Origin of the sequence: Arthrobacter terrae (assembly GCF_015708085.1) — a bacterium.
GTDB lineage: Bacteria > Actinomycetota > Actinomycetes > Actinomycetales > Micrococcaceae > Arthrobacter_M > Arthrobacter_M terrae.
Map to the genome: position 1 here is coordinate 57,672 of NZ_JADNYM010000009.1, position 57,340 is coordinate 115,011.

The 57,340-nt window shown below is 63.3% G+C and carries 51 protein-coding genes (2 of these 51 only partly in view); 25 read left to right on the forward strand and 26 right to left on the reverse strand.

Features of this window, described 5'->3' with window-relative positions:
* The 3 genes in view from IV500_RS08535 to IV500_RS08545 are tightly spaced (at most 57 nt apart) and all read right to left on the reverse strand, a layout consistent with a single transcriptional unit that may run on beyond the window.
* Positions 1-1,257: the 5' end (the start) of an NAD-glutamate dehydrogenase gene (locus tag IV500_RS08535; protein WP_196396381.1), read on the reverse strand. Its footprint begins 3,624 nt before the window's first position; only the first 1,257 of its 4,881 coding nucleotides appear in the window; its start codon is at positions 1,255-1,257; its stop codon lies beyond the left edge, outside the window.
* Between the two features lie 57 nt (positions 1,258-1,314).
* Complete coding sequence (locus IV500_RS08540; RefSeq protein ID WP_196396460.1) at positions 1,315-2,691, reverse strand: CpaE/TadZ family protein; 1,377 nt, start codon at positions 2,689-2,691, stop codon at positions 1,315-1,317.
* On the reverse strand, positions 2,691-3,425 hold the full coding sequence (locus IV500_RS08545) for a CpaB family protein (protein WP_230854713.1): 735 nt from the start codon (positions 3,423-3,425) through the stop codon (positions 2,691-2,693). Before IV500_RS08545 ends, IV500_RS08540 begins: the two co-directional genes overlap by 1 nt.
* Before the next feature lie 247 nt (positions 3,426-3,672).
* Between IV500_RS08545 and IV500_RS08550 the strand changes: the two genes are divergently transcribed.
* Positions 3,673-3,924 carry a helix-turn-helix domain-containing protein gene (locus tag IV500_RS08550; RefSeq protein WP_196396382.1) on the forward strand — a complete coding sequence of 84 codons (252 nt, stop codon included), beginning with the start codon at positions 3,673-3,675 and terminating at the stop codon, positions 3,922-3,924.
* A 65-nt stretch (positions 3,925-3,989) separates the two neighbouring features.
* Here IV500_RS08550 and IV500_RS08555 read toward each other — a convergent pair whose 3' ends face one another.
* Positions 3,990-4,562 (reverse strand): hypothetical protein, encoded by a 573-nt coding sequence (locus IV500_RS08555; protein WP_196396383.1) that lies wholly within the window; start codon positions 4,560-4,562, stop codon positions 3,990-3,992.
* 243 nt (positions 4,563-4,805) lie between these two features.
* Between IV500_RS08555 and IV500_RS08560 the strand changes: the two genes are divergently transcribed.
* Both IV500_RS08560 and IV500_RS08565 read left to right on the forward strand, forming a co-directional pair.
* Complete coding sequence (locus IV500_RS08560) at positions 4,806-5,633, forward strand: LysM peptidoglycan-binding domain-containing protein (RefSeq protein WP_196396384.1); 828 nt, start codon at positions 4,806-4,808, stop codon at positions 5,631-5,633.
* A gap of 369 nt (positions 5,634-6,002) precedes the next feature.
* Positions 6,003-6,476, forward strand: coding sequence for an Rv3235 family protein (locus tag IV500_RS08565; RefSeq protein WP_196396385.1), 474 nt, complete (start codon positions 6,003-6,005; stop codon positions 6,474-6,476).
* A gap of 93 nt (positions 6,477-6,569) precedes the next feature.
* Here IV500_RS08565 and secA read toward each other — a convergent pair whose 3' ends face one another.
* The 3 genes from secA to hpf are packed head-to-tail and all read right to left on the reverse strand — an operon-like array spanning position 6,570 to position 11,432.
* Positions 6,570-9,407 (reverse strand): preprotein translocase subunit SecA, encoded by a 2,838-nt coding sequence (gene secA / locus IV500_RS08570; RefSeq protein ID WP_196396386.1) that lies wholly within the window; start codon positions 9,405-9,407, stop codon positions 6,570-6,572.
* 41 nt (positions 9,408-9,448) lie between these two features.
* Positions 9,449-10,696: a winged helix-turn-helix domain-containing protein gene (locus tag IV500_RS08575; RefSeq protein ID WP_196396387.1), complete on the reverse strand. Its 1,248-nt coding sequence runs from the start codon at positions 10,694-10,696 to the stop codon at positions 9,449-9,451.
* Between the two features lie 13 nt (positions 10,697-10,709).
* Entirely contained in the window at positions 10,710-11,432 is a 723-nt protein-coding gene (gene hpf, locus IV500_RS08580) for a ribosome hibernation-promoting factor, HPF/YfiA family (protein WP_196396388.1), read from the reverse strand.
* Positions 11,433-11,770: 338 nt separating this feature from the next.
* Between hpf and IV500_RS08585 the strand changes: the two genes are divergently transcribed.
* The gene (locus IV500_RS08585; protein WP_196396389.1) at positions 11,771-12,370 is read left to right on the forward strand and encodes a TIGR03086 family metal-binding protein; all 600 of its coding nucleotides are present in this window, start codon (positions 11,771-11,773) and stop codon (positions 12,368-12,370) included.
* 43 nt (positions 12,371-12,413) lie between these two features.
* Here the strand turns inward: IV500_RS08585 and IV500_RS08590 are convergent, their stop codons facing one another.
* From IV500_RS08590 to mtrA, 4 genes are all read right to left on the reverse strand, one after another.
* Positions 12,414-13,349 carry a ComF family protein gene (locus IV500_RS08590; RefSeq protein WP_196396390.1) on the reverse strand — a complete coding sequence of 312 codons (936 nt, stop codon included), beginning with the start codon at positions 13,347-13,349 and terminating at the stop codon, positions 12,414-12,416.
* Positions 13,350-13,463: 114 nt separating this feature from the next.
* Positions 13,464-15,311, reverse strand: coding sequence for an LpqB family beta-propeller domain-containing protein (locus IV500_RS08595; RefSeq protein ID WP_196396391.1), 1,848 nt, complete (start codon positions 15,309-15,311; stop codon positions 13,464-13,466).
* Positions 15,311-17,188, reverse strand: a complete 1,878-nt coding sequence (gene mtrB / locus IV500_RS08600) for an MtrAB system histidine kinase MtrB (protein ID WP_230854714.1) — start codon at positions 17,186-17,188, stop codon at positions 15,311-15,313. The genes IV500_RS08595 and mtrB overlap by 1 nt, the downstream gene beginning before the upstream one ends.
* Positions 17,189-17,210: 22 nt before the next feature.
* Entirely contained in the window at positions 17,211-17,885 is a 675-nt protein-coding gene (gene mtrA, locus IV500_RS08605) for an MtrAB system response regulator MtrA (RefSeq protein WP_196396392.1), read from the reverse strand.
* Positions 17,886-18,101: 216 nt separating this feature from the next.
* Here mtrA and IV500_RS08610 point away from each other — a divergent pair, with 216 nt between their 5' ends.
* From IV500_RS08610 to IV500_RS08635, 6 genes are all read left to right on the forward strand, one after another.
* Positions 18,102-19,382 carry a DUF7847 domain-containing protein gene (locus IV500_RS08610; protein ID WP_196396393.1) on the forward strand — a complete coding sequence of 427 codons (1,281 nt, stop codon included), beginning with the start codon at positions 18,102-18,104 and terminating at the stop codon, positions 19,380-19,382.
* The gene (locus IV500_RS08615; RefSeq protein WP_196396394.1) at positions 19,379-20,065 is read left to right on the forward strand and encodes a DUF4129 domain-containing protein; all 687 of its coding nucleotides are present in this window, start codon (positions 19,379-19,381) and stop codon (positions 20,063-20,065) included. Before IV500_RS08610 ends, IV500_RS08615 begins: the two co-directional genes overlap by 4 nt.
* The gene (locus IV500_RS08620; protein ID WP_196396395.1) at positions 20,062-21,411 is read left to right on the forward strand and encodes a DUF4350 domain-containing protein; all 1,350 of its coding nucleotides are present in this window, start codon (positions 20,062-20,064) and stop codon (positions 21,409-21,411) included. Before IV500_RS08615 ends, IV500_RS08620 begins: the two co-directional genes overlap by 4 nt.
* Positions 21,408-22,466 (forward strand): AAA family ATPase, encoded by a 1,059-nt coding sequence (locus IV500_RS08625; protein ID WP_196396396.1) that lies wholly within the window; start codon positions 21,408-21,410, stop codon positions 22,464-22,466. The genes IV500_RS08620 and IV500_RS08625 overlap by 4 nt, the downstream gene beginning before the upstream one ends.
* A gap of 12 nt (positions 22,467-22,478) precedes the next feature.
* A complete protein-coding gene (locus tag IV500_RS08630; RefSeq protein WP_196396397.1) occupies positions 22,479-23,771 on the forward strand; it encodes a DUF58 domain-containing protein in 1,293 nt (430 codons plus the stop codon).
* Positions 23,772-23,864: 93 nt separating this feature from the next.
* The gene (locus IV500_RS08635; protein WP_196396398.1) at positions 23,865-24,578 is read left to right on the forward strand and encodes a DUF4166 domain-containing protein; all 714 of its coding nucleotides are present in this window, start codon (positions 23,865-23,867) and stop codon (positions 24,576-24,578) included.
* 34 nt (positions 24,579-24,612) lie between these two features.
* Here IV500_RS08635 and IV500_RS08640 read toward each other — a convergent pair whose 3' ends face one another.
* The 6 genes from IV500_RS08640 to IV500_RS08665 all read right to left on the reverse strand — a co-directional run bounded on the left by IV500_RS08640 (position 24,613) and on the right by IV500_RS08665 (position 31,819).
* Entirely contained in the window at positions 24,613-25,650 is a 1,038-nt protein-coding gene (locus tag IV500_RS08640) for a uroporphyrinogen decarboxylase/cobalamine-independent methonine synthase family protein (RefSeq protein ID WP_312875869.1), read from the reverse strand.
* On the reverse strand, positions 25,647-26,102 hold the full coding sequence (locus IV500_RS08645; RefSeq protein WP_196396400.1) for a chorismate mutase: 456 nt from the start codon (positions 26,100-26,102) through the stop codon (positions 25,647-25,649). Before IV500_RS08645 ends, IV500_RS08640 begins: the two co-directional genes overlap by 4 nt.
* Before the next feature lie 113 nt (positions 26,103-26,215).
* Positions 26,216-27,913: a dipeptide ABC transporter ATP-binding protein gene (locus tag IV500_RS08650; RefSeq protein ID WP_196396401.1), complete on the reverse strand. Its 1,698-nt coding sequence runs from the start codon at positions 27,911-27,913 to the stop codon at positions 26,216-26,218.
* Positions 27,910-28,908 carry an ABC transporter permease gene (locus IV500_RS08655; RefSeq protein ID WP_196396402.1) on the reverse strand — a complete coding sequence of 333 codons (999 nt, stop codon included), beginning with the start codon at positions 28,906-28,908 and terminating at the stop codon, positions 27,910-27,912. Before IV500_RS08655 ends, IV500_RS08650 begins: the two co-directional genes overlap by 4 nt.
* A gap of 2 nt (positions 28,909-28,910) precedes the next feature.
* Positions 28,911-30,002 carry an ABC transporter permease gene (locus IV500_RS08660; RefSeq protein WP_196396403.1) on the reverse strand — a complete coding sequence of 364 codons (1,092 nt, stop codon included), beginning with the start codon at positions 30,000-30,002 and terminating at the stop codon, positions 28,911-28,913.
* A gap of 173 nt (positions 30,003-30,175) precedes the next feature.
* Entirely contained in the window at positions 30,176-31,819 is a 1,644-nt protein-coding gene (locus IV500_RS08665; protein ID WP_196396404.1) for an ABC transporter substrate-binding protein, read from the reverse strand.
* A 131-nt stretch (positions 31,820-31,950) separates the two neighbouring features.
* Between IV500_RS08665 and IV500_RS08670 the strand changes: the two genes are divergently transcribed.
* Complete coding sequence (locus IV500_RS08670; protein ID WP_230854715.1) at positions 31,951-32,580, forward strand: DUF488 domain-containing protein; 630 nt, start codon at positions 31,951-31,953, stop codon at positions 32,578-32,580.
* Between the two features lie 37 nt (positions 32,581-32,617).
* Here IV500_RS08670 and mnmA read toward each other — a convergent pair whose 3' ends face one another.
* The 3 genes from mnmA to IV500_RS08685 form a co-directional block, all read right to left on the reverse strand.
* Positions 32,618-33,793, reverse strand: coding sequence for a tRNA 2-thiouridine(34) synthase MnmA (gene mnmA / locus IV500_RS08675; protein ID WP_196396405.1), 1,176 nt, complete (start codon positions 33,791-33,793; stop codon positions 32,618-32,620).
* Positions 33,794-33,844: 51 nt separating this feature from the next.
* Positions 33,845-35,080, reverse strand: coding sequence for a cysteine desulfurase family protein (locus IV500_RS08680; protein ID WP_196396406.1), 1,236 nt, complete (start codon positions 35,078-35,080; stop codon positions 33,845-33,847).
* A gap of 80 nt (positions 35,081-35,160) precedes the next feature.
* Positions 35,161-35,862, reverse strand: a complete 702-nt coding sequence (locus IV500_RS08685) for a helix-turn-helix transcriptional regulator (protein ID WP_196396407.1) — start codon at positions 35,860-35,862, stop codon at positions 35,161-35,163.
* A gap of 157 nt (positions 35,863-36,019) precedes the next feature.
* Here IV500_RS08685 and folE point away from each other — a divergent pair, with 157 nt between their 5' ends.
* The 5 genes from folE to IV500_RS08710 all read left to right on the forward strand — a co-directional run bounded on the left by folE (position 36,020) and on the right by IV500_RS08710 (position 40,895).
* Complete coding sequence (gene folE / locus IV500_RS08690) at positions 36,020-36,649, forward strand: GTP cyclohydrolase I (protein WP_230854716.1); 630 nt, start codon at positions 36,020-36,022, stop codon at positions 36,647-36,649.
* A gap of 119 nt (positions 36,650-36,768) precedes the next feature.
* Positions 36,769-38,043: an NAD(P)/FAD-dependent oxidoreductase gene (locus IV500_RS08695; RefSeq protein ID WP_230854717.1), complete on the forward strand. Its 1,275-nt coding sequence runs from the start codon at positions 36,769-36,771 to the stop codon at positions 38,041-38,043.
* A gap of 8 nt (positions 38,044-38,051) precedes the next feature.
* On the forward strand, positions 38,052-39,005 hold the full coding sequence (folP, locus tag IV500_RS08700) for a dihydropteroate synthase (protein WP_196396408.1): 954 nt from the start codon (positions 38,052-38,054) through the stop codon (positions 39,003-39,005).
* Positions 39,002-39,787 (forward strand): pyrimidine reductase family protein, encoded by a 786-nt coding sequence (locus IV500_RS08705; protein WP_196396409.1) that lies wholly within the window; start codon positions 39,002-39,004, stop codon positions 39,785-39,787. Before folP ends, IV500_RS08705 begins: the two co-directional genes overlap by 4 nt.
* Positions 39,788-39,914: 127 nt before the next feature.
* Positions 39,915-40,895, forward strand: a complete 981-nt coding sequence (locus IV500_RS08710) for a J domain-containing protein (RefSeq protein WP_196396410.1) — start codon at positions 39,915-39,917, stop codon at positions 40,893-40,895.
* Between the two features lie 22 nt (positions 40,896-40,917).
* Here IV500_RS08710 and IV500_RS08715 read toward each other — a convergent pair whose 3' ends face one another.
* Positions 40,918-42,102 (reverse strand): baeRF3 domain-containing protein, encoded by a 1,185-nt coding sequence (locus IV500_RS08715; RefSeq protein ID WP_196396411.1) that lies wholly within the window; start codon positions 42,100-42,102, stop codon positions 40,918-40,920.
* Between the two features lie 121 nt (positions 42,103-42,223).
* Between IV500_RS08715 and IV500_RS08720 the strand changes: the two genes are divergently transcribed.
* The 4 genes from IV500_RS08720 (at position 42,224) to IV500_RS08735 (ending at position 45,205) form a co-directional block, all read left to right on the forward strand.
* A complete protein-coding gene (locus tag IV500_RS08720) occupies positions 42,224-42,691 on the forward strand; it encodes a tRNA (cytidine(34)-2'-O)-methyltransferase (RefSeq protein WP_196396412.1) in 468 nt (155 codons plus the stop codon).
* Positions 42,692-42,718: 27 nt separating this feature from the next.
* Positions 42,719-43,519, forward strand: coding sequence for a class I SAM-dependent methyltransferase (locus tag IV500_RS08725; RefSeq protein ID WP_196396413.1), 801 nt, complete (start codon positions 42,719-42,721; stop codon positions 43,517-43,519).
* 227 nt (positions 43,520-43,746) lie between these two features.
* Positions 43,747-44,367, forward strand: coding sequence for an ECF RNA polymerase sigma factor SigK (gene sigK / locus IV500_RS08730; protein WP_196396414.1), 621 nt, complete (start codon positions 43,747-43,749; stop codon positions 44,365-44,367).
* 1 nt (position 44,368) lies between these two features.
* Positions 44,369-45,205, forward strand: a complete 837-nt coding sequence (locus tag IV500_RS08735) for an anti-sigma factor (protein WP_312875870.1) — start codon at positions 44,369-44,371, stop codon at positions 45,203-45,205.
* A gap of 66 nt (positions 45,206-45,271) precedes the next feature.
* On the opposite strand, the gene IV500_RS08740 is transcribed toward IV500_RS08735, so the two are convergent.
* The 3 genes from IV500_RS08740 to IV500_RS08750 form a co-directional block, all read right to left on the reverse strand.
* Positions 45,272-46,237 (reverse strand): electron transfer flavoprotein subunit alpha/FixB family protein, encoded by a 966-nt coding sequence (locus IV500_RS08740; protein WP_196396415.1) that lies wholly within the window; start codon positions 46,235-46,237, stop codon positions 45,272-45,274.
* Positions 46,238-46,254: 17 nt separating this feature from the next.
* The gene (locus IV500_RS08745) at positions 46,255-47,085 is read right to left on the reverse strand and encodes an electron transfer flavoprotein subunit beta/FixA family protein (RefSeq protein WP_196396467.1); all 831 of its coding nucleotides are present in this window, start codon (positions 47,083-47,085) and stop codon (positions 46,255-46,257) included.
* A gap of 444 nt (positions 47,086-47,529) precedes the next feature.
* Positions 47,530-49,323 carry a trypsin-like peptidase domain-containing protein gene (locus IV500_RS08750; RefSeq protein WP_196396416.1) on the reverse strand — a complete coding sequence of 598 codons (1,794 nt, stop codon included), beginning with the start codon at positions 49,321-49,323 and terminating at the stop codon, positions 47,530-47,532.
* Positions 49,324-49,666: 343 nt separating this feature from the next.
* Here IV500_RS08750 and IV500_RS08755 point away from each other — a divergent pair, with 343 nt between their 5' ends.
* The 3 genes from IV500_RS08755 to IV500_RS08765 all read left to right on the forward strand — a co-directional run bounded on the left by IV500_RS08755 (position 49,667) and on the right by IV500_RS08765 (position 54,049).
* Positions 49,667-51,706: a TPM domain-containing protein gene (locus IV500_RS08755; RefSeq protein ID WP_196396417.1), complete on the forward strand. Its 2,040-nt coding sequence runs from the start codon at positions 49,667-49,669 to the stop codon at positions 51,704-51,706.
* A gap of 106 nt (positions 51,707-51,812) precedes the next feature.
* Positions 51,813-52,619, forward strand: coding sequence for a PspA/IM30 family protein (locus IV500_RS08760; protein ID WP_196396418.1), 807 nt, complete (start codon positions 51,813-51,815; stop codon positions 52,617-52,619).
* Positions 52,620-52,861: 242 nt separating this feature from the next.
* Positions 52,862-54,049: a TerC family protein gene (locus IV500_RS08765; protein ID WP_196396419.1), complete on the forward strand. Its 1,188-nt coding sequence runs from the start codon at positions 52,862-52,864 to the stop codon at positions 54,047-54,049.
* A gap of 103 nt (positions 54,050-54,152) precedes the next feature.
* On the opposite strand, the gene IV500_RS08770 is transcribed toward IV500_RS08765, so the two are convergent.
* Positions 54,153-54,998, reverse strand: a complete 846-nt coding sequence (locus tag IV500_RS08770; protein WP_196396420.1) for an aldo/keto reductase — start codon at positions 54,996-54,998, stop codon at positions 54,153-54,155.
* 87 nt (positions 54,999-55,085) lie between these two features.
* On the opposite strand from IV500_RS08770, the gene IV500_RS08775 reads away from it, so the two are divergent.
* A complete protein-coding gene (locus IV500_RS08775; RefSeq protein ID WP_196396421.1) occupies positions 55,086-56,057 on the forward strand; it encodes an aldo/keto reductase in 972 nt (323 codons plus the stop codon).
* A complete protein-coding gene (locus IV500_RS08780) occupies positions 56,054-57,076 on the forward strand; it encodes an NAD-dependent epimerase/dehydratase family protein (RefSeq protein ID WP_312875871.1) in 1,023 nt (340 codons plus the stop codon). Before IV500_RS08775 ends, IV500_RS08780 begins: the two co-directional genes overlap by 4 nt.
* Positions 57,077-57,175: 99 nt before the next feature.
* On the opposite strand, the gene IV500_RS21430 is transcribed toward IV500_RS08780, so the two are convergent.
* Positions 57,176-57,340 carry the 3' end of a glycoside hydrolase family 3 N-terminal domain-containing protein gene (locus IV500_RS21430; RefSeq protein WP_230854718.1) on the reverse strand. 1,854 nt of this gene lie beyond the right edge of the window, so the window shows 165 of its 2,019 coding nt (coding positions 1,855-2,019); its start codon lies off the right edge, out of view; it ends in the stop codon at positions 57,176-57,178.

The following is a 57,340-nucleotide window of genomic DNA, read 5'->3' on the forward strand; positions in this document are numbered from 1 at the left end:
GAAACGGCCGTAGATGTCCGGCCGCAGGAAAAGCCGTGTGCGGCGTCGTTCCTGCAGACGCAGGATCCCTTGTGCGGTGTTGATCAGATCCTCAACCTCGATCTGGAAGAGCTCATCCCTAGGGTAGGTCTCCAGCACCGCGAACAGGTCCTTGCCGGAGTGCGAATCCGGCGGAAAGCCGAAGTGACGCAACACGGCATCGATTTTCTCCCGCACAACCGGAATGTTCCGAACACTTCCCGTGTAAACCGTGGAGGCAAAAAGGCCGATGAACCGCTGTTCACCGTTGACGTTGCCCGCCGCGTCGAAGGACTTCACCCCGATGTAGTCCAGATACGCCGCGCGGTGAACGGTGGAACGGGAATTGGCTTTTGTGATAACCAAGGCACGCTTCTCCCGTGCCTTGCGCCGGCCGGTGTCCGTCAGATGCTGGACGTGCTTATTGCCGCGGTCATCGCGCAGCAGCCCTAGCCCGCTGCCGTCCCTGTTGACGAGGACGTCCTCGCCGTCTTCCCGAATCAGGTCATATTCCCGGTAGCCAAGGAACGTGAAGTTGCCGGCGTCCATCCAGTGCAGCAGATCTTCGGCTTCGCGCAGATCCACGATGGACTCCGCGGCGCGCACTTTCCCCAGCAGCTCGGCCCGGCTCAGTGCCCGCTCGCGCATCGGCTGCCAGTCCTCTACCGCGGCCCGGACATCGCTGAGAACCTTCGTCAGGCCTGTGCGCAGGGCCTCTTTGACGGCGTCGTCGACCAGGTCGATCTCGACAGCGATCCACGATTCCATGAAGGAGGCGTTATCGCCCTGGGCAATAAGGTGGGACATGTTGGGCATCGCAGCAGTATCACCGCTGGCGACGCCGACGTGGGAGGGAACGCGTGCAACGCGGACAAGCTCATGAGTGTCTTTGTTTCGGGTAACGACGAACATCGGGTGCAGGACCAGACGGATGGCGGTGTTTTGCCGGACTAGTTCAGCGTTGAGCGAGTCAACCAGAAACGGCATGTCGTCGGTAACAATGTAGACTACGCTGCGCTCCGTCTCCGAGGTGATATGCACCTTGGCCTCGCCCGGGGAGCGGTCATGGGCCAGGCTGCGGTGCTCCAGCACGCGGTCCTTCAGTGTCTGCGGATCGTACGCCTGCGAATCCTCGGCAGCGAGCTGCTGGTAATAATCGGCGCTGAACGCTTCCAGCACCGCTGGATCTGACACCGCTGCATCCAGGACCGTTTCGGCCGAGTTGATTCCAGACGACATGAAGTAACGCCTCCGTGAGAGTTGTGAAGTCCGCCTCATTGCGGTCCGGCTTCGAGCCTAGCGTGAAACACCGGTCCGTGCTGTGGTCCTTCCGACAGCGGATCTGCGCTTGAGCTGGGCGGGTGCACAAACGATTCCGGCGATGGCAGCACGCAGCGCTGCCTCCGGCACGGCCTCAAGGAGAAGCTGACCGGCGTTGAGGGATTTATCAGCGGCGGCGGGATCCCAAGGCAGAAAATGGCCGATCCCCAGTTCGGGTCCGAACCGATCCCATGCCAGCTTCAGCGCGCGTTCCGGAGCTCTACCAGTGGCAGCGCTACGGACCTTGTTCAGGGCTACGACGAGTTCTGCCTGAGGCAGCAGTGCAGTCAACTCAGCAAGGCCGCGCACCAGACGGGGAAGCCCGACCGCGTCCGCCGCGCCGACGGCGAAGATAGTATCCGCAGCTGCCAGCGACCGCAGGGTGGCCGCATTGCGACGCGGTGCGGCCGTGTCAAAACTGAGTTCTTCATCCGTTTCCAGACAAAACCCACAATCGATCACCGTGACGTCGGCAACTTCCCGGCACAGCCCGAGGACACCAACCAGCGCGGCCGAACGCAGCTCTGGCCATCTGTCCGCTCGGGTTAGACCGGTCAGCACACGTATTTGACCACCAGCGAAAACTACCGATGCCGCCACGTTCCGCAGACCCTCCGCAGTGAGAAGCCCCTGATCCGCGAGGCGGCACGCCTGTGCAAGACCCGCTGATTCATCCAGCAGGCCAAGGCTTGCGCTGATGCTCGGGCCGTAGCTATCGGCATCCACCAGCAGGACCGAAATACCGCAGGCGGCAAGCTCGGCCGCCATGTTCATCGCGACCGTCGTGCGGCCGGGTGCTCCAGTCGGTCCCCATACCGCCAGAATGCGTGTGGCGGGTAGCGCGGCAGGAGGTTCCGTTCCGTCCGCGGGATCAGCTGCCGGAACGCCGTGCGCTGCCGGCTGCAGAGCTGGTTGCTCCATTGGCGGTGCGGAAGATCCATCGCCGCTGAAGCGATTCAGCGCACGTGCTCCGAAGCGCTCCGTTGGTCCCCCCGCGCTTGACGTACCCGCGGCCGAGGCAACTGCCACCGCTATCCGGTCGGCCAGTGCCGCCGGGTCGGTGCTGCAGGCCGTCACAACGGCGCCAATCCCGCGCAGCCGGGCGGCCTCGTCGTCGTCGGCCAGTACGACGACGACGACCCCGACCGCCGATAACCGGTCCACTAGCGTGGCGGTGAGTTCCGTTGCGTCACCGAGGACGACGGCGGCGCGCGCCAAGCCGCTTTGGCAGGCCGCTAGCAGCTCCGCGAGCTCGCCGCAGCGCCGCACCACCGTCACCGGGCCGTGCAGCTTTTCCAGTTCGCCGACGAGGTCCTGTGTGCTCTGTCCCACTGTCACAACGGGGATCTGCATCATGGTCCGCCAGCCGGGTTCCAGACCACCGCGATCTTCGCCTTGTTGGCTAAGGCACCGAGCAGTTTAGGCATCTGCACCGTGCTGACCAGAACGTGCAGAGCGGTGGATTTAGTGCCTCCCAAAGCCGATGATGCGGGGGTCAGCTGCGCAACCTCGGCGGCGGGCAGAAGCAGCGACGGCTCGGCGTAACCGTTCTTGCCGTTGGGAAGGGAAACCCACACATCCACGCGGGAGCCGACCCCGACCTCCTTCGGTAATGCCTCGTCCAGGGTCAGCACCGCCGGCTTCCGGTCTAATGTATCCGGCGTTCCCATGCTGGATTTAGTCAGCAATTCGCCACGAGGCACCAACCGAACCGCCACCTGCCCGGCCGGCAAGGCATCGGAGACCATCGTATACAGTCCCTGCGCATCGCCGAGGCGAACCCGCACGATGGTCAGTTCCGCGGCAGTAATTTTTTGTCCCAGCACGATATTGTCCCGAGCGGCATAGACCTCTGTCGTCTGATCTGCGCTGCCCACCAGCGCAGTCACCGATGCAATGGATGCCAGCACCAATAAAATACCCACCAGCAGGCGCGGATCCTTCCAGGACGGCTTCTTCAGCCGCGCTGCTGGACGCAGCCCTTTATCGGTTGCTCCGATGGCAGAAGCTGCGTAGGGCGACCCACCGTTTGCCGCCCCGTCAAAGCTCATCTGTTCTTCCCCCGAATGTTCTCTGGTAATTTCCATGACCGCTGCACCTCCAGCGGTCATGGTTCCGCGGGGTGGAGTTGTGCTGGCGTTTTTTGATCGTGCTCCTAGTTCTAGTGGTTGGCGACAGAGAAGGAAAGAGCCAACCCCAATAATGTGCAAAACCTTTTCCCGCTCCGTCACGCCAGAAGCGCAGCGGACGCGCGCCCGCCCGTCGCGGAGTGGGTAACTGCAGTGGGATGTGCATAAACGTGTCAAGGATAACCAAACGTGGCAGGATGGGCCTATGCCACGCTTCCTGACTCTTGCCGATGTAGCCGAGCAACTGCAGCTTTCCGCGGCGGCCACCTACGCCTTGGTACGCAGTGGGGAGCTTGCCGCCATTCAGATTGGCGGACGTGGGCAATGGCGGGTGGAAGAGACTAAATTCGAAGACTTTATCCAACGCCGGTACGCGGCAACAGAGCAACTACTGGCAGAATCTAAGGCCGCCCAACTACCGGGCAACAAGACTTCCGCAGACCGGGCCGACATCTGAAGCGCAGGGCTGACGCAATTTCCCTAATCCTGCCGCAGCATGCGCGCCTTCGGTTTGGTGGATGGCTAGATCGACGTCTGCGCCCGTGAGCTTATGGCCACGATGGCAGCGAAAGGGATTCCAGTACGGGCCCGGACGCTGCTTTCCCGCCGGGCCTCGCCGTCGCTAAGCACCGCCAATTCCAGGAAATCGGAGCCGACCCTGTCAAGTACGCCGGTCACCGGTGAGCTATTCTCGCCGATCTCTGCCCCCACCAAATAGATACGGACAGGGACGCGCTCACGTGCCAGAGCCCGCAGACCCGCCGCCAGTGTGTGCGGAACCCGGCTCACCGGTTTCAGCACTCCTTTGGGCAGACCAGAGATTCGGGTCAGGTGCCGCAGCGGGATCAGCACGGACCGCTGCGCCTCGACCAGCAGAAGCCACTCCTGTCCGACGTAGGAGACGGTTCCACTGAACCGCACGTAACCGTTCAGAACGACGCTGACCGGCGAATCGACTGCGCCTCGGATCCGGTCAGCCAGCGATATCGCGGACTCCTCCATTCGAACCAGTTCCGCGACGTCTGTTTCCAGTTCCAGCAGCCGCGCGGCCGCCAGCTGATTCTCCAGATCGTGAAAAAGTGAGTCCCATCGCATCCGGCCAGCCTACGAGCGGCGGTGGGCGGGGTCAACGGCCCCACCACTTATCCACACATCAACTCCAGCTCTGGACAAAAACGGTTGAAATGAATCAAAATGAATCTGGAAGTATCAAACACCGTCAAAACAGACCCTCCGATAGATTTCGGCATGAATCGTTTTCGGCTCTGGCGAGGTCTGCTTTTTGTTTATCCGCTTGCTTGTCAGCTTTTTGTCAGGTTGTTGATTAGGGAGGACACAATGCGCAAACAGTTGCGGGCCGATGCAGCAATGGCCGGCACAATTCTGCTCCTCGGAGCTGTGCTTGCCTTGACCGGGTCGGCGCTGCTGCAGCGCTGGTTCAGCGGCAGCGGATTCCTGCACCCACCGCGCTTTGAGGAAGCAATCGGCGCCGTCTCGGCGGCAGTCGGATTCGCCGTCGTCATCTGGTGGCTCCTGTCCTTTGTCCTCGCGGTTCTCGCCGGCGTCCTCCAGCGCACCGGCCATCGAGAGGCTGCTGATGCCATGGGGCGTTTGGCTCCGACATTTATGCGCCGGCTCGTTCTGCTTCTCCTCGGCGTTAATCTTCTCTGCACACCGCTTGCCCACGCTGCCGATGAACCGATAAACCCGCTGTGGCAGCCGTCGGTCTCTACTATCGTGCCGACACCAGCTCCCGCATCGGCGCCGGTTTTCCGCCAGTCGGGCCGTACTTCATCGGAACCCAATCCCCTCGGCGAACCGGTCAGCCCGCTATGGCAGCCGCAGGCACCCATCATCACGCCGGGTCTGCTCGCCCCCGCTCCCAGCCGTTCGCCGTCGGGTTTCGCCCCGCTACTGGACCAGCAGGGAGCGGCTGCCGGCAGTCAGCCCGGTTCAGCACAGGTACCGGACGCAGCAGAAGATCACAAAGCGGTGGTCGTGAAGGCCGGCGACACTCTCTGGACTTTGGCAGCACAACAGCTTGGTCCGCTGGCAACCGACGCCGAGGTGGCCCGTCAATGGCCGGCCTGGTTCAGAATCAACCGCTCGATTATCGGCCCGGACCCGTCATTGATCCTTCCCGGCCAGATCCTGCGTGCCCCATGAGTGCCGATTTTCGCAACCGTAATTTCGAGCAAGGAGACAACCATGAACACTCAAGCAGCTCGTGACAGTAGTGCCATAACCCACAGTGCTGCCTTAACCGACAGTAGTGCCCTAACCGACAGTACTGCCCTAACCCCCAGTCCGTCCCTACCCCACGGTGGTGCGGCCGCCGGCGGGGCTGCTCCAGCATTGATCTCTGCCCCTGTGATACGGAGCCGTCCTGCACCAGTACAGGACGACTCCAGCGAGGATATCGCTCCCGTCATCCCGATGCCGCCCCGTCGTCGAAACAACCGTGTTCCAGCAGGCCCCTTAGCCCGGTCGGGCAACCCCGCAAACCGTGGCGCGCGAAGCTCAGCAGAGGCGCTGATGGCTCCAGTGGAGCTGGTAGGAGAGGGCAGTGCGCGCGCCGGCACCATCGAAGGATCTGTTACCGGGGCAGAAAAATTCCAGCTCGATCTTGCCAGGGCACAAGCCGGGGAGGCGGCGCTGGTGCGGTCCATGACCGCTAAGATCGGGCAGGCCGCTGTGGAAGTGCTTGCCGGCAGCCGCCCCGCGCACCAGCTCGCCCGCTGGTTGGATGCGCGCAGTTATGAGGCGCTGCAGATCCGCGCGGAGCTGACCAGATCGGTGCAGCGGAATCTGGAACACAGCGGCGTGCACAGCAACGTCCACGAATTACACCGCAACCCATCGGTTCGGTCCTTGCACTGCTGCGCCGTCAGACCCGGCGTTTACGAATCCTCACTCGTTATTGCCGAAAGCCAGCGAATTCGTGCCCTCGCCATGCGCTTGGAAGAGCGTAACGGTGTCTGGAAAGTTACCGCCCTCGAAATCGGGTAACGCGAACATGACTGGTACGCGCGACGCCCCCGGCGGCCACTGTCGACCACCGGTGGAGGCGTGCTCTTCGCGTGCTGCGCAGCGTTACCGGCGTTAGCGGCGTTTCTTCTTCTTGGTCTTCGCCGCAGCAGCCTTCGCCGCACCCGTCTTCTTCGCCGCGGGCGGCAGACCGGTTCCGCGTGAACTCCGCTCGGTATGTGTCTCTGCTTCGCCGGACACGTCCGGCGCGGTGAATTGCAAAGAGGCCGGCTGTTCAGGAGCCTGCAGGCCCGGGGCGTTGAACTTCACCGCGGCGTGTTCGTCCGCTGCCGTTGTGGGCGGGCCGTCCTGCCCTCCGCCCTGCGAATCGCCATCGGACGCTGCGCCGGCGACGCGCTGAAGAAGCGACGCCGGCTGGTCAGCGACGACGCCAACCCGGGCAGCGGCGGGCTCCTCCACCTGGACCTCCAGGTTGAACAGCAGCCCTATGCTTTCCTCCCGGATGGCACCCATCATGGCTTGAAACATGGTGAAACCCTCGCGCTGATACTCAACGAGCGGATCGCGCTGCGCCATCGCCCGCAGGCCGATGCCTTCCTTCAGGTAATCCATCTCGTAAAGGTGCTCCTGCCATTTACGCCCCACGACCGAGAGCACCACCCGGCGCTCCAGTTCCCGCATCGTTTCCGAGCCGAGCCTCTCCTCGCGATCCTGATACGCCAGCTTCGCATCCGAGAGCAACTCAGTTTTCAGCAACTCAGGGGTAATGCGATCTTCACCGCCAGCCTCTTCTTCGAGTTCTTCAGTGCTCACCGAGACCGGGTACAGCGTCTTCAGGCTGCCGAGCAGCCCCTGGAGATCCCAATCCACGCTATGACCCTCGGCCGTAACAGCGTCAATGGACTCGGATACGGTGTCTTCCAGGAAGAATTGGACCTTTTCATGCAGATCGTCTCCCTCGAGGATCCGCCGACGGTCACCGTAGATGGCTTCACGCTGGCGGTTAAGGACGTCGTCGTATTTGAGCACATTTTTGCGCTGTTCGGCGTTGCGGCCCTCCACCTGGCCCTGTGCGGAGGCGATCGCCTTGGACACCAACTTGGACTCCAGAGCCACGTCGTCAGGCATCACCGAGCGGGACATCAGACGTTCCGCCGCTCCGGAGTTGAAAAGACGCATCAGGTCATCGGTGAGTGAGAGGTAGAACCGGGATTCGCCCGGATCGCCCTGGCGGCCGGAGCGGCCGCGCAACTGGTTGTCGATGCGGCGTGATTCGTGACGTTCGGTGCCGAGCACGTACAGCCCGCCCGCCTCGACGACGTCGTCATGTTCGGCCGACACCGCATTTTTGGCGTCCTCGAAAGCCTCGGTCCACGCTGCCTCGTATTCCTCCGGCGTCTCTTCCGGATCCAGCCCGCGGGCCGCGAGCGCGGCGACGGCGTTGAATTCCGCGTTACCGCCCAGCATGATGTCCGTACCGCGGCCGGCCATGTTGGTCGCTACCGTGACGGCACCCTTGCGGCCGGCCTGTGCCACAATCGCGGCCTCCCGCGCATGGTTCTTCGCGTTGAGGACCTCATGCTTGATGCCGCGCTTGGCTAACTGCTTGGAAAGATATTCACTCTTCTCCACGCTCGTCGTACCGACCAGAACGGGTTGCCCTGACGCATGCCGCTTCGCGATGTCCTCGACGACGGCGTCAAACTTCACCACTTCGTTTTTGTAGACGAGGTCCGATTGGTCGATCCGCCGCATCGGTTTGTTGGTCGGGATCGGCACCACGCCGAGGCTGTAGGTCCCCATGAACTCGGCGGCTTCCGTTTCGGCCGTTCCGGTCATGCCGGAAAGTTTCTTGTACAGCCGAAAGTAATTCTGCAGGGTAACGGTGGCCAGGGTCTGGTTTTCCGCCTTGATTTCCACGCCCTCTTTGGCTTCGATGGCCTGATGCATACCCTCGTTGTAGCGCCGGCCGGCCAGAATACGGCCGGTGTGCTCGTCGACGATGAGGACCTCGCCATCGAGGATAACGTAATCCTTGTCGCGCTTAAACAGTTCCTTGGCCTTAATGGCGTTGTTCAGGAACCCGATGAGTGGTGTATTTGCGGATTCGTAGAGATTGCTGACACCGAGGTAGTCCTCGATCTTTTCAATGCCGGGTTCCAGCACGCCTACCGTGCGCTTTTTCTCATCCACCTCGTAGTCGTCCTCATTGTTCAGACGCAGGACCATCTTGGCGAATTCCCCGTACCAGCGGTTTGCGTCCCCGGACGCCGGGCCGGAAATAATCAGCGGCGTCCGGGCCTCGTCGATCAGGATGGAGTCCACCTCGTCAACAACGGCGTAGTGGTGCCCGCGCTGGACCAGCTCTTCCGCGGACCACGCCATATTGTCACGCAGGTAGTCGAACCCGAACTCATTATTCGTGCCGTAGGTGATGTCCGCTTCGTACTGCTGGCGGCGGACGGACGGGTCCTGGTTGGACAGGATGCACCCGCTCGTCAGCCCCAGGAACCGGTAGACGCGCCCCATCAGATCGGACTGGTACTCCGCCAGGTAGTCATTGACCGTGACCACGTGTACACCATTGCCGCCGAGGGCGTTCAAATACGCCGGGGCGGTCGCAACCAACGTCTTACCTTCACCGGTCTTCATCTCGGCGATATTGCCCAGGTGAAGCGCCGCGCCGCCCATCAGCTGGACGCGGAAGTGCCGCATGCCCAGGGTGCGTGAGGACGCCTCCCGGACCGCCGCGAAGGCCTCCGGCAGCAGATCATCGAGCAGCTCGCCGTCGGCGTGGCGCGCCTTGAGCTTGTCCGTTTCCTCGCGGAGTTCGGCGTCGGTGAAGGTCTGGAACGGCTCCTCCAGCCTCTCGATGGCATCCGCGTAGACATGAAGACGCTTCAGTGTCTTGCGGTCACCGGTACGGAGGACTCGCTCGAGAAGTGATGGCACGGATGTTGCTCCCAATCTGTGGCTGCCTAAAACTGGCCTTTTCAGTCTACGTGACCGGATGAACGGAGCGCTTCTTCTGTTCCCCCGCCGCCGGACCGGACAGCTGCTGCGAGTTCGGCCGCCAGTGTTCCAACCGGTTCGACGACGACGTCGGCAAGCGAGAGCCAACTGGCCATCAGCCGTAATTCAGCGGCAAGCTCGGTGGCCGTTCCGGCGGGTGCATGCGCCTCGGCAAAAGCACCGCGGACCAGCAATACGCCATTGTTCCTATCGGCCTTGAGATCCACTCGTGCAACCAATCGCTCGCCGAGGAGGAATGGCAGCACGTAGTAGCCGTATCGGCGTTTGGCTGCCGGCGTATAAATCTCGATCCGGTAATGGAAGCCAAAGAGCTGATCCAGCCTGCGCCGCTCAAAAACCAGCGAATCGAAGGGACTTAGCAGCGCCCGCCCCATGGCCTGCCGCGGCAGTACCGCATCCACATGCCTGAAAAGCGCGGCATCCCAGCCACGCACGGTGACGGGCAGCAGAATTCCACTGTCCGCCAGCTCAGCCACGGCCCGCGCGGCCGGTTTTACCGGGAGCCGAAAATAGTCGGCAAAACACCGGATCGTACCGATTCCGTGCGCGGCCGCCGCTGCCTGGATGAGCCTGCGCAGCGAAGCGTCCGGATCGAGCTGACTGCCCGACGGCGGCAAAATAGCACCGGTCAGCGTGTACCTGCGCTCAAACTGAGGCGTGCGCGAAGCCACGCTGAGCGTTCCCTGCTCGAAAAGATCTTCCAGCACACGCTTTGCAGCACTCCAGTTCCAGCCCCAGCCATCGGACACCTTTTCCTGCCGGTGGTCAATTGCCTTGGTGATTTCCCGTGCTGTTAGAGCATCCCCATCCGCCAGTAGAGCCAGAATCCGTGTTTCCAGTGATCTGCGCAGATCCGGCTCCAGCCCCTGGGCACCGACCCATTGACGCTTTTGCCACTGCCGGAGATCCTCGAAATGTTCGGGACGGATGAAACTCGCCTCGTGGGCCCAATACTCCATCATGGCCCGAGGTCCGATCCCGGCGAGCCGATCCGGAATTTGCCGGTCATAGCTGCCCAGCCGCGAGAAGAACGGCAAATAATGGCTCCGGGAGAGCACATTCACCGAATCGATTTGGACCAGCTGAATCCGGGCAAAGGTCCGGCCCACCGCCCGTGCGCTGACGGGTCCGGCGGGCCGTTCCTTTGCTAGTCCCTGTGCTCCCAAGGCAATCCGTCGGGCCTGCGCAAGGCTCAGGTCCGCTGCCATCGAACCTCCAGTTCTAGGCGATGGATGCTTTATCCGGCGAGCGATAGGCAGTGATCTCATCGGCAGGGACCGCGTCCATATCGGCGCAGTCCGCATCCAATGAAATCACACCATATGTCCATCCGCTCCGGCGATACACCACCGATGGGGCTCCGGTAGCCGAGTCGACGAAGAGGTAGAAGTCGTGCCCCACCAGCTCCATATTGTCCACGGCGTCATCCAATGAGACGGCGGCTGCCGGAAAAACCTTACGCCGAATCAGCACTGGTGAATCACCAGCCGGAATGTCATTGTCAATCTCATACGGGGAGCGCTCTTCACGCCCAGCGGCGGCGTTTTCGTCAGTGGATTGGGCGTAGATCGGTTCGGTTGCGCTGACCGTGGGGAGTGCGGCCGTCGCCTCGTTCACTCCCACCGGCGCGTGCCGGCCGTGATGAACCTTCTTCCGGTCTTTTGCGCGTCGGAGTCTTTCCAGAAGCTTGTTGTACGCAACATCGAAAGCCGCGAATTTGTCTCCTGCGGACGCTTCGGCGCGGATCACGGGGCCGCGGCCCTGGACCGTCAGTTCGACCGTGAGCTGGGCATCTGCCGCGCGCGCATTCGTCTCCTTCGACACCTTGGCATCGATGCGTTGAACCTTGTCGCCGAGCTGTTCAACTTTGGACATTTTTTCGCCGGCGTATTCGCGGAAACGATCCGAAACCGTGACGTTGCGGCCGGTGATCAAGAACTCCATGGTGCCCTCCAAATGACTTCGGTGACACGACGGTCCGCAATGCCGTTCAGCCATTGCTTGACCGCCGACGGGTGGTCAACCTCTACGAGGTACCCGTTTACCTACGCTAGTCCACTCATGCCTGATATTCATCTTCCGGCACGCTTTTTTTCGCTGCCGTTGGTCCGCCCGGCCGCGCCTGTCCGCCCTCGCACCGCTTACCGCGATGCCTTAGGAAGGTGCCTTAGGAAGGTGCCTTAGGAAGCAGGGAGCCTGCGGCGTCGGTTTAGATTGACAGCGCCTGTGGTGGGGTGCGATGGTCGGCGCAGAGGTCATTCGCGGATCCAAGGGAGCAAACCATGTCGCCTTCGCCCGTGGCACAGCTGGCCGGCTCGCTGGCAGACATTTCGGAGCTGGTGGACGGTATCCGGGACGAGCAATGGGACTTACCCACCCCGTGCACGCAATGGTCCGTCCACGAGCTGGTGAACCATCTCAGCACAGGTAATCAACTGTTTGCTCATGCCCTTGCCGGCGATTCGCCGTCGACCGCTTCTTTAGCCGCGCTGCTGCCGCCAGGTCGTCCGGCAGCAGCCCATCGGGACTCTGTCGCTGCCCTGCTCGCAGCCTTTGATTCCCCCGGCGTGCTGGAGAGGGTCGTCGTGGTGCCCTTCGGAGCGGTTCCAGGAGCCGTCGCGCTGCATCTGCGGATCGTTGAGGCCCTGGTACACGGATGGGATCTCGCTCATGCCGTTGGCCTCCCGCCGCGGTTCGACCAGGAACTTGCTGAGCAGGAATTAGCGTTCACCCGATTAAGGCTGGCCGATGTTCCACCCGAGCGCAGCCCGTTTGGACCGCAGCGGCCCGTCGCGCGGGACGCTCCGGCGCTGGACCGTCTCGCTGCCTGCCTGGGTCGGGATGTCCCGGTCTCCGCAGCAGATGATCGGTACCGGCGTTAGGTTCTCAGACGAACGGCTCCGAAACGAAGATCGACGTGCGCTGTCAGCTTAGGCCTGTCCGCGGGGCTGCCGTCGCCGCGGGGATCAAGCCTCCGGCGGCGGCTATGACCACCGCTCCGCATACAATCGCGCCGGCGGCCCGGAGCGCGCGGGCGGCTTCTGCGAGCGTGGCTCCCGTGGTCAGCACGTCGTCGACGATCACCACCGTGCGCCCGGCCAGCTCCGCACTCCCGCGCACGTACATGGAATTTCGTACATTTGCGCGCCGGGCCATTCGCCCCAAAGTCTTCTGGCTGCGTTGCCGCCAGGGCAGCCGGGTTTTGAGCCTCAGCGCACGGCAGAGCCTGATACTCGGGGGCAAGGCTGAATACCGGCGTAAAGCCATCAGCAATCGCCATAGCGGATCGTAGCCACGCTTACGGTAGCCCCTGCCGCTGGTCGGGACCGGAATGAGGAGTACTGCCCCGTCCTGCGGCGGCCAGTGCATCCACCGGTGCGGGGGCCAGTGCATCCACCGGTGCGGCGGCCTGCCCAGCGGCGGGTACGGTGAGGAGCCCGCGGCCAGCCCCAGCGCAGCTGACAGGGATCGACCAAGGGGTCCCGCCAACGATGCGGCCAGATCGGTACGCCCGTGATTTTTGAAGGCCAGCAGCACCAATGCCAGCTCATCGCGATAGCTCCCCGCCGCGACCACCGGCAACAGCACAGTGCCGTCCACATCCATCAGCGCCGGAGCGCTCTCTTCGGCGCGGTACGGACGCTCAGTGGCGAGCCGCAGCGCCTTGGCACAACCCGCACACAGGGAACAGTCCTCCGCACCGCAGACCACGCACTCGGCCGGCAGTATCAATGCGGTCATTTCGCGCCAGGCAGATTCCAGCCACAGCCAGCACCGGACCCACCATTGGCTGGCCCTGCCTCGGTGCAGCCCCGGGAATGCAGCCGGAGACCCGGCGGCAGGTCCGGTCAGCTTGTTCATCCATCCACGCTGGCCGGGTTTGCCGCGGCCAGCAAGCATGCGGGCGCAACGTGCGAACAATCAAGGCCCGGATCGGACCTGTGCAGGGAACAGTTGTGAGATAGACCGATCCGCCTAACCGGCGAAGGACGCGTCCGTGACGTCCTTGGCCTGTACCACCCAGCCGTTGCCCAGCCGTGAGTAGATGTCCTTATCGGTCTGCGCATACAGATCCAGCCAGCTATTGCCCGCACTGAGCCAACGCATCCCCTCCAGCGGCGCGAGCTGCTGCGGATCCGATTTCAAATCCAGAATTTCCACCACTACCGGCCCGGTTGAGGACGGCCGCATAACGGCCATACTGGTCTCACTGATCCATACGCCCAGCCCAGGATTCACCGACGACACCACGGTGATGGGAACCGTAAGGTCCTTGGGTACATCTCCGGTCCGTAAAATGCCAGCAAGCTGCACCGAACTGACGCCATTCAAAGTGGAAATGATCAGCGCCCGGCTGCCATCCCGCGAGACCCTGAAATCAGTTACCGTCCGCCCCACCAGCCATTGGACAGAGAGAACGACGGCGGCAGGCGGCTGCCCTGGTTTGCTCACGTCCGGGTGGAAGGCAATGATCTGGCCGCCTCCATCGCCCGCGGCCGTCCAGATCCAGTCCTGCGGCGAAAACGACGGCGGAGTGAGATTAACCCCGGTGGCTCCGGGAACCTCGGCCTGTCCCGGCGCCACACTGAAGGCCTGGCTGTGGTCTGCATTAAGGAACGCGTAAAGCGGTTTGGTGTAGGACTGCGCCGGGTGCGAGGGCCCGTGCTTGGCCATGGAGGCGAGCCCGGCTATTGGCGATATCTGTCCGCTATCAAAATGCACCAGTTCATTTTTGGCGATAGCCACCTGGGTGTGCGGCACTTGGTTATTGACCACTAATGCCGGCTGCCCGGATTCCTGCGGTCCGAGGTCGATTTCGCGGGTATCCGCCCGCAGCGTGACCGACGTGACGGTATTGAGGTTGCGCTGCAGAGTCAGTAGCAGCTGAGCCTGCATCTGCTGCCGCGCCTTCACCGTGGCGTCCAGCAGCGGTTGTGCGGTCAAATCCAGCTGGGCCACCCCATTGTTGATCGGTACCGAGTCGCGCACCAGCTTGATTCCATCCGGAAAAGCGCTGGCTACGGCGCCTTTGAGATACGGCGCGGGACCATTGAGCATCGCCCGGACAATGGATGTCGCCCGGGTAGTGGCCTTCCCTGCAAGCCAGCGAATGTCCGGCACGGCGTAGGCAAATGTCGGGTCATAAAAGTACAGCGAGTACGGGCTGTAGAGCGTGGCGAAGTTCGCGGACTGCAGCATGATCCCGTCCGGGACGCTGCTGATTCGCCATTCACCGTCTTCCTTGACCAGGGAGAACTTGACGGTCTGCACGGCACCGGGATCCGATGGTGTGAGAATGCCGTTTGCATCGACCAGCGATTGAAGGTCGAAGTCAATTTTGAAATCACTGCCGGCGCTACTCTTAGGACCATTGCCCGGGTCAATATCGCTGCCGATACTGACAACCTTGAAGCTGTCTTTGTAGACCAGTGTGCGGGCATCGGCCTTCCAGGTCCCGGCGATCGTGTGGTCCAGGTATTGCCTCGCCACCTGGAAATCGTCCGAAACCCCGGTTCCGGCAGCGATGAACCCCTCAATAATGCTCGTGGGGCTGGCACCCTGAACGGGGGCGTTCTGCCGGAAATCAATGTTGACCGGGTTATTGCGGCCGGCCACCGGATCGCTTTTGCCCACAACTCCGCTGCTGGGAATCACGGCGCACCCGGCGCTGCACAGCAGCATTACGACGACGACGGCCAGCAGGCGCAGCAGCGCCGCCGCGGGTGCTGCGCGCCGGGCAACCGCACGACAGGTAGGTGAGCGGCGGATAGCTGGGCGACGGGTACGCGCGCAGCGGGCGTTCGGGTTATGACGGACGTTCATCAGAGAACCGTCCTTCCGGAAATCGGTTCGGCGCCGGTGATGTTGGATTCGAAGTCGACAGCGGGCACCAGCTCGCCCGTTAGATGCAGGTTCCCGGATGCGTCGTCGTCACCGCCGGGCGGAAGGCCCACCGGAGAAGGACCGGGCGCCGTACCGCTGCGGCGCGGCAGCGTGAGGCGGAAACAGGACCCTACGCCGGGTTTCCCCCACGCCTCGAGCAGTCCTCCATGCAGCCGGCTGTCTTCTGTGGCGATGGCCAGGCCCAGGCCGCTGCCTCCGGTAGTGCGGGCCCGCGCGGGGTCGGCCCGCCAGAAACGGTCAAAGGCCCGCGTCACCTCATCAGCGGACATGCCGATGCCGTGGTCCCGCACGGCCACGGCTATGGTATCCGCGTCCGATGCCACGAAAAGTTCCACCGGTTTCCCATCTCCGTGTTCCAGGGCATTGACCACTAGGTTCCGCAGAATTCTGTCAATGCGCCGCGGGTCCATGTCAACCACACTGCCGTATTTTTCGGTGCTCCCCGCGACTGTCAGGACAGAGCCGCATTGCTCAGCCAGAGGGTGAGCCCCCTCCATCACATTGTGGATGACGGCAAAAATGTCGCCCGGTTCCGCATCAAGTACCGCTGCTCCCGCATCGAACCGGGAGATTTCCAGCAGATCCGCAAGCAGCGCCTGAAAACGCTCTACCTGGTGATAAAGCAGCTCAGCGGATCGCTTGTTCACCGGATCAAACGAATCCCTGGCATCGAAAAGAACCTCCGCAGCCATCCGGACCGTGGTCAGTGGAGTGCGCAGTTCATGGGAAACGTCGGACACGAAGCTCTGCTGCATATGTGACAGCGTGGCCAGTTGCGTGATCTGTTCCTGCAGTGAATTGGCCATCCGGTTAAACGACGACGCCAGACGCGCCACCTCGTCTTCGCCCCGGACCACCATGCGTTCCTGCAGCTGGCCGGACGCAAGTTTCTCCGACACGGCGGCTGCCTGGCTGATCGGGAGGACAACATTGCGGGTCACATAAAGCGCGATGCCGCCAAACAACAGCAGCAAAATGCCGCCGCCAAGCCATAACACCGACTGGATATAGTTCAGCGTCACCTGCGCGTTGTTCAGGTCGTAGATCAGATACAGCTCATAATGAGTGCCGAGGAGATTAACATTACTGCCGACGGCGAGGGCGGGATGTTCCTCACTGCTGCCGGCACTCAAGGAAATTGACTGCCAATACTGGCCCGAATGTCCCTGCACGGCCGTTCGCAGTTGATCGGGGATGATGGCCGGGGTGATTCCGCCGGAGCTCACGGTGGCGACGAACAAGGAATTATTCTGTCCCGGCACCAAGACCATCAGGTACCTGCGTGTGTCGTCAGCGCCGCCGACCTCGAGGAGTTTAAGCGTGTCACGGACGTAGGTCGAGGCGGCCGGGACGTCGCTGAGCTGGGCGTTGTCGAAGCTTTCCTGGACTTGGGAGATGCCGCGGGACGATTCCTGTTTTGCCTGCTGCAGCCGTTCCTGGAAAAGTCCGTTGGCAATCTGGCTTGACAGGTAAGCGCCGACGCCCACTAGAGCGATAAACGCAATGAGCAGGGTGACCAGCACCGTGCGGAACTGCAGTGAGGTGCGCCAGCGACGGCGAAGCCCAAGCCGACGACGGTCCAGCCAGCGACCGGCCGGGCGCAGCACCCAGCGCAGCAGCAGGACCCAGGTCCTTCTCAGCCAACCCGGGATCCGTCGGAGGATCCCTCGCAGGCGCGCCTGCCTGGCTGCCCGGGCATCGGCCGCAGCGCCGGTCGTTAAATTGCCGCCCGCCGCAGGCATGGCTGGACTGGCCCCGCCACGGCCGCGCGGCTTGTGCTCTTGTAGCTTGGTCATCCGTTCCCGCCGGCTCCGCGTTCTATTGCCCGGCCCGGTAGCCCACACCGCGCACGGTCAGCACCACCTCCGGCGCCTCCGGGTCCTGCTCGATCTTGGAGCGCAGCCGCTGGACGTGCACGTTGACCAGTCGGGTGTCCGCGGCATGCCGGTAGCCCCAGACCTGCTCCAGCAGCAACTCCCGGGTAAAAACCTGCCAGGGTTTGCGGGCCAGCGCGACGAGCAAATCGAATTCCAGCGGTGTCAGGGAAATCTTCTTTCCTGCCCGGTGCACGGTATGCCCGGCAACGTCGATCGTCACGTCCGCAATAGCCAGAGTCTCCGGCGCCTTTTGGTCACCCGGACGCAACCGGGCGCGGACCCGCGCCACCAGCTCCGCCGGCTTAAACGGTTTGGGAACATAGTCGTCGGCACCGGATTCGAGCCCGCGGACTACGTCGGAGGTATCCGATTTCGCCGTCAGCATCACAATCGCGACGTCGGACTCGGCACGGATCGCTCTGCAGACCTCGATTCCGTCCACACCCGGGAGCATCAGGTCCAGCAGGACCAGATCGGGTTTGGACGAGCGGAATGCTGCCAGCGCCTGCGCTCCATCCGCGCAAAAGAAGGGCTCAAACCCGTCATTGCGCAGCACAATACCGATCATCTCCGCCAGTGCTTCATCATCATCAACTACCAGAATGCGTGCCTTCATAGTTATATGTTCGCCTATCCCCCGGACAATGTCTTGTTGGCGGTCTTGTGCCCCGGGTCCGCGTCCGGTTCCGTTCAGCTGGCGGACTGCTGTAGCCGGCCCCAATAATGGCCGACGTCGTAGGGTGCCGCTAGGCTGAAGCCAGAGTCAGGACTGGGGCCGGCAGCCGTCGGTACAATCGCAGGATTGGCTGCCGTCAGCTATGGGGAGATACACATGACGCAGGAACCCGACCAGGCCCCGGCCCGACCCGCTGGCGAGCCGCGGCCGGGGCCAAACCAGCAGGGTGGCCAGGCACCCCCGTGGGGCCAGGCACCCCAGTGGGGCCAGGCACCCCAGTGGGGTCAGGCACCCCAGTGGGGCGAATATGCACCACCGCCTGGACCGGCTCAGTCCGGCGCGCCGCAAGGGCAATACGGCTGGCCGCAGCAGCAGTTCCCCGGCTACCAGCAATACGTGGCGCCGCCGAAACCCGGCGTCATCCCCCTCCGTCCTCTGGGACTGGGCGAGATCCTCGACGGGGCCTTTCAGGCGGCCCGCCGTAACGGCAAGGCAATGTTCGGTTCCGCCCTGCTTGTCCAGGCCTTTTCGGCAGTGCTGACGGTCGTTCTGCTGACGGTATTCCTCAGCGGCGGCATTCCGATTATGTCGATTGCGGAAGGGAACGTATCGACAAGCCAACTAGCATCCTTCGTCGTCCGGGCCGCAGCCACCCTGCTGATAGCGGCCTTGCTGCAGACCCTGACGCAAATGACCCTGCAGGGTGTCCTGGTGGTTCCGGTATCCTGTGCAGTGCTGAACCGGACCACGACCTTCAAACAGATGTGGTACCTGGCCCGTCGCCGGATTGTTCCGCTGGTGGGGCTGTCGCTGCTGTACATGCTCAGCGTCGGTGTGGTGCTCGCCGTCGTCGTGCTTTTCGCTGTCCTGCTCATCGCGAATCTGCGCGTTGGTGGGGCCCTCCTCACACTGGCACTGGTGTTGGCCATGATCGCAGGATTCCTCTGGATCGCTGTGAAGCTGCTCATGGCACCGGCGGCAATGGTGGTGGAGAATCTGGGTATTTTCTCTGCCATCGCACGTTCCTGGCGCCTCACTGGGAACAATTGGTGGCGGACCTTCGGCATCTGGATAGTGACCAGCCTGATTGTTGGCGCCATCACCGGCGGGATATCCACCGCGGTGGGTTTTGTGGTCGGCATAGTGGGCGTACTGATAAATCCGAATCCGACGCCGGACCAGCAGATTCTGCAGGCAGTGCTGGGGCAGGGTGTCTCCCTCTTGATCACCAGTGTCATCGGGGCAGTGGCGCTGGCTTTCCAATCGGGAGTGCTCGCGCTGATCTACGTTGACCTGAGAATGCGCAAAGAGGGGTTCGACATCGTCCTCATGAAGGAACACGAGGGGGGTCCCGGCAGCGATCCGGACGGAATACCAGGCGGATTGCCGCCCGACGGACAGCCCTTGAAGTGGCCCTGGAGCGCAGCTGAGACATGATGGCAGCAGCCGGCTTCATCTTGACCTCCAGGAGCACGGACATTCCGGTCCTTCCCGGTGCCGATGAGGCCCGCCGATGGGCCCGGGACGAGCTTTCACGGAAAATCTATCAGGACGCTAAGCCGGGCCTGGCCGAGGAAATTCTGGCCCGAATCGTGAAATTCTTTACTGCTGCCTTCAATGGGCTCTCGGGGATCAACGGTAACCTCGGCTTTGTGCTGCTTGGGGTTGTGCTGCTGGCGCTGATTGCCGTATCCCTCTGGCTGGTGCGTCCGCGGCTCAGTCGGCGGCAGATAAACCTCGAAGCAGAAGTTTTCGGCACCGAAGTGCTCCTGACGGCCGGCGAACACCGCAAACTAGCACAACAAGCCGCGATGGTCGGCGATTATGGCGGCGCGGTTACCGCACAGTTCAGGGCCGTGGTCCGTACGGCGGAGGAGCGTGCCATTCTTGACCCACAGCCCGGCAGGACTGTTGATGAAGCCACCGCGGGACTGATCCGCGCCTTCGGCGCTCAACGCCGGAACTTGCTGGCCGCGGCCGGCTGCTTCAATGGTGTGCGGTACGGCGATGTAGTTGCCGTACCGGCCGACTTTGCGCGGCTGAAGGAGCTGGACCACGTTCTGCTCGAGCAAAGGCCGCAATACCACGACGGTCCCGGCGCCCTGGCGGCACCAGCGTGAGCGGCACCAGCGTGAGCAGCACCAGCGTGAGCGGCACCAGCGTGAGCAGCACCAGCGTGAGCGGCACCAGCGTGAGCGGCACCGGCGTGAGCAGCACCAGCGTGAGCGGCACCAGCGTGAGCGGCACCGGCACTGTCCGGCAGCGGGCATGGAAACGGCTGCGGCGGCACCGTTTCTGGCTGATCGTCGGTACGGTGTCCGTGTTGGTCGCCGTGACCCTGTTCGCCCTCGGCAACCTGGGCCGGCACAGTACCGGCACCCTGGCTGTCGACAATCCGGCTCCGGACGGCGGTATGGCGGCGGCCACCATCCTGGCGCAGCACGGCGTCAAAGTTGCGGCGACGAATAGCCTCGCGGCAACGCTGGACCGGCTGCGGGATTCGGGTGCCTCCACAGCAACGGTGCTGCTCTTCGATCCGGCCGGAATTCTGGACCGCGGGCAGATCGAACGGCTGGCCGAAACCGACGCAACACTTGTGCTGGTGGAGCCGGGGCCGTTGACACTGCGCGGTGTAGCCGCAGCGTCCGGAACCACAGCCGGCAACGGTTCCGGCATCACTGCGGCCGGATCGGCAGTATTTCCTACTGACACCGCGGCGGCTGCCTGCACAAATGACGACGCCTCGGCGGCCGGGAGCATCAGCTCCGACGCCGGTACGGTGTACCGCGGACCGGTGATGTGCTTTCCGGATGTGTACACTGCCAGCGGCGGAACGGCTCCCGGCAGTGCGGACGCGCCCGCTGGGCTGTATGCGGCGAGCGCGGACGGCCGGGTCGTGGTGATCGGCAACCACCGGATCCTCAGCAATGACAAACTGGCGGCGAGCGGCAACGCGGCCCTGACGCTGCGGATGCTGGGGAAGAACGCGGAGCTGCTCTGGTATACGCCCTCGCTGCAGGACCTGCCGCAGGAGGCCGTACCCAAGGATCTCTCCTCACTCACTCCATCATGGCGGGTGCCGGTAGGGATCTGGCTGCTGATTGTCGCCGTTCTTGGCATGCTCTGGAAGGGCCGCCGGGATGGGCCGATTGTGCCGGAGCCGCTCCCGGTTACGGTGAAGGCGGCCGAGACGGCGGCCGGGCGTGCCCGGCTCTACGAAGATGCCGGCGCGAGTGAAACCGCCGCTGCTGTTCTGCGCGCGGGCGCGATGCTGCGCATGTCCCGGCATCTGCGGCTCGGGCGGGCGGCCTCCGAAGCGGACGTGCTTGCCGCCGTCGCACGCCACACCGGGTGTCCTGATCAACACGTCGCTGACCTGCTCCACACCCGGCCGGCCACGGGACCTGCCCTGCTGCGCTGGGCCAGGGAACTGAACACGCTAGAGAAAGAAGTAACCTCCAGATGAGCGAACCGTATCCCGACGCGGACGTCAGCGACAGCCGGCAGCCTGCTTGGTCTTCCACTGCCCTGCCCCCGGCGGGACCCCCCGCACAGGATCCGCCCGGAAGTCACGATCCGGTACGTCAGGCGCTGCTGGATGTGCGCACCGAAGTGGCGAAAGCCGTCGTGGGACAGGATGCAACCGTGACCGGCTTGCTGATCGCCCTGCTGGTGCGCGGTCACGTACTTATCGAAGGAGTTCCCGGTGTGGCTAAGACTCTGCTGGTGCGAACGCTCTCCGCAGCGCTGAGCCTGGAAACCAAACGAGTCCAGTTCACCCCGGACCTGATGCCCGGGGACGTAACCGGCTCGCTGATTTATGACACGCACAGCTCCGCATTTACCTTCCGGGAGGGCCCGGTCTTCACAAATATCCTGCTCGCGGATGAGATCAATCGGACGCCGCCGAAAACGCAGGCCGCGCTGCTGGAGGCAATGGAGGAGCATCAGGTGTCGGTGGACGGCGTTTCCCGAAAACTGCCGGCCCCGTTCATGGTGGCCGCGACGCAAAATCCGGTGGAATATGAGGGAACGTATCCGCTCCCGGAGGCGCAGCTGGACAGGTTTCTGCTCAAAATGACGATGCCGCTGCCGGAACGCGACGACGAAATAGAGGTGGTGCGCCGGCACAGCACCGGGTTTGATCCGCGGGATTTGGCCGCCGCCGGTGTCCGCCCGGTGGCCGGTGCACTGGAGCTTGAGCGAGCCCGGAAAGCGGTCAATCAGGTCAGCATTTCCCCCGAGGTGCTGGCCTACATCGTGGATCTGGTCCGCGCCACTCGTGCCGCGCCGTCCTTCCAGCTCGGCGTCTCACCCCGCGGTGCCACGGCACTGCTGAACACGTCGCGGGCCTGGGCCTGGCTGTCCGGACGTCGTTTTGTCACGCCCGACGACGTCAAGGCGCTGACGCTGCCCGCGCTGCGCCACCGTGTCGGACTGCGGCCCGAAGCCCAGATGGACGGAGTCAGCGTCGATAATGTGCTGGGCAGCATTTTGGCCACCGTTCCCGTGCCGCGCTGAGCGGGATGTCCGATGGCCATTACCGGAAGGTTCGTGTTGCTGGCACTCGCCGGGCTGATACCCATCCTGCTCTTCCCCACCGGAGGGACCATCATCGCCTGGCTCGCCCTGCTGACGGTGGTGCTGATCGCGGACCTGGCTTTGGCGGCATCGGCACGGACGGTTCTCCTGCACCGTTCCCTTCCGGAAAACGTCCGGCTCACCGAAGGTACTCAGGCACACCTGACGCTGGTCAACGGTTCACGCAGGACGCTGCGGGCACAGGTACGCGAAGCCTGGCAGCCTTCCGCCGGCGCCGTGAATCCACGCCAGCAGGTCCTCGTCCGCGCCGGTGAACGGGTCCGGATCACGGTGGCGCTGCTGCCGACGCGGCGTGGGGATCTACACATTGCACACACCACGATCCGTTCCTACGGCCCGCTGCGCATGGCCGCGCGCCAGCGGACTATGGCAACCCCCGGTCGGTTACGCGTGCTGCCCGAGTTCCGTTCCAAACGGCAGCTGCCCGCCAAGCTCAGGAAGCTGCGTGAACTCGATGGCCGGGCGGCTGTACAGATCCGTGGCGCCGGGACGGAGTTTGATTCGCTGCGCGATTATGTCCGCGGCGACGATGTGCGCTCCATCGACTGGCGCGCAACCGCGCGGCGCCGCGACGTCGTCGTCCGCACGTGGCGCCCTGAGCGGGACCGGCGGCTGGTAATCCTGCTGGACACTTCACGGACGTCCGCTGCACGGATTGAGGACGAGCCGAGCTTAGACACCGGGATCGAGGCGGCACTGCTGCTGGCGGTGCTGGCTGAGCGCGGCGGTGACCGGGTGGATTTCCTGGCCTTCGACCGACGGGTCCGCGCACGGGTGAGTTCGGCCAGCAGGGGAAATCTGCTCGGCGCGCTGGTCCAGGCGATGGCACCATTGCGTTCTGAACTCATTGAAATGGACTGGCAGCAGATCCCCGGCCAGGTCCGGTCGGTATCCGCGCACCGGTCGCTGCTGGTGCTGTTGACGTCGCTGGATTCCGGCGCGCCCGAGGAAGGGCTGATTCCGATGCTGGGCCAGCTGGCGCTCAGACATCTGGTGGTGGTTGCCTCGGTGCGCGATCCCCTGCTGGGCCGGTTGCGGCTGGAACGGGCGACGGCGTCAGATATCTACCGCGCGTCAGCAGCCGAACGCGCGCTGCTGGACCGCGAAACTCTGGCCGCGCTGCTGCGCCGCCACGGCGTGGAGGTGGTGGACGCCGAACCGCACGAACTACCCTCGCAACTAGCCGACCTGTACATCCGCCTTAAAGTCACCGGCCGGCTTTGAGGCGGCTTCTGCCCGGCGGATCCGGGCCGGCTTCTGCAAGACAGATCCGCACCAATCGGGTTACGGGACCTTCATGCGCAGTAGGGTTGTGGCATGAGCGGCATCTACGAACAAGCCATGGGCAAGGATTTTCACCGCCTCCAGCCTCAGGTCCAAGAGTACTTTTCGTTGGAGCCCGGTTCGGGAAGCTACGGCGTCGGCAAGGGGACCTTTGACGTCGTCGGCTGCCCGCAACCGTGGCTGCGTCCGCTGCTGAGGCTGAGCACGGGAGAAGAAGCGTTCTTCCCCGAATACGGAACCCGGGTTCCCTTCAGAATTGAAAACCACGCCCACCTTGATCCCTTTGGCCGGTCCAGCCTCACCGCCCGCCGGGAAATCAGCTTCCCCCACATCACCCGGCTGTTCCAGGACACCACCAGTCTGCAGACGGACGATGGCCGCAACCGGCTGCTGGACTATGTGGGTAAGTACCGCCGGCTGGTCACTGATCTCAACGCCAGTGCAACCGATGATGGCATGCTACGCGGCGTCTCGCAGGCCTCCCGGCTGCTCGCCGGGAGGATCCGGCTCCCGCTGCCAGGCCAGCTGGATGCCCGGGCTTACGCGCAGCAGTGGTGGGATCAGGCTGCGCAGCGTCATCGGATCCAGGTTAAGGTGATTCAACCGCAGCTGGGCCTGCTGCTGGTCTACGCGGGCAGCTTCGACTACGAACTGGTGCAGTACCCGGCGCACGAAGCCGCCGCGCACGGTGTACTCGGTTCCCTGCCGACCTACGCCCAGCCGATGCAGTGGGAGGCGAGGGTATGAGCGCCAAAAGCCCGGTGTGAGCCGAGGCTGGAGGTCACTGAGTCCGCACGTCGTTCAGCGCCCGGGCAGTGTCCGTCAGCCGGTTCAGAACGGCGCGCGCGGTGACGGGCGGGTAGCCGGCCAACCCGCCGTCGGGCGTCAGCCGCAGTGCGTCGAGCGCCCGCGATGGCAGGCCCACCGAACGCCACGGCCGCATGACGGTCTGCACCAGCCGGGACACCTGCGGGAGCCCGCCGCCGAGGTGGTCATTACCGATAATTCCTGCCCACACCTTTTTGCCGTCTTCCACAGCGGCCGCCAATTGCTCCCAGTCCTGCATCTGTTGGTCCCGCAGCGCAACGGCAATGCCGTCCGCGCCGGCAGCCAGCGCGAGCCGCACCGGTGCCTGAAGCCCGGGCAGGCAAAGAATCACCTGCGCGGCACCGGCAGCCTTCGCAGCAGCCAGGACCAGGTCCCAGCCCCAGGAAACCTCCTGCTCCCCGATGGAGCGCAGCGTACGGTAGCCGCTGGAAGTGGGGATGGTTCCGGCCAGGACCCTGGATATTTCCGGTTCATCGAGCTGCAGCGTCAGCTGTGCCCCCGGCGCGGCCGCTGCGACCCGGGCAAGGTGCCCGGAAATTCCGGCCGCCAAAGATTCGGTGATGTCGCGCCGTGCTCCCTGATCCAGGAGCGCACGCTCCCCATAATGCATGTAAAGGGACGCGGCCATGGTCCAGGGCCCGCAAAGCTGGACCTTCAGTTCGGCTCCCGACTGCTCCTGTGCACCGATGACATCCGCCAAAACGTTAATGTCCGTTGACAGCGCGGACACTGCCCTGCGCTGATCCGCGCCGGCCCGGTCCACCAGGCGCCAGCCAAAGGTTTGCACGTCAACGGGAAGCTCGACGAGCACGGCAGCTGTCCGGCCAACGGCGTCGGAACCGATTCCACGGTCCGGGAGCTGGACCAGATACGGCAGCTGCGGATCGCCCAATTCGCCGTGCGTGATCCGGGCAGCCTCCACCGGGTCGGTGCCGGGCCAGCTGCCCAGCGCCGTCGCAGTCACCTCGGTGGGGATCAGGACGTCCGTCACCGCCACTGTGAGCCGCCGCCGTCGAGCGTTGAATCGGCCAGGGGCGCGCTCTTCACCACCGGCGTAGCGCCGGTACGCAGCGCTTCGGTATGGCTGTCAGAGATGGCCTGATGATGGCGGATCACCTCGCTGATGATGAAGTTCAGGAACTTTTCCGCAAACGCCGGGTCCAGATGGGCCGACTCGGCCAGTGCCCGCAACCGGGCAATCTGCGCAGCTTCCCGACCCGGATCGCCCGGTGGGAGCTGATGCTGGGCCTTGAGGAAGCCAACCCGCTGGGTGGCTTTGAATCGTTCCGCGAGCAGGTACACCAAGGTGGCATCGATATTGTCGATACTGGAGCGCATCGCAAGCAATTCCGCCATCACGGCAGGGTCGATGTGGCCGGCCAGTGAGCTGGCCGTGGGGTCGAAATCGGCTTCGGCCTCGTGGCTGGGGGTCGGTTCAGTCATGTTTTTAGTCTAAGTGGTGCAGCCCAAGTGCAACCCCTAACCGGCCGGCAGCTGTGGCGCGAATGAACGCTTGGTTCAGCCACAGCTGCCGACCAATTCAACTGATGCGCCGGTTAGCCGGGGAGCAGCGCCCGGTGTGCCTGCCGCCGCTTGGCCTGCTCAGCGGGATCGGGCACCGGGAGCGAGGCAATGAGCCGCTTGGTGTAATCATCCTGCGGATTACCCATCACCTGGCTGCCGATCCCCTGCTCCACCATCTTGCCCTTGTAGAGCACACCCACCCAATGCGAGAGGATGTCCACTACCGCAAGGTCATGGCTGATAAACAGGGCCGCGAAACCAAACTCTGCCTGGATTTCCTTGAACAGCTCCAGCACCTTCGCCTGCACCGAAACATCCAAGGCGGACGTCGGCTCATCGGCGATCAGCAGCTTCGGATTCAGCGCCAGCGCCCGGGCCAGGGATGCCCGCTGACGCTGGCCGCCGGAGAGCTCGTGCGGGAACCTGCTGGCGTAGATCCTGGGCAGCTGCACCGCTTCGAGTAATTCCCCGACCCGCTTTTCCACCTCCTGCGGGGAACGCTTCTCATGGATCAGGATCGGCTCGGCAACGCATTCACCAATGCTCAATTGTGGGTTGAAGGACGCTGCCGGGTCCTGGAAAACGAAGCCGATGTCCTTGCGCAGCGGCCGGAAGGTGCGCTCGCGGAAGGTGCGCATTTCGTAACCCAGGACTTTCAGCGAACCGCCGGTCGTCTTGTTCAGCCCCGCGATCGCCCGACCAATGGTGGTCTTGCCGGAGCCCGACTCCCCCACCAGTCCAAAGACCTCGCCGGCGGAAATGCTGAAGTTCACCTCATCCACGGCACGGAAGGCCGGTGTGCCCAAGCGGCCCGGATATTCAATCACCAGGCCCTTCGCCTGGACCAGGACCTCGGATTCCTGGTGCGCCCGTTCCGTCAGCCCGGCCGAAGCGGAGTTACGTCCCAGATGGGGCACCGCCGCCAGCAGCTTCTTGGTGTAATCCTGCTTGGGAGACGCGAAGAGCGTGGTGGCGTCCGCTTCCTCGACCACGTCCCCCTGGTACATCACCACCACGCGGTCCGCCAGATCCGCCACTACACCCATATTGTGCGTGATCAGGACGATGGACGTGCCGTAGACGTCCCGGCAGTCGCGCAGCAGCTCAAGAATCTCCGCCTGGACCGTCACATCCAGGGCGGTGGTGGGCTCATCCGCGACGATCAGACCCGGATTCAGGGCCAGCGCTGCGGCAATCACCACGCGCTGCTTCTGCCCGCCGGAGAACTGGTGCGGATAATAGTCCACTCGCTTTTCCGGCTCCGGAATCCCCACCTTGCCGAGGGCCTCGATGGCGCGGGCACGGGCTTCCTTCTTCCCCACCTTGCCGTGCGCCCGCAGGCCCTCGGCAATCTGCCAGCCGACGGTGAACACCGGGTTCAGGGCGGTCGAGGGCTCCTGGAAGACCATTGCAACTTCCAGCCCGCGGATCTGGCGCAGATGTCGTGGTGTCACACTGATGACATTGTTTCCGCTGATCAGCACGGCTCCGGAACTGATGGCCGTCTCCGGCAGCAGACCCAAAATGGTCTTTGCGGTGACGGTTTTACCGGATCCGGATTCACCGACGATGGCCACAATCTCCGCCGCAGCCACGGTGAGGGATACGTCGTCGACGGCTTTCACGTCACCGCTGTCGGTGGCGAAAGTGACCTTTAGATGCTCGATGTTCAGTACCGGGCCGTCCGTTTCCGAACGGATGTTCTTCGGTCGTTCTGCTGCGTGGCTCATACCGTTACCCCATTTCCAGCTATTTCGGTTCCCGGCGCGTTAAGAGCGTTGGTGCCCGGTGTCTGCGGCGCCGCCGGCTGTTTCCGGCCGGCACGCCGCCGGCCGCGCAACCGCGGATCGTTCAGATCGTTCATGCTCTCGCCGACCAAGGTCAGACCCAGCACGGTAAGCACAATGGCCGCACCGGGAAAGACACCCGTCCACCAAATGCCGGCGGTGGTGTCCGAGAGCGCCTTATTCAAGTCGTAGCCCCATTCGGCCGCGGAGGAGGGCTCGATCCCGAACCCCAGGAAGCCAAGTCCAGCCAGGGTCAAGATAGCTTCGGAGGCATTGAGCGTGAAGATCAGCGGAAGGGTCCGGGTGGCATTTTTGTAGATGTGCCGGGCCATAATCCGCACGGACGAAGCGCCGACCACCATAGCGGATTCCACAAAGGGTTCCGCCTTGAGCCTGATGGTCTCGGCGCGGATCACCCGGAAATACTGCGGGATGAACACCACCGTGATGGAAATGGCTGCGGCAAAAATTCCGCCCAGCATGCTGGACCGGCCATGGCTGATGGCAATGGACATCACGATGGCCAGCAGCAGCGTGGGGAAGGCATAGATGGCATCGGCAATCACCACCAGGATGCGGTCCAGCCAGCCGCCGATGTAACCGGAGACCAGGCCGAGAGCGACGCCGAGGAAGATGGAAAGTATCACAGCCACCACAATGACGATCACGGCGGTCTGCGTACCCCAGACAACCCGGGAGAGCACGTCATAACCGCCCGACGTCGTCCCCCACAGGTGCTTGCCCGAGGGCGCAAGCTGCGAATCGAAGTGCTGGGCAAATCCATAGGGAGCGATCAGCGGTGCAAAGGCTGCCGTCAGCAGGAACAGGGCGGTGATTACCAGACCGGTAACCAGCATGCCGCGCTGCAGCCCTACGCTTTTACCCAGATGGGAGATCACCGGGAGGCGCTGGAACAAGGATCCTTCTTTTCTGCTCATGGTCAGTACCTCACTCGCGGGTCGATCAGCGCAGCGACAACGTCCACGATGAAGTTGGTGAGCGCAACAATCACGGCCAGCAGCACCACGATGCCCTGGACCGCCACGAAGTCGCGCGCGGTGAGGTACTGGGCCAGCTGGAAGCCCAGGCCCTTCCACTCAAATGTCGTCTCGGTCAGCACGGCGCCGCCGAGCAGCAAAGCAATCTGCAGACCCATCACGGTGATAATGGGAATCAGCGCGGGTTTGTAGGCGTGCTTGGTCACCAGACGGAATTCGCGGATCCCGCGGGAACGGCCCGCTTCCACATAGTCACGGCTCAGCGTGCCGATCACGTTCGTTCGCACCAGCCGCAGGAACACGCCGCCGGTCAGCAGACCGAGCGCTATCGCCGGCAGCACGGCATGTGCCATGACGTCACCGAGGGCAGCCAGATTGCCGCTGCGGATGGCGTCCAGCCAATAAATTCCGGTCGGATTTGCCAATGCTGTCAGCGCGATCTCGTTACCCGATTTCGCCCGCCCGGCCACCGGCAGCCAGCCAAGTCCGACGGCGAAAACCAGTTTGAGCAGCAGGCCGGCGAAGAACACCGGGGTTGCGTAGGAGAGGATGGCAAAGATGCGCAGGACTGCGTCCGGCCATTTGTCCCGGTATTTCGCTGCCACCATTCCCAGTGGAATTCCAATGATCAGCGCCACGACCAGCGAATTAATGGCCAGCTCCAAGGTCGCCGTGCCGTAGGTGGCGAGCATGTCGGTGACCTTGAGGTTGTCCGAGATGGTGCGGCCGAAGTTCCCGGTGGCGATCTGCCCCAGATACTCGAAATACTGCACCCAAATGGGCCTGTCGTATCCCGCTGCGTGGATCCGGGCCTGCAGCGCATCCGGTGGCAGGCGACCGCCCAAGGCTGCGGTGATCGGGTCTCCGGTGATCCGCATCAGGAAGAAGACCAGAGTGATCAGGATAAAGATCGTCGGAAAGATCAGCAAGAACCTGACGACCAAGTACTTGCCAAGGCCGCCGCCGGTTTTGGTTTTTTTGCTCGGAAGAAGCCCGTCGGCTTCCTGCGGTGGTGCGTCGATCAACGTTGTCATTGCTACCTAAGTTCTCTTATACCCGCCGCTGCCCGCAGCCCCCCGTGCAGCACCGCTGCGGCCCAGCGCCGGTACTGCACGCGGGAGGCGGGGCGCCCGGTAGGCCGCCCCGCCTCCCCCCCCCCCCCAACGGGCAGTCAGTAATTATTTCTGTGTGTTTCCTGCGCCTGCGGTTACTTGGAAAGAACTCCCAGGCGGAACTTGAAGGACGCGTCAAGAGTATCCTTCACGCCCTTGACGTCCTTGCCGGAGACTGCCACCTGGGCACCCTGCAGAAGCGGCAGCGTGGACAGATCCTTGGCCACATCGGTCTGGATCTGCTCGATCATCTTCTGCCGAGCGGCCTTGTCCACGGTGGTGACCTGCTCCGAAATCAGGTTGGCGACCGTTGGGTTTGAATAGTGGTTCTTCAGGAAGCTGGAGGCATCTCCGCCGAAGAACGGGGTCAGGTAGTTATCTGCATCCGAGTAGTCCGGGAACCAGCCCAGCTGGTAGAGCGGGTAAGCATCCTTGACGCGGTCCTTGCTGTAGGTGACCCACTCGGTGGACTGCAGGTTCACCTTGAACAGACCGGTCTTTTCCAGCTGGTCCTTCACCGCAGCGTACTCATCCCCGGAGGAGGTTCCGTAGTGGTCCGGGTTGTACTGCAGATTCAGCGTCACGGGCGTGCTCACACCGGCATCGGCGAGGGCCTTCTTGGCCTTATCCGCGCTGGGCTTACCGGTTCCATCCCCGTACATTTCCTTCAGCGGCTCAATGGCGCCCGCAAAGCCCTGCGGGACGTAGGAGTAGACCGGCAGATATGTGCCCTTGTAGACCTGTTCCGCAATGGCCCCGCGATCGACGGAATCCGCGACTGCCTGACGGACAGCCAGTGACTTGGCCGGGTCGGCCTCCGGCGTGGTGGCGCCGAATGGCATGGTGTTGAAGTTGAAGACTATGTAGCGCAGCTCGCCGCCGGGGCCCACATCCACGTTTACCTTATTGGAGCTTTTCAGATTCTCAATGTCCGTGGCCGTCAGGCTGCGGGAGGCAACGTCGACGTTGCCCTGCTGCACGTCGAGCTTGAGATTATTGGAGTCAGCATAGTACTTGACGTTGACGGTGTCCGTCTTCGGTTTGCCCAGCAGGCCCTTGTAGTCCGGGTAGGACTTAAAGCTGATCAGCTCGTTCTTCTTGTACGACTCAATGGTGTACTGGCCGGCAAATGCCTTGGCCGCGATAATGTCCTCATCGTTCATGATCTTGTCCGCCGGGAATACCTTGTGGTCCACGATGGGGCCGGCAGGGCTGCTGAGGACCTGCGCGAAGGTCTGGTCATTGCCCTTCTTGAGATTGAAGACCACGGTGGTGGCGTCCGGTGCGTCCACTGTGGCCAGGTTCCCCAGCAGTGACGACGGACCGTTGGCATCATTGATCTTCAGCTGTCGGTCAAAACTGAACTTCACATCGGTGGAATCAAGGGTGTCGCCGTTCGCAAACTTGAGCCCGGATTTCAGCTTTACCGTGTAGGCGGTGGGTGTGGTGAACGACGCCGACTCCGCAAGGTCAGGCTGCGGGTCCGCACCTCCTGGTTTGGAGTTCAGGACGAACGGGTAGATCTGGTTCATCACCATAAAAGAGCCGTTGTCGTAGGATCCTGCGGGATCCAGGAACGTCACCTTGTCTGTGGTGCCGAAAGTGATGGGTGCTCCGGAAGAACCGGCCGTGTTGGTCTGTGATGTACCGGCGGTGGGCCCGGTGCATGCTGTCAGTGCCAATGCCGAGACACCGGCGAAGGCCACGAGGTAGCGCAACCCTGTCTTTTTCTTAGCCATCTGGAAACTTTCTTGTCGGAAGTGCGATCGTACCCGCGGACACGTCTTTGTGAGCGAAGGCACATTCGTTATCCCTTGTTTCTACCAGATCCGGGGAAAGTTTTTCGCACAACAACAAAAGTTGCAACCAGATGGTTACCGCAGCCGGCCCGTTCCGCGCTCTAGGGGCACAGGCGATAGGATCGCAGAACAACCGAGGGCTGGAGGAACCGATCAGGAAAATGCAGATCTTTACCGTTGGCCATTCGACACATCCGCTGGAGGAATTTGTCTCCTTACTCAAGGCCCATCAGGTTCAAGCCGTTGTCGATGTCCGTACGGTTCCCAAATCGCGGCACAATCCGCAGTTCATGACCGACGCCATGGCCGAATCCTTGCCCGGGCATGGGATCTCTTACCGGAGGCTGGAGGCCCTTGGCGGGCTGCGGCACGCAAAGAAAGACAGCGCCACCGGGATTAACGGTGCCTGGCGCAACGCCTCGTTCCGGGGATATGCGGATTACATGCAGACACCGGAATTCGCCGCCGGCATTAAGGAACTGATGGAGATCGCGGACACCACGCCGACGGCGATCATGTGTGCCGAAGCGGTGCCGTGGCGCTGCCATCGGTCGCTGATTGGCGATGCACTGCTGGTCCGTGGCGTTGAAGTGCTGGACATTATGACCGAAAAGTCCGCCAAGCCCCATACACTCACGTCCTTCGCCAAGGCCTCAGGAACCACCGTCACTTACCCACCCGACGAGGCTCAGGACCACTAGCGCGCCGGAAATCCGGGCGGCAATAAGGCTTGGTTCGTCAGAGGGCCGGGCGGGCCAGCGAACGGGCGGTATCAATCGTTGCCTGTCCGAGCACGCGCGTACCTTGATAGAGCACCACCGTCTGGCCCGGCGACACCCCACGGAGCGGTTCGATCAGCGTTACCAGCAGCTCCGCCCGAAGGCTGCCGCCGCCGTCGTCCGTCATTTCGACCCGTGCCCGTGCCGGAACGGGATCGCCGTGGGCGCGGACCTGCGCGTGACAATCAAAGGTTTCCGACATCGCGGGTTCCGCCAGACCAGCCGCGGGAATGCCCGCAAGAGCCTGTGGGATCGGCTCGCCGGCCCAGGACAGCTTGATGCCGCGGATCTCATCGATCGCCAACAGCGCCTGCGGTCCCACCACCACCTTGTTTTCCTTGGGCCGGATCTCCAGCACGAAGCGCGGCTTTCCGTCCGCTGCCGGGGTACCCAGCTTAAGCCCGCGGCGCTGACCGACGGTGAACGCATTGGCGCCCGGATGCTCCCCGACCTTGGCACCGGACTCATCGACGATGTCTCCGGTGCTCATTTGGATCTTCTCCGCCAGCCAACCTGCTGTGTCGCCGTCGGGAATGAAGCAGATGTCATGGCTGTCAGGCTTTTTGGCCACGGACAGGCCGCGGCGCTCGGCCTCGGCACGGACCTCTGCCTTGGACGGAGTGTCCGCCAGCGGGAACATTGAATGCCTGAGCTGCTCATGGGTCAGCACACCCAGGACATAGCTCTGGTCCTTGGCCCAGTCGGCCGCACGGTGCAGTTCCATATTGCCGTTGCCATCCTGAACCACCTTGGCGTAGTGCCCGGTGCAGACGGCATCGAAGCCTAGTGCAATGGCCTTTTCCAGCAGCGCCGCGAACTTGATCCGCTCATTACAGCGCATGCACGGATTGGGCGTGCGGCCGGCGGCGTATTCGTCAATGAAATCCTGGACTACGTCTTCTTTGAAGCGCTCGGAGAAGTCCCAGACATAATAGGGAATACCGAGTTTGTCGCAGGCCCGCCAGGCGTCATTGGAATCCTCCACGGTGCAGCAGCCGCGGCTGCCGGTCCGCAGCGTCCCGGGCATACGCGAAAGCGCGAGGTGAACGCCGACGACGTCATGCCCGGCGTCCACGGCGCGCGCTGCGGCGACGGCCGAGTCCACTCCCCCGCTCATGGCGGCTAATACTCGCATTACTTACCTCTCCTGATGTGCTTCGGCGGCGAAAGAGCCGCGCCGGTCCAGCTATTGGTTGCTGGTGTCATGTTTAGTGCTGGCCGTCTGGATGGTGGAGACGTGGGAAGCCATGCCCGCGTGTTTCGCCCGCGCATACGCCTCCGGCAGGGCGGCCACGAGTTTCTCAACGTCCGCCGGCCCGGATGTATGCCCCAGGCTAAAGCGCTGGGCACCGCGGGCGGCCTCTTCCGTCAGCCCCATGGCCAGCAGAACGTGGGAGGGGCGGGGAACGCCGGCGGTGCAGGCGGAGCCTGTGGAGGATTCGATGCCCATCATATCGAGCAAGAACAGTAGCGAATCCCCCTCACAGCCCGGGAAGGTGAAGTGCGCATTGCCGGGCAGTCGCTGCTCGGGCGCATCGAAAGGATCCCGACCGCGAAGTACTGCATCGGGGACAGCCGAGCGAACTCCGGCAATCAACGCGTCGCGCAAACCAGCAATTCTCGCACCTTCGGCGGGTTGATGTTCGACGACGTCCTGGGCCGCCGCCGCGAAGGCAGCGATCGAGGCGGTGGCCAAGGTGCCGGAACGCACGTCACGCTCCTGGCCACCACCGTGCTGGACCGGAACGAGTTTGACCGCGCGGCCCAACAGCAAAGCGCCGACTCCTACCGGGCCGCCCATTTTATGCCCGCTGACGGACATTGCGGCCAGACCGGAGGCGGCGAAGCTGACCGGGATGGAGCCAAAGGCCTGCACCGCATCCGAATGCACCGGAATACCGTGCACGGCCGCGAGCGCCGTCACCTCCGCAATCGGCTGGACGGTGCCGACTTCATTGTTGGCCCACATCACGGTGACCAGCGCGACGGAGTCCGCGCCGCCGTCGAGCTCTGCCTTCAGCGCATCCAGGCGGAGCATCCCGTCGGCGTCCACCGGCAGCCAGACAACCTCCGCGCCCTCATGCTTCTCCAGCCAGGCGACCGTGTCCTGTACCGCAGCGTGTTCCACCGAGGAGACCAGGATGCGATTCCGGGCCGGATCCGCGGCATTGCGCGCCCAGAAGAGTCCTTTGACGGCCAAGTTGTCCGCCTCGGTTCCACCGGACGTAAAAATGACCTCGGACGAATGGGCGCCAGCGACCGCAGCGAGGATTTCGCGGGCCTGCTCCACCACCGCACGGGCACGTCGGCCGGAGCCGTGCAGCGAGGAGGGGTTGCCGCTACGGCTGAGTTCACTGGTCAATGCGGCCAACGCGGGCCCTGAAAGAGGCGTAGTTGCCGCATGGTCGAGGTACACGGGCATCGGTCAATTCTACCGCGCCGGCCGACCGCGGCCCATTCGCCCTTGATGTGCGGGCGATCTGCCCACCGTGACGGCGCCAGTCAGGACTGGGGCCGCGGCGCAGCAGGCACACCCGCGGTCGGGCTGCAGGTGATCCTGGCGCAGCAATAGGGGCCATCAGGATCGGGCAGCACCTGATGGATTTCGTCGGCGCAGCCGCTCAATGCACCGGTAAGAAGGGCCGCGTTCAGCCCGCAGACAACGTCCCGGTGTCGGTGGGCCAACCGATGAAAGGGGCAGTTTCCGAGCAGATACCCGCCCTGCCCATCGGGTTCCGGGGAGTACCCGGTCTGCGTCAGCATCCCGTCGATCGTCCCGGCCGCGGAGCCAAGTTCGTTGCCCGCCTCAAACGCGACCTGTGCCAACACATCGCGGACGGGTGATCCGTCGGCACTGGATTTCTCAATCGCCGCGGCCATCAGCCGGGCCGCGAGATCGTAGGAGCGTTCGGGCACGGAAACCGCGACTTCGGGGCGGACCGTGCGGTACAGCTTCGCCGGGCGCCCGGATCCGGGGCCGCTGCGGCCGCCCCGTTTCCGATTCTCGGTGCTGAGCAGTCCACTGGCCACGAGCCGCTCCAGCTGGACGGCGGCCGTGCTGCGCGGAATGCCGGCGGATCCGGCCAATTGGTCCCGGCTCATCGCCTCGGGGCTGCGCCGCAACAGCTCGTAGAGAGTGCGCCGGACGGGATCGCCGAGCGCGGCGACAGCCATCAGCCGGGCTTCCTGATCCGGTTCCTGCATGGCTTCCCTTCCGAGTTAACATCCTTGACATTTCGAGTGTGCGCTTCTAAAGTCAGAAACACAAGATTTAGAAGACGCCCGGGTCAATTATTATGCGGAGTTGGCAGGCGCCGTGAGACGAATACACCGGTTGCAAGGTCCAGGAGGGCACCACAAAATGTTGACGCAAATGCAGGCACCCACCGCACTGCTCGAAAGCCATCGCGGGCCCGGTCCCGATTTAAGCACCCATGATGCCGACCCTACCGGCGTCATCAATCTGCCGGCGGCCGAGCACGCCATCGCTGATTTTCTGCGTGCGCTGGGACGCGATGTGAACGCCCCGGACCTTGCCCAGACGCCCCGACGTGTCGCCGGCGCTTTTTCCGAAATGCTCACGCCGCGGCAGACATCCTGGACCACCTTCCCCAACGATGCCGGCTACAGCGAGCTGGTCCTGGTCAAGAACATCCCGTTCCACTCACTGTGCGAACATCATTTGCTTCCGTTCCGCGGAGTCGCCCACATTGGCTATCTGCCCGGCGATCGGTTATTGGGCCTGTCAAAGCTGGCACGTGCCCTTGAGCTTTTTGCCCGGAATCTGCAGGTTCAGGAGCGACTGACAATCCAGGTGGCGGACTGGCTGATGGAGACGCTCAACCCTCGCGGTGCCGGTGTGGTCCTGGAGGCAGAGCACCTGTGCATGTCCCTGCGGGGAGTTCAGAGCAGCGGAACCACAACGCGCACCTCGATGTTCTACGGTGAACTCGGGGTACCGGGACCCCTTCGGGACCAGTTCCCGAACTGATTCCTCCCTTCCCGAACTGATTCCACCCCGCCCGCAGCTAAAGCCCCGCCCCCAGCTGCCGTTCCACCCGTATTCCCGGAACAACCCGTCGTCCTCGCAACCTTGGAAATGAGCACACCATGACCGGAACAGCCGCCGCCAGTCCACAGCTTCCTGATTCCGGGGCGCAACCGAACGCCATGGTGATCATTGGAGCCGGGCTTGCCGGCGCCACGGCTGCAGCCACGCTTCGTGCCGAAGGTTTTGCCGGTCCCGTGGTCCTGATCGGCGGCGAGGATGCGATCCCGTATCTGCGCCCGCCGCTGTCCAAGGGCTTCCTCGCCGGCACCGAAACTGCCGATTCCCTGCCGGTCTATCCACACACCTGGTATGCGGAGCACCATGTCGAGCTCATCATCTCCGACGCAGCCATCTCCTTTGATGCCACGGCCCACACGGTGACGCTGGCCAGCGGCCGAGTCGTCACTTACGCGAAGCTCCTACTGGCCACGGGGGCCACCGTGCGGCGGCTGTCCGTGCCGGGTTCGGAGTTGGCGGGCGTGCAGTATTTCCGAACTCGTGCAGACGCCGAGGCGCTGCGCGCCGAGCTGGCCGGCGGCGGGCGACGGCTGGTGCTGATAGGTTCCGGCTGGATTGGCATGGAAATAGCCGCGTCTGCACGAACGCTGGGCAACGACGTGACGCTGCTGGGACTTGAAGATGTTCCCTTGAGTAACGCCATTGGATCCGAGCTGGGCCGCGTCTTTATGGCCAGGCATGAGCAGGCCGGCGTTCAGTTCCGCCTGCCGGCCTCCGCTGCGGCGATTAAGGGCGACGACGACGGCAGAGTCACCAGCGTCGTAACCAGTGCCGGGGAAACCCTGCCGGCGGATCTGGTCGTGATCGCGGTCGGCGTCCTGCCGAACACCGCCTTGGCCGAAACCGCCGGGCTGAGCATCACCAACGGCATCCGTACAGACTCGGGCTTGCACACGAGCACTGCGGACGTCTTCGCGGCCGGGGATGTTGCCAATGCGATGCATCCGGTGACTGGTGAATTCGCCCGAAGCGAGCACTGGGCCAATGCCATAGCCGGTGGAAAGACCGCAGCCCGATCCATGCTGGGCCAGGACGCTGCGCTGGCGGATATCCCGTACTTTTACACGGACCAGTTTGACCTCGGGATGGAATACTCCGGCTACGCCGCGCTGGCGAAGTCGGCAGAACTGGTGATCCGGGGTAGTTTGGAAAACCACGAGTTCATTGCCTTCTGGGTTCTCGACCGCAAGGTGGTCGCGGGAATGAACGTCAATGTCTGGGACGTCCAGGATGCGATCAAGGCACTGATTGGCAGCGGGCGTCAGGTGGACACACAGCGGTTGGCTGATCCGAAAATTGCCTTGGATACCCTTTGATGAAAGGTATGACCGCTCTTTCGGGGGTCGCTGAGCGAACGCCAAGCCAGTTCAGTTATCAACCTCCACTCCTGCACCCGGTCCACGATTTCGGCGGCCGGTCCTTCGATTTCAGCCGGCGTGTGGCCATTATGGCGATCATCAATCGCACACCTGATTCGTTTTACGACGGCGGCCGGACGTTTGCGCTGCAGGCTGCGGTGGCCGCCGCACATCAGGCCGTCGAGGACGGGGCGGATTGGCTGGACATCGGCGGTGTTCCTTTCTCTCCGGGTCCGGCCCTCAGCGCCAAGGAGGAAGCCGAACGGGTGGTCCCGGTCATCGAGGCGGTGGCTGCCCGCAGCGACGTGATCATCTCCGTCGATACGTATTTGCCGGAGGTGGCCGAGCTAAGCATCGCCGCCGGAGCCCACGTGATCAATGACACCACCGGACTGCAGAATCCGGAGTTGGCCGCCGTTGTCGCCGCCAGCGGTGCGCACCTGGTGATTACCCACAGCCTGGCCCGACCCCGGACGGTCTTTCCGCGCCCGGCGTATGGTGATGTGGTCGCTGAGGTGGCTGATTTCCTCCGCCGAAAGGCGGACTATGCCGTGGAATTAGGCATCAACGCGGATAAGATCCTCATTGACCCGGGCCATGATCTAAACAAAAATACGCTGCATTCGTTGGAAATTACCCGACGGTTCAATGAGATTGCCGCCATCGGTTTTCCCGCTCTCGCGGCCGTCTCGAACAAAGACTTCATTGGCGAGACACTTAACCAGGAGAAAGCGGACCGCACGGAGGGGTCCTTGGCCGCCGCCGTGATCTGCATTCTCGGTGGCGCCCGGGTAGTACGGATGCACAATGTGGCCGCCGCACACTCTGCCGTCAGATTCACCGAGTCAGTGCTGGGCTGGCGCCCACCGGCGTACCTGCTGCATAACATGGGCGAGCGCAATGAACCGGCCGCCCGATGATCCAGCCGATCAACCGCATTTTCCCCGAACCGTCCGCCGCCGCCACGGATGAGCAGTTGCTGCAGTGGTACGCCGCGCCGGACGCGGGCAGAACAAGTCCCGCCGAAGCTCGGGTCAGTTTCAATTTCATCGCCAGTCTGGACGGTGCGGCCACCGTCGAAGGACGATCAGGGGGCCTGGGTAGTGCCGCCGATCAGCGCATTTTCAAACTGTTGCGTCGCCACGCGGATGTAGTGCTGCTCGGCGCTGCGACCGTCCGGGCCGAAGGATACGAAGGTGACCTGCTCGACAGCGAGGCGCAGCGCTGGCGGGTACGCCATGGTAAGGCCGCACACCCAACGGTGGCCATTGTCTCCGGCTCGCTGCGTCTTGACCCGGAAAGCGATTTTTTCACCCGTGCACCCGTTCGGCCGCTGATTTTCACCACCGGAACGGCCCCGGCACGGCAGCGGAAGGCCCTTGAACGAGTCGCCGATATTGTCAGCGCCGGAACGCGAGAGCTCGACATTGACGCCGTCGTTGCGGAGCTGACGTCCCGCGGGCTGAACGGCATTCACTCCGAAGGCGGCCCACACCTGTTCGGCTCATTCGAGGACGCCGGTCGGGTGGACGAGCTGTGCTTGTCCCTTTCCCCATTGCTCGTCGGTGGCGAGGGACCGCGAATCAGCAACGCCCTCTCCCAAGGCAACCCGGCTACGGCTCCCCAAGGGATGCGGCTGGCACATGTACTGCACAGCGGGGAAATGCTGTTTCTACGTTACTTGCGTGACCCACGCCTGTAACGCAGCCAGGCCCTCCGTCGGGGCCGTAGAGCTGTCATCGGTACAATCAACGGAACACGCGCAGCGGCCCCGGCATCCTGCCGAGGGCTGCAGCAAAGACAGATAAAAGACATGGGAAGGGCCTTGGGTGAGCGAGAACCTCCTCACGCACTATCAGGTGCTCGGCATTGCGGCGACAGCGACGGAACGCGATATTAAGACCGCTTACCGCAAAGCTGCGCGGCTGGCGCACCCGGACCATGGTGGCGACGCGGCCGCATTCCTGCTGGTTACAGCCGCGTACGAGACGCTGATCAATCCACAACGCCGTGCCGCCTATGACCGTTCGTACGGGGCAGGTTCACAGCGTCGGCCAGGCTGGTATCGGCACTCTTCGCCGGCCGGCGCCGGCCCGGCCGCCCCCGGCCCGACTGCCCCCGGGTCCTCAACGTCCTTCGCCATGGGCCGTTCGCAGCGGGTGCCGAAGGTTTCCGCCAGCGATCCGGCGGTCTATGTTCCCGCCTTTACCGATTTAGCGGCGGGAACGGCGCCGCTGCTGCCGCTGGCCCGGGCGGCTCAACAGGTCCACGGGGCGCCGCGTAAGCGCGGGGTGTTCGGTGCGCAGGCGCGCCTGGCGCGGGAGGCTAGAACCATTCAGCTCACGATGGCACAGATTCTGCCGCAGATCCCGTCGGCGCGACTCGTCAACGGGCTTCTCTCCCCGGCGGACAAGGGCTATATCGACCATGTCCTGCTCGCCGGTTACCGCATGGTACTGATCGGCTCCATGTTGCTGCCGGAGGGCGCATACCGTTTCAACGGGAGTTCACTGTTGCACGGTGGCAAGGTCATCGAACCTCCCAGAATGCTTCCAGCCGTTCGGACAATGCAGCAGTTGTTTCCCGAATGCAATGTCACGGGCTGGATCTGCGTCCACAGTCCCGATGGCAGTCTGTACCAACCGGTGATCGACTACGCGCCGGGCGCAGAGCCGGACGGTGCCAACCTGGTTAACGCCGTCAATGGGTCGCGGCTGGTCCGCGAGGTCAAACATTTTCTCGCGGCCGGCCCGGCGCCGAACGTGGTGGATCTAGCCGTGCTTAGCCGGCTGCTTGGCGGCATGTACTAAAGAAGCGGCATGTATTAACAGGTTAGTAGCGGAAAACCGCAGCAATTTGGCTCCCGCCCGGAAGGTCGGCGTCCTCGACCGTATGGACCTGACCGCCACCTGCCAGAGTGCCGACTGCGGCGAGGTCCAGCTGCTCGCACGAGAGGTACTCAGCTGCCTGCCCGAGCTCGATGATGGCGGGGCTGTCAGCCGCCGCTCGTCCCCAGCAATGCGGATCCACGAAGAGTGTTTCCACTCGTCCCGTGGCCGCTGCCGCGCCGATCTCCTCCGCGTCCGTCGAGGCGCGGCCGGTGCCCTGCAGCTGCGCGAGCCCTTCAATGGCGCGCCGCTTGACCGTACTCAGATGCTCCGCAATGACAGGCCAGGCGGCCGCGTGGAGTTTCTCATCGGAGAGCTGGTCGGGATTTTGCCGTACGTCCCCGACGACATGCGGGTAGGTCCGCACCTCACGGTAGATGCCCAGCATCTTGTCCAGCCCGACAACGACCATGGGCAGATCCAGCTCGGCGAGAATGTCATGCAGGCCCTTTCCCACCAGCTGCAGGAAGCGCCGGACCTCATCGGTTTTGAAATCATCATCGGTCCCGCCGTGGCCAAAGAATACGGCCGCGCCGGAGGGTCCCCCGGAGAGTGAGCGGGTCATCGTCTCCGCCCGTGGTTCGCGGGGCGCAGAAACATCGCGCAGGCTCACGGGAATTTCGCCGAGGTCCATGTTCGTCACCCGGTCGCGGGTCCCGTCCAGCAAGCGGATCTGCCGTTGACTGATGGTCAGCAAAAGGAATCCGCCGTCCCCGGAAATCACCGGCAGCAGCGGGCTGATGACAAAATGGTCGCCCACGGCCGCCAGCTCCGGCAGGCCGACAGGGACGCGGAATTCGCGGTGCCAGCCGGGCCGCAGAAAGACCGCCAGCCCCTCGCTCATGTACTGCCAGGCCCTGCCGTCCTCGTGCAGCGCCCAGGCCGGGGCGAGCAGCTCATCAATCTCAGCTTTGCGCAGACCCTTGTCCGTCAGCGCCGTGGCCACCCCAACGAGCAGGTTTTTCCACGCCAGCGGGTCCGCTTCCGTGCCGCTGCCGGAGCGGTGCGTAGGCATGAACAGCGACACATGAATGCCGCCCGTATCCTGCGCTCCGAGCTCCTCGAGTTGGGTTTTAGTCAAATGATCCATGGTGTCCTCCGCATCGTTACTGCCCGGGACTGAACTCAACTAACGTCCCATGCTTTCGACCCTAGCGACGTCGCCCCGGCAAGTACAGAGTATGCCGCCTGACCGGTTGATGGTCCGCTGCCCAACCTCTCTTTCAGCCACGGGCCACTAGGATGGAGGCGTGTTTCGCATCCTTTTCTATACTCCTGAGATCCCCGGTAATACCGGCAACGCGATCCGGCTTGCCGCCATCACCGGCGCCGAGCTGCATCTGGTGGAACCACTGGGGTTTGATCTCGACGATTCAAAACTCCGCCGGGCAGGTCTGGATTATCACGATCTGGCCGTTCTCCATGTGCACCAAACCTTGCAGGACGCCTGGCAGGCACTGGCGCCGGAACGTGTGTTCGCCTTTACCTCCGACGGCGAGAGCTCCTACGCACAGATCGAATACCGCAAAGGCGACGTGCTGATGTTCGGCCCGGAATCCGTCGGGCTGCCCGAATCCGTCAAACACGACGTTCACGTCACGGCCAGGGTCAGGCTGCCCATGTTACCGAGTCTGCGGTCACTGAACCTCGCCAATTCGGCCTCCATCGCCGTCTATGAGGCATGGCGACAGCTCGATTTCGCCGGCGCGCAGCTTTGAAACCCGCCCCACTTTCGAGAGGTACTCATGTCCGCACGTGATCCTGGTCTGGCCTTCACCGATGGCGCCCTGCAGTTCGAAACGTGGTCCGACCGGCTGTGGGACCCAATGGGGCTTGCGCTCGTGGATGCCGCTGCGCTGCAGTCCGGTGAGCGGGTCCTGGATGCCTGTTGCGGTACCGGTGCCGCCACGCTTCCCGCTGCGGCCGCCGTCGGCCCGGACGGCAGCGTTGACGCCGTCGACCTATCCACCGGTCTGCTGCGCCTGGCGGCAGCACGGGTGGGTGCGGCTAAACTCCTCAACACCACTCTCACCGAAGCGGACGTCACGCAATGGCGCGGACACCGGACCTTCGACGCCGTGCTGTGTTCCTACAGCATGTTCTTCTTCTCCGATATGGAAGACGGCGTGGAACACCTTGCGTCGATGCTTCGCCCCGGCGGCAGGTTCGTCACCAGCACGTGGCTCGCCGGCGCGCTGGAACCCTTCGCCGGACGGATCCTTGACGCCGCGGTCACCGAACGTCCGCGCCTGGCTGGGGTCCTTCCGCGTCCGAACCGAAACATGAACAAGGTTTCTTCCGCTGCCGCTCTGAGAGCGTGGCTGCAGGACCGTGGCCTCATGAATGTCACTGTGGCGGAACGCGAACTGTCCCTGACGGTGGATGACGAAATGGCGTGGACCCTGGTCATGGGCAGCGGCTGGCGGACGTACCTGCCCCGGGACCCCGAAGCCATAGAACGGGTACGGAAACTATTTGTCCGGTCGGTAGGTCCGCAGGTGGAGATGAATTCCGACTCGCTCGTGGGCGTGGGCTATCGCGCATAGGGCGCTCCAGTCCAGCTGGCCCACCCATCCGTCCTGGCCCTGGCTCCGAATAGATAGTGGAACCACCAACCCGGGAAACCGGTCTACAGCGGAATAGAGGCGGGCAGATGTCGGCAGACCTTCGATGGCCCGCAGCACCGGCGCTGGCGGTAGGGCGCGGACACAGACCACGCAGGACCACCGGTTATCCAACGTCCCGGTACGTGGGGCCGTTATGCTTGGGCGTAATGGATACCCCACAGACCGCACGACTGCCAGAGCCGCCCCGGCAGCTGCACGCATCCGGCGAGGCCGGTGATTCCGAGCGGGACAACCTTGTCCGGCTGATTTCACTCACGGCCTCCGGTGATCAGAGCGCGTTTTCCCAGCTGTACCACCTCACCGCCAAGCGTGTTTACGGCATGGCCAGGCGCGTACTGATCGATCAGAATCTGGCCGAGGATACAACGCAGGAGGTCTACCTTCAGCTCTGGCAATCCGCGGCGAAATATGATCCGGCCGCCGGTAGCCCGCTGGGCTGGCTGATGACAATCGCCCATCGCCGCGCCGTCGACAAGGTGCGCTCCACGCAGAGTGCTACAGACCGTGAGGCCCGTTACGGCGCGACGAGCCAGGTGATTGAGCACGACGACGTTGTCGATACCGTCAGCGAGCGGCTCGACGCCGAAGCGGTGGTGAAGTGCCTGGCTACGCTCACCCCGACGCAACGGGAATCGGTGAATCTGGCCTATTACGGCGGCCTGACTTATCGGGAGGTCGCGGAGAAGCTGGGCGCCGCCGTACCGACCATCAAGTCCCGGATCCGGGATGGATTACTACGGTTGAAGAACTGTCTGGGAGTCAGCTGAGGTGAATACCAAAGATATGCCGAGCAACCAGTTTGCAGATAACATCGCCCTTGATCTGGCTCAGGGCCGGCTCCTGGAGTTATCCGAGATCTACGCCGTGGATGCCCTCACCGACGCCGAGCGCACCGAAATCGACGCGTTCGTTGCGACCGGGCCGCCGGAGCAGCGGACAAGGTTCGAACAGCGTGTCCGGCAGACCCAGGAAACCCTCGCGAGTGCGTTCGCCATGGAGCAGGCCGATCCTCCCGCCTCCTTGTGGGAGAATATCCTGGCACAGCTTCCCAAGGTGTCGGACACTTCCAGCGCAGTGGCCCCTGTTGCGGTCGCCGCAGAAGCAGCGGATCCCGCCGATGAGTTATCGGTCCGGCGCGCACGTAAAGCGGGCCGGCCCGGGCTTTCAACGGGTCGCCGCTGGCTTATCGGAGCTGCTGCCGCGGCGGCAGTTATTGTTGGCGGCGTCGGCGTCGGCGCGAATATCATCAGTAGTCAGGACCCCGGGCACCAGATCCTCAACGCCGCTGATGTGCAGACCAAATCGGTTGACTTCCCGGGAGGCGGCAGCGCCACACTTGCCATCTCCGGATCGAAGGACGGCGCCGTTGTCACCATGGACGGGGTTTCTGCTCCGCCCCCGGGCAAGGTGTACCAAATGTGGCTGATCCCCAAGAACGGCTCGGCGCCGATCTCACAGGGAACCATGGATGCCGCGGCCCTGTCCAAATCTGCCACGATCACGGGGGTCGACGCCGCATCGGCCTTTGCTGTCACTGTTGAACCGGACGGCGGATCCCAAAAGCCCACGCTGCCTCCCCTGGCCGCGCTGCCGCTGAGCACTTAGGTCATCGGCCCAAACGTTGAACTCTGAACGGGCCCGAAGCACGGGGACCAGTATGCGGTCCCCGTCTCAGCCCCTGCGGCGTTTAATTTCCGCGGTAGCCTGCGGCAGCACGGTGAACAGGTCTCCGATGACACCGAAGTCCGCGATCTCAAAAATGGGAGATTCACCGTCGCGGTTCACCGCCACGATTACCTTGGACGTTTGCATTCCGGCCTTCTGCTGGATGGCTCCGGATATCCCCGCTGAAATGTACAGCTGCGGCGATACCGTTTTGCCCGTCTGTCCGACCTGCGCCGAGTGCTCAATCCAGCCCGCATCCGTAGCAGCCCGGGATGCCCCCACGGCAGCACCGAGTGCGTCCGCCAGCTCCTCAACCGGACCAAAGTTTCCGTCCACGCCACGGCCCCCGGCTACGACGATGCGAGCCTCGCCCAGTTCCGGACGTCCGCTGGCGGGCTTGGCGCTGCGCTCGGTGATCTTCGCCGTCAGGCTCGCCGCACCGAAGCTCACACTCACGGCCTCCACTACCGGTTCTGCAGGGTCCGCTGCTGTTTCGGCATGGACGCTGTTGGACTTCACTGTGATGATGGAAATCGCGGTCGTAGCCCGGCAGGTGACGGTGTAGGAACCCGCCAGCACGGATTTTTGTGCGCCCAGCCCGGCGTCCAGCCCCACGGCGTCACAGATCACGCCGGCGGACAACGCAATACCCAGGCGTGCGGCAATTTCCTTGCCCTCAGCACTATTCTCCAACAGCACAGCGGCAGGTTGATGTTTTCCGGACACCTGCGCCAGGAAATCCGCCTTCGGCGCTGCGAGATAGTCAAACAGCTCGTGCTGCTCACTCTGGTAAATGCGTCCCACGCCAGCTGCGCCAAAGCCAGTCCGGGCAGCCGGAAAAAGCGGTCCGGCAAGGGCGACGACGGGCTCCCCCACCGTCCTGGCCAGCGTCAGCAACTCCTGCGTGCGCGCGGAAAGCCCGGCGTCAGCGGCAGCGCCATGCCGGTCGACAAAAACGAGAACTGCGGACATATTCTGGTCCTTCCGGCTTAGAGCAGTTTCTGGGCGGCAAGGAAGTCAACCAGCAGAACGCCGGCATTTCCTTCGTCCGCGATGATGGTGCCCGCGGTCCGCGCCGGCTGGGCCTGCGCGGAGTCGATGGCAGTCCAGGATCCGGCGCTTCCCACATGGGCCGGGTCCACGCCGATGTCGGCCAGGCTTAGCGTCGTCACCGTCTTCTTCTTCGCGGCCATAATTCCCTTGAAGTTCGGGTAGCGGGGCGAATTGATCTGGTCTGTCACGGAGACAACCGCGGGCAGCACAGCCTCGATGACCTCAGCCTCCGTATCGCCGTCCCGGCGGATGACCGCCTTCCGCGTGCCACCGCCGGCTTCCGAGTCCTCGGACGTGACCTCCAGGGAGGCGGCGAAGGTCAGCTGCGGCAGTTCCAGCCGTGCGGCAAGCTGGGCAGGGATCAGCGAGGTCTCCCCATCCGTGGAAGCCATCCCGGTGATAATCAGATCCACCGGGCGCTCCGCCGGAGACAGGTGGCGTACCAGCGCCGCGAGCGCCAGGGATGTGGCCGCGGCATCGGATCCGGCCAACGCGTCGTCGCAGAGGTGAACACCCTCGAACGCCCCGATCTGCAGGGCTTTCCTGACCGCCGCCACTGCACCGGCGGGGCCCATCGTGAGCGCGGTGACACTGTTGCCTGCCGCCGCTCCGCCACGTTCCTCCACCAGCGTCAAAGCTGCTTCAATGGCGTATTCGTCCAGTTCGGAGAGGATACTGTCCGTGCGTACGACCGTATTATCATTGGCACTCAATTGCCGATTCAGCTGCGCATCCGGTACATGTTTGACCAGGACCACTATGTTCAGCGTCGAAGTTTCCACTGCTGCCCTTCATCCTGCCGGTGTTATAGATTCCTCCCCGAGCTTAGTGCGTCCACGCCGACGGCCGGTATTTTCCGCCTCCGTACACCGGCTGACCCGGCTCCGGAGATGAGGGCTTGGCCGCAGTCTTCGGCCGCGGCCGGCGGCATGGCGATCCGCTTACGAGGAGGCCGGATACCCGGCTCTAACTGCGCTGCATATCGTTGCCGGCATGGTGATGCCCGACGACGGCACCTGAGGTTTTGCGGGCCCCACCGGTGACGTGCTGGTCAACACCCTCTTTGAGACCGGACGTGCCGGGCTGCTGTGCGCGGCATACGCGTCGTCTTCCATTAGAGGGCGCTGATTATTCCCGGACAGAGGGACCGGGTCCGCTGCTGCGGTCCCGGTCCCTGCTCTCGTGCCCTCTGGCTCTGGTTCTGCCGGCCGCTAGCTTGCCGAGTCCAGAGTCACGTCCACGGACTGCTGCTTACCGTCACGCAGGAACGTCGCTTTGACCGTCGCTCCGGCTGCCTGCTCACGAACCGCCGCGGTCAGAGCGGAAGCATCGTCAATGGAGCGGGTGCCGAAGTTAGTGATAATGTCACCGGCCTTGAAGCCAGCCTTATCCGCTGCGGAACCGGAGACCACTGAGGCAACAACGGCACCGTTGGAGAAGGTGCCGTTACCGGACTGACCGGCCGCGCTGCCCTTTACCGAGACGCCCAACTGTCCGTGAGTGGCAGTGCCATTGTCAATGATCTCCTGGGAGATGCGCTTGGCGGTATTGATCGGGATGGAGAAACCAACCCCGATATTACCGGATTGGCCGCTCGAACCGGAGGAGGCGCCGGCGGAGGCGATCGCCACGTTAACCCCGATGATTTCTCCCTTGGAGTTTGTCAGCGCACCGCCGGAGTTCCCCGGATTAATGGCCGCATCGGTCTGAATCACGTTAAGGTTAACGGTTCCGGTGGCGGCAGCGTTGGAACCGTTGGAGCCGTCCGGCGGCGCAAAATTGAAGCCGTTTCCACCGTTGCTGTCCCCGTTGCCTGAGGAAGAATCGCTCTGTGACTTCGGCACGGCCGACGATGCCACCTGAATAGTCCGGTTAAGTGTGGAGATGATGCCATCCGTGACGGTGCCACTGAGGCCCAGGGGGGCACCGATGGCAATCACGGTCTCGCCGACATTAATTTTGGACGAATCTCCCAGCGCAGCCGGCACCAGCCCGGGTGCGTCGATCTTAATGACCGCCAGGTCAGAGAGCGGATCCGTACCCACCACCTTGCCCGAATAAACCTTGCCGTCATTGGTGCGGACCTCCAGCGTTGCACTGGCCGCAGCTCCATCCAACGTCACCACGTGGGTGTTGGTCAGAATATGTCCATCCGTATCCAAAATAATGCCCGACCCTGTTCCCCCGGAGTTACCGGAAACGGCGGAGATGGTCACGACGCTGGGCGAGGCCTTCTGCGCGGCAGCCGTTACGGCATTGACGTCATTTGTATTGTTGACGATCAGCGGGACATTCGGAGCGGCCTGGCTGCTGCTGCCCGTTGGAGTCTGGCTACCCAGCAGAGCCGACGTTCCTGCGGCCGTTCCGCCGCCGACAAGTGCCGCTGCGACCATCCCGGCAACGAAGATCCCGGCGCCTACTTTTCTCTTTTCCCGGCGCCGGACGGGGGCCTGTCCGGCACCACCGTATACCGCGGAGCCGCTCTGTGGCTGGCTCGAGGGATACGGGGTCGCGCCGTAAGTGGTTTCCGCAGGTGTCGCAGGGTACTGCTGGGAGGGGTACTGCCGGGTTGGATATTGCTGAGTTGGATATTGCTGAGTTGAATATTGCTGAGTTGGGTAGTTCTGGAAGGGGTAGTCCTGGGTGTCCTCGGCCGATGACTGGGCAGGTCGCGGGGACGACGGCGATCCTGCCGGGTAGGTAGGCGGCGTTCCGGGAGGAACCGGGGCGTCAAAGGATGCCTGAGCATGCTGGCCGAAGCCCGGCTGACCCGACTCGTGCTGGCCGTAGCCTGCCTGCCCCTCTGAGCGACGGACGTCGGGTCCGGCGTCAGCACCGGCACCACCATCAGGTGTGCCATCAGGTGTGCGATGTGCAGCAGCGCTGCCTTCAGCGGCGGCGGTCGGTGCCGCGTGGGTTTGAGCTGCGTCGTTCTCGGGCGTGCGGGCGTCGTTAGGGACGGCATCGCTGCCAAAGCCGGACTCGCCGCCATTGTGCTCGGTCATTGGAGTTCCTTCCTCGTCGGTAGTCCAACTATGAACTGTGGAACTGGACCCTTCGCGAACGTTCACTGGGAGGTTCCTGTGAGCGCATAAGCGAGTCCACCTCCAGTATCCCGCCGCCGGGTCCTTCTTGTCCGCCCACTTGGCTGGGTGGATTTGCAGTACCTGCCGCGCGGGTACCCGCCGCCGCGGTGTGGACGGGCTTCTCCTGCCACCATAGACTCAATGCAACTCACCACGGCTGCGCCTCTGCCTTCCACGGCTGGCAGTTGTGGGATCCGCCCGGAGTGCGCCTATCACCGGCCTTCCACTGACGGGTTCGCAGGTACGCTCCGAAGGGATATAGATGCGGTCCGGTTTCAGTTTCTTTACACGCCTTCTTGCCGCCGCGGGACTGGCCGCACTTCTGTTGGGCGCACTGCTGCTTGTACCTGGCGCAGCCGCCAACGCCGAGCCTCCGGTCTCAATTCCGGCCGGTCAGCATGTGGTGGACAATGCCGGCGTGCTCGGCAGCCGGGCCGGCGATGTCAACGACGCCATCACCAAACTGGCCAAGGATCACGGCTATACCCTATTCGTCGTCTATGTGAAGTCCTTCGATTCCATGGACCCGCAGTCATGGGCCCAACAAGTGGTCGACAGTAAGAACATGGGCAGCCATGATGCCCTGCTCGCCGTCGCCACACAGGACAGTCAGTTCGCCTTCCTCGGCGGCAAAAACACCGCACTGTCCGCCAAACAGGGTGAAAGCATCATCGGCAAGGCGATCAAGCCTCAGCTCAGTGCCCACAACTGGGCACAGGCCGCTATTAACGCCGCGGCCGCGCTGGGCGACGCGGCCAGCGGCGGCAGCGGGACCGTCCCTGACCCCACCGGTGGCTACGTCGCCCTCGGAATTGGCGGCGTCGTCGTCCTTGGCGGTGCCGGTACCGCGCTCGCCATCCGCAGTAAACGCCGGAAGGCGGCCCAAGTGGCTACTGAATCTGGTTACGGGCCCGAGGGCGAAAAACTGGATCCGATGGCGGGAACCAGCATTCCGGAGCTGCGCCAAAGCGCCGGGTCCTTGCTTATCGCAGCCGACGACGCGATAAAGTCCAGCGAACAAGAGATCGGTTTCGCCCAGGCGGCCTACGGGGATGACGCAGTCAAGCCATTCCAGCAGGCCCTACTGGAGGCGAAAGGGCATCTGCAGGAGTCATTTAAACTGCAGCAGCAGCTTGACGACGCCATTGTGGACACAATCGAGGAGCAGCGCGCCTGGTACGGAGACATCATCAGGCGTTGTGAAGCCGTCAACGCGTCCCTGGAAGCGCAGAAAGCTGAATTTGATTCGCTGCGCGAACTGGAAAAGAACGCTCCGCAGGCCCTGGCCGATGTTGCGGAAGGCCGTGAAAAAGCCGAATCGTCTATTGCCCAGGCGAGGACTGCTTTGACCGAGATGCAGCACCGGTACGCGGAATCGGCGCTGAGCACCATCGCGGATAATGTCGAACAAGCTCAAGATCGCCTCGAATTTGTCCAGACCGCTTCGCAGACCGCACAGGAGAAGATTGCTTCCTCGGATGTCAGCGGTGCCGCCGTCGCGGTTCGGGCCGCCGAGGAAAGCCTACATCAGGCCAAACTCCTGCTCGACGCTGTGGGGAAGGTCGCCGCGGATCTAGACCAGGCCATGGCTGCACTTCAGGAGTCCGTCGCCGACACTGCCTCCGACCTCACACAGGCAAAGGCTCTGGTCTCCGGCCGCACGGACGCACAGTTCTCCGCTCAGCTCGCGGCCGCGGAGGCCGCGCTGGACCAGGCACGTAAGCAGCTCACCACCGGATTGCCGGATCCGATTAACGTGCTTGCCCGCTTGGAGAAGGCCCATGCTGATCTGGACGTGATGCTCACTGGAATCCGGGACCAGCAGCAACAGAGGACCCGGGCCTTGGCATCGCTGGCGCAGAACATCCGGGCGGCGCAGGCGCAGATCTCCTCCGCGCAGGACTACATCGCTGCCCGCCGCGGCGGGGTTCGGTCCGAGGCAAGGACCCGCATTGCCGAAGCTCAACGCAACCTTGACTACGCGCTGTCAATTCAGCGTACCGATCCCGTGTCGGCCCTGACATATGCTCAACAGGCCGGCGCGCTCGCCCAACAGGCCGTCACACTGGCCCAATCGGATGTCTCCGGTTTTGGCGGCGGTGGTTACGGCGGTTACGGCTCAGGCCGCGGCATGGGCGGCGGGTTTGGCGGCGCCATCCTTGGCGGGATCCTGGGCGGCATGCTCTCCGGTGGAGGACGCGGCGGCGGAAGCTGGGGCGGCGGCGGTTTTGGCGGTTTTGGCGGTGGTGGTGGCGGCTTCGGCGGCGGCGGCGGCTTTGGCGGTGGCGGCGGTAATTTCTAGCAGGCCCTGCCGGTAGCCAGCCGCGAGGTTTTTTGACACGCTTGCTTCAGCTCGACACATTCGTTCTTCAGAGGAACTCAACAAGAGCACGACGGAAGGTAAGACGATGGTAAAGCAGTCCATTTTCGGCCGCATCTCACAGTTGGCCAAGGCCAATATCAACTCACTGCTGGATCAGGCGGAGGATCCACAGAAGATGTTGGATCAGATGGTCAGGGACTACACCAACAACATCGCGGAGGCCGAGTCCGCCGTGGCGCAGACTATCGGAAATCTGCGCATGCTCCAGGATGACTATCAGCAGGACATAAAGGCCTCGCAGGACTGGGGCACTAAAGCCCTCGCGGCCAGCCGCAAAGCGGATGAATACCGCGGCGGCGGAAACGATCCCGACGCGCAGAAGTTCGACAATCTTGCCAAGATCGCTCTGCAGCGCCAGATGAGCTCGGAAAACGAAGCCCGGTCCGCCGAGCCCAGCATCTCCTCGCAGTCAGAGGTGGTGGAAAAACTCAAGACCGGCCTGAACCAGATGAAGTCCAAGCTGGGCGAGCTCTCCGCTAAGCGCAATGAACTGATTGCCCGTTCGAAGACGGTCGAGGCGCAGACCCAGGTCCACGATGCGCTCAAAAGCATTGACATTATGGATCCGACCAGCGAAGTCAGCCGCTTCGAGGACAAGATCCGCCGCGAAGAGGCGAAAGTCCGGGGCCAGGCCGAGCTGCAGGCCTCCAGCCTTGACGCCCAGTTCAACAGTCTGGAGGATCTGGGCGAGCAGGCCGAAATTGAAGCCCGCCTCGCCGCGCTGAAGTCCGGTTCGGGCACGCCGCCGGCCGCCCTCCGGTCAGGTGCAGACTTGACCAAAAATGCCGCAGCTGGGAGCCAGTTGGACGAGGCGGAATTCGAGAACCTCTAGGGCAGCTGGAATTCAGGTGTGGTTCCCGGGGCGCTCCCCTGGGAACCACACCTGCGATGCGTCGGTTGTAATAGGGAGGACGATAATGTAGGGTCGAGGATACGTAGGGGAGTATCCGTTACGCTGCATACGTCAACACGTGGGGCAATGGCGCTCTGCCGGGTGCAGCGGTCAGCATTGAGCTGATTGGAGAGACTTATGGTGATCACACCTGTCCTCACCACCCTACGAAAGCAGCCATCATGACTGTATCCCCCCTTATCTGGGGCTTGACCATCGTCCTCATTCTGGGACTTCTGGCCTTCGATTATTTCTTTCACATCCGCAAAGCGCATGTACCCAAACTCAAAGAAGCGGCTCTTTGGTCCGGCATCTACGTCGGCTTGGCGCTGTTGTTTGGCGTGGCCCTGTGGATTTACGGCGGGGCCGAGATGGGTACTGAGTACTTTGCCGGTTACGTCACCGAAAAAGCCCTCTCTGTTGACAACCTCTTCGTTTTCCTGATCCTGATAGCGAGCTTCCGCGTTCCGCGTGAAGACCAGCAGAAGGTCCTGCTCTTCGGAATTGTCTTCTCCTTGATCGCCCGGACCGGATTTATCTTCCTCGGTGCGGCACTGATTAATTCCTTCGCCTGGGTCTTCTACATCTTCGGCCTGATCCTGCTGGTCACCGCCGGCAACCTGCTCAAGCCCGAGAAGGAGGACGAGGGTACTGCGGACAATTTCATCATCAAGCTGGCTCGCCGTTTCTTCCACACCTCGGAGAACTACGACGGGGACAAGCTCTTCACGCACGAAAATGGCAAGCGCGTCCTGACGCCGATGCTGCTGGTGATGGTGGCGATCGGCGGGACGGACCTGCTTTTCGCACTGGATTCCATCCCCGCCATCTTCGGACTGACACAGAACGTTTACATTGTCTTCACGGCAACGGCCTTCTCATTGATGGGGTTGCGCCAACTGTACTTTTTGATTGATGGACTGCTGGACCGCCTGATTTACCTCTCCTTCGGCCTGGCCGCCATCCTTGCCTTCATCGGCGTCAAGCTGGTGCTGCACGCGCTGCATGAGAACAACCTTTTCTTTATCAACGGCGGCGACCCTGTGCCGGTTTTCGAAATCAGCACCGGCCTGTCCCTGGCCGTCATAGTCGGCGTGCTGGCCGTCACGGTGGCTGCCTCGCTGCTGAGCCCGGCGGGCAAAGCTCAGGCAGCAGTGTCCGGAATCCGGCACCATGCTACGGAGTATCTGGATCTGACGTACACGGCAGATCACTCAGAGCGCGAGCGGGTTTATGCGTTGATGACGGCCGCTGAGGAAGAAATCCGTAAAATGCCCCTCAAACACCGGGACCAGGCCAAGGATGTGGAGGAGATTCGCGGCCTAGTGAGCCGGGCGCATGACGAGCATGCAAAGTTCCCTGCCGCCTAACTCCACGGCCGCCGGAAGGCTGGTCCGGGCCCTGCCGCACAGGGTCCGGACCAGCCTTTTCCGGGCACGAATTGCTGGTGGCCGGTTACGCGCCCGCGACGGTCTACATCTGGGTGAATGCCGCCGTCGCCGGATCGGCGCCAATTCGCTGCCCCGATTCAAGCGAGCCGACGGCGGCGAGCTCCTCGGCGGAAAGTGCCACGGAAACTGCGGCCAGGTTTTCGCGCATTCGCTTCGAGTCCGCGGACTTCGGAATAACGATGTTTCCCGAGCCCAGGTGCCACGCCAGCACAATCTGCGCCGGCGTTGCACCGTGTTTGTCTGCCAAGCGGCCTACCGTGTCAGCCGCGAGGTCGCTGCCTTGGCCCAGCGGGCTGTACGCCTCGACCGTAATGCCGTGGGACCTGCTCTTCGCTGCTACCTCAGCCTGCTGGAACGTGGGGTGCAGCTCAATCTGATTGACCGCCGGCGTCGTATTCCCGGCGGCCAGCAGCTTATCCAAGTCTCCGGCCAGAAAATTAGAGACTCCGATAGCGCGGATCTCGCCCTTGGCATAGAGCTTCTCCATGGCGGTCCAGGCCTCAACGAATTGGTTCTGGGACGGGACCGGCCAATGGATCAGGTAGAGATCCACAAAATCCAGACCCAGCGCCTTCCGGCTGTTCTCGAACGCGGCCGCGGCATTCCCCTGTTCTCCATTCCGCAGCTTGGTGGTAATGAAAAGCTCTTCACGCGGGATTCCGGACGCGGCAATTGCTGCGCCCACGCCCGCCTCGTTCCCGTACGCGGCGGCCGTGTCGATGTGGCGGTATCCGGCTTCCAGCGCGTCCTCGACAATTTTTCGGGTGTCCTCCGGCGGGACCTGGAAAACTCCGAACCCCAGTTGCGGAATGGTCACGCCGTTATTGAGGGTCAGCTCGGGGACGTTTGCATTTGGCTCATTAGACATAGGTTGCCTCTCCAGACTCGTGTCCCGGCAGCGGTATGTTCCGCCGTCCTCTTCCCAGCCTAGACTCGTTGGGAGCAGACTGGAGCCATGAAATTTACTCAGTTGGGCCGAACGGGTCTGAAAGTTTCCCGCCTCTGCCTTGGCACCATGAACTTCGGGCCGCATACGGAAGAAGCCGCCGCGCATGCCATTATGAATTCCGCCCAAGCTTGTGGGATCAACTATTTTGATACGGCCAATGTGTACGGCGGCGGGCAGCACCGCGGCTGGACGGAAGAAATTCTTGGCCGCTGGTTCTCCCAAGGCGGCGAGCGCCGCGAACACACGGTGTTGTGCACCAAGCTTTACGGCACCATGACTAATTTCCCCAATGAGTCCAAATTGTCAGCGTTGAACATTCGTCGCGCCCTGGATGCCAGCCTGAAACGTCTGCAGACGGATTACATCGACGTCTATCAGTTCCACCACGTGGATCGGAACACGCCCTGGGAGGAGATCTGGCAGGCCATTGACGTCGCCGTCCAGCAAGGGAAGATCCTGTATTCGGGCAGCAGTAACTTTGCCGGCTGGCACATTGCACAGGCTCAGGAGGCCGCTGCCCGGAGACACTCCAACGGGCTGGTCAGCGAGCAGTCCATCTATAACCTCCTCACCCGGGACGTGGAGCTTGAGGTCATACCGGCCGCGCAACACTACGGCCTGGGGCTTATTCCATGGTCCCCGCTGCACGGCGGCCTGCTGGGGGGTGTGCTGAAAAAGGAGCGCGACGGCGTCAGGCGCACCGAGGGGCGCGCGAAGGAAACCCTAAAAAAACATCAAGACCAGATCCGGCAATACGAGGATTTCTGTGCTGAGCTCGGTGTGGAGCCCGGCAACGTTGCGCTGGCGTGGCTGCTGCATCAACCCGTTGTCACGGCGCCGATCGTGGGACCGCGCACCCAGGAGCAATTGGACTCTGCCGTCCAGGCGCTGGATGTCACCCTGGACGACGCCGCACTGAACCGACTGGATGCTATCTTCCCCGGCCACCGGACCGCCCCGGAAGATTACGCCTGGTGAACGGCTCCGGCTTACGTCTGTTATTCCTCGGCGGTACCGGTGTGATCAGCGCAGCGGCTGTGGAACGCGCCGCCGGGTTGGGCCACCGCGTCACGGTGCTCAACCGCGGTGCCTCTTACCTGCGTCCGGTTCCCGACGGGGTCGAAGTATTACACGCGGATGTCCGCGACGAAGCCGCGCTCGGGGCGACCCTGGGCAATCGGGAATTTGACGCCGTCGCCGATTTTCTCTCCTTTACTCCCGAGCATGCCGCTGCGGCGGTTTCGCGCTTTGCGGGACGGACCGGCCAATACGTCTTCATTAGCTCCGCCTCCGCCTATCAAAAACCGCCGGCGCGGCTTCCTATTTTGGAATCCACGCCACTGCGGAACCCGTTTTGGCGGTACTCCCGGGACAAGATTGGCTGCGAAGATCTGCTCGTAGATGCGTACCGGACGGACGGCTTCCCGGTGACAATCGTGCGCCCCTCGCATACATATGACCGCACCTCCATGCCCTTACTGGGTGGCTGGACGGACATTCACCGGCTCCGGTCCGGGCTGCCGGTACTGGTGCATGGCGACGGCACCTCGCTGTGGACGCTGACACACAGCAGCGACTTCGCCTTCGCCTTCACCGGTCTATTGGGCCGCCCGCAGTCCGTGGGTGAAAGCTACACCATCACCTCGGACGAATTCCTGCCCTGGGATCAGGTTTACCGCCTGCTCGCCGCGGCAGCGGGCGTCCCGGAGCCGGAACTGGTGCATGTGTCCTCGGCGACAATCGCGGCGTACGCACCGTCGCTGGGTCCTGGATTGCTGGGCGACAAGGCGCACTCGGTGATTTTCTCCAATGCCAAAATCAAGTCCCTGGTGCCCGGATACCGTGCGGACATCCCGTTCTCCACCGGCGCACGGGAAATCATCGGCTGGCACGACGCGCACCCCGGGACACAGACCGTGGACCCGGACTTCATGGCCGTCTCCGACGAGTTGGTCGCCTGGGCACGTGGGGCCCCGGGCTCCGCCAGCGGATCGTGAGCTGACCGTCCCTGACGTCCCGGCGGGTATCCAACCGGACCTTCGCCGGCAAGGTATGGACCTCGGCGCTGCTGCGTTGCGGGGGCAGCCAGGCCCCGGCTACATATAGATGACTGTGGTGGTATTACTGGCACTGTCCCAGACGATGGAGCCGTGCTGGAAGTCGCTGCGCCGGCCGCCGGTGACATCATATTCGTCGGTAACGGGGTACCCCAGCGCACTGCGCTCCCACCCCAGTGCACCCCACCGCGCTCTAATCGCCCC

Excerpts from the sequence above, each read along its gene's own strand:
- IV500_RS08540 (WP_196396460.1), bottom strand. The coding sequence starts at position 2,691 with ATGCAGATCCCCGTTGTGACAGTGGGACAGAGCACACAGGACCTCGTC.
- IV500_RS08545 (WP_230854713.1), bottom strand. The coding sequence starts at position 3,425 with ATGGAAATTACCAGAGAACATTCGGGGGAAGAACAGATGAGCTTTGAC.
- IV500_RS08550 (WP_196396382.1), top strand. The coding sequence starts at position 3,673 with ATGCCACGCTTCCTGACTCTTGCCGATGTAGCCGAGCAACTGCAGCTT.
- IV500_RS08555 (WP_196396383.1), bottom strand. The coding sequence starts at position 4,562 with ATGCGATGGGACTCACTTTTTCACGATCTGGAGAATCAGCTGGCGGCC.
- IV500_RS08560 (WP_196396384.1), top strand. The coding sequence starts at position 4,806 with ATGCGCAAACAGTTGCGGGCCGATGCAGCAATGGCCGGCACAATTCTG.
- IV500_RS08565 (WP_196396385.1), top strand. The coding sequence starts at position 6,003 with ATGGCTCCAGTGGAGCTGGTAGGAGAGGGCAGTGCGCGCGCCGGCACC.
- IV500_RS08575 (WP_196396387.1), bottom strand. The coding sequence starts at position 10,696 with ATGGCAGCGGACCTGAGCCTTGCGCAGGCCCGACGGATTGCCTTGGGA.
- hpf (WP_196396388.1), bottom strand. The coding sequence starts at position 11,432 with ATGGAGTTCTTGATCACCGGCCGCAACGTCACGGTTTCGGATCGTTTC.
- IV500_RS08585 (WP_196396389.1), top strand. The coding sequence starts at position 11,771 with ATGTCGCCTTCGCCCGTGGCACAGCTGGCCGGCTCGCTGGCAGACATT.
- IV500_RS08590 (WP_196396390.1), bottom strand. The coding sequence starts at position 13,349 with ATGAACAAGCTGACCGGACCTGCCGCCGGGTCTCCGGCTGCATTCCCG.
- IV500_RS08595 (WP_196396391.1), bottom strand. The coding sequence starts at position 15,311 with ATGAACGTCCGTCATAACCCGAACGCCCGCTGCGCGCGTACCCGTCGC.
- mtrB (WP_230854714.1), bottom strand. The coding sequence starts at position 17,188 with ATGACCAAGCTACAAGAGCACAAGCCGCGCGGCCGTGGCGGGGCCAGT.
- mtrA (WP_196396392.1), bottom strand. The coding sequence starts at position 17,885 with ATGAAGGCACGCATTCTGGTAGTTGATGATGATGAAGCACTGGCGGAG.
- IV500_RS08610 (WP_196396393.1), top strand. The coding sequence starts at position 18,102 with ATGACGCAGGAACCCGACCAGGCCCCGGCCCGACCCGCTGGCGAGCCG.
- IV500_RS08615 (WP_196396394.1), top strand. The coding sequence starts at position 19,379 with ATGATGGCAGCAGCCGGCTTCATCTTGACCTCCAGGAGCACGGACATT.
- IV500_RS08625 (WP_196396396.1), top strand. The coding sequence starts at position 21,408 with ATGAGCGAACCGTATCCCGACGCGGACGTCAGCGACAGCCGGCAGCCT.
- IV500_RS08630 (WP_196396397.1), top strand. The coding sequence starts at position 22,479 with ATGGCCATTACCGGAAGGTTCGTGTTGCTGGCACTCGCCGGGCTGATA.
- IV500_RS08635 (WP_196396398.1), top strand. The coding sequence starts at position 23,865 with ATGAGCGGCATCTACGAACAAGCCATGGGCAAGGATTTTCACCGCCTC.
- IV500_RS08645 (WP_196396400.1), bottom strand. The coding sequence starts at position 26,102 with ATGACTGAACCGACCCCCAGCCACGAGGCCGAAGCCGATTTCGACCCC.
- IV500_RS08650 (WP_196396401.1), bottom strand. The coding sequence starts at position 27,913 with ATGAGCCACGCAGCAGAACGACCGAAGAACATCCGTTCGGAAACGGAC.
- IV500_RS08655 (WP_196396402.1), bottom strand. The coding sequence starts at position 28,908 with ATGAGCAGAAAAGAAGGATCCTTGTTCCAGCGCCTCCCGGTGATCTCC.
- IV500_RS08660 (WP_196396403.1), bottom strand. The coding sequence starts at position 30,002 with ATGACAACGTTGATCGACGCACCACCGCAGGAAGCCGACGGGCTTCTT.
- IV500_RS08665 (WP_196396404.1), bottom strand. The coding sequence starts at position 31,819 with ATGGCTAAGAAAAAGACAGGGTTGCGCTACCTCGTGGCCTTCGCCGGT.
- IV500_RS08670 (WP_230854715.1), top strand. The coding sequence starts at position 31,951 with ATGGTTACCGCAGCCGGCCCGTTCCGCGCTCTAGGGGCACAGGCGATA.
- mnmA (WP_196396405.1), bottom strand. The coding sequence starts at position 33,793 with ATGCGAGTATTAGCCGCCATGAGCGGGGGAGTGGACTCGGCCGTCGCC.
- IV500_RS08680 (WP_196396406.1), bottom strand. The coding sequence starts at position 35,080 with ATGCCCGTGTACCTCGACCATGCGGCAACTACGCCTCTTTCAGGGCCC.
- IV500_RS08685 (WP_196396407.1), bottom strand. The coding sequence starts at position 35,862 with ATGCAGGAACCGGATCAGGAAGCCCGGCTGATGGCTGTCGCCGCGCTC.
- folE (WP_230854716.1), top strand. The coding sequence starts at position 36,020 with ATGTTGACGCAAATGCAGGCACCCACCGCACTGCTCGAAAGCCATCGC.
- IV500_RS08695 (WP_230854717.1), top strand. The coding sequence starts at position 36,769 with ATGACCGGAACAGCCGCCGCCAGTCCACAGCTTCCTGATTCCGGGGCG.
- folP (WP_196396408.1), top strand. The coding sequence starts at position 38,052 with ATGACCGCTCTTTCGGGGGTCGCTGAGCGAACGCCAAGCCAGTTCAGT.
- IV500_RS08705 (WP_196396409.1), top strand. The coding sequence starts at position 39,002 with ATGATCCAGCCGATCAACCGCATTTTCCCCGAACCGTCCGCCGCCGCC.
- IV500_RS08725 (WP_196396413.1), top strand. The coding sequence starts at position 42,719 with ATGTCCGCACGTGATCCTGGTCTGGCCTTCACCGATGGCGCCCTGCAG.
- sigK (WP_196396414.1), top strand. The coding sequence starts at position 43,747 with ATGGATACCCCACAGACCGCACGACTGCCAGAGCCGCCCCGGCAGCTG.
- IV500_RS08740 (WP_196396415.1), bottom strand. The coding sequence starts at position 46,237 with ATGTCCGCAGTTCTCGTTTTTGTCGACCGGCATGGCGCTGCCGCTGAC.
- IV500_RS08750 (WP_196396416.1), bottom strand. The coding sequence starts at position 49,323 with ATGACCGAGCACAATGGCGGCGAGTCCGGCTTTGGCAGCGATGCCGTC.
- IV500_RS08755 (WP_196396417.1), top strand. The coding sequence starts at position 49,667 with ATGCGGTCCGGTTTCAGTTTCTTTACACGCCTTCTTGCCGCCGCGGGA.
- IV500_RS08760 (WP_196396418.1), top strand. The coding sequence starts at position 51,813 with ATGGTAAAGCAGTCCATTTTCGGCCGCATCTCACAGTTGGCCAAGGCC.
- IV500_RS08765 (WP_196396419.1), top strand. The coding sequence starts at position 52,862 with ATGACTGTATCCCCCCTTATCTGGGGCTTGACCATCGTCCTCATTCTG.
- IV500_RS08770 (WP_196396420.1), bottom strand. The coding sequence starts at position 54,998 with ATGTCTAATGAGCCAAATGCAAACGTCCCCGAGCTGACCCTCAATAAC.
- IV500_RS08775 (WP_196396421.1), top strand. The coding sequence starts at position 55,086 with ATGAAATTTACTCAGTTGGGCCGAACGGGTCTGAAAGTTTCCCGCCTC.